Origin of the sequence: Campylobacter sp. 7477a, from assembly GCF_014892335.1 — a bacterium.
In the GTDB taxonomy this organism is placed as follows: Bacteria; Campylobacterota; Campylobacteria; order Campylobacterales; family Campylobacteraceae; genus Campylobacter_A; species Campylobacter_A californiensis.
Map to the genome: position 1 here is coordinate 1 of NZ_JADBJH010000011.1, position 57,671 is coordinate 57,671.

Here is a 57,671-nt window from a genome sequence, read left to right on the forward strand (position 1 = left end):
TCAAGTCTTGATATGACTATCAAGGTATATGCTCGCTTCATTAAAGACGAGCATTTGAAAATTGATAGGGGCTTGAAGATGTTTTAAACACTCCCAAAACCACTTTAGAGGCATTTAAAATGAGAGTAAAAAGCTTGATTTTATTTTAGCACTGTCATTTTAAATGCAAGTTACTGTCAGTTTTAACGCGTGGATACAAATTTTACAGACAATTTATAAAAATGACAGCCTTGCTAATCGGTGTCTAGGCGACGCTTACTTACACACTTGCCTTTGAAGCGACAAAAACAAAGGCTAAAAATGTGACGCCTTGTGAGGTAAAAAAGCATGGCATGGATGAAAACGGCGTGATAGATGCCAAGAGTATTATATGTGGTGCAAAGCCAGTGAATGAAACTACAAGATATCTTGAGCCTAAGGCTTTGGATGAAAAGTGCTTTACAGGCACAACCTATCTTTACTCTAGCTGTCACACAAACAGCAACACTGCGTCAAACCAAAGCCCGTTTATAAGTATCACGGCTAAATTTCCACGGTATAACGCGTAAGCTCTTATCGTTTTCTTTCTCTTAAAATTTTATAAATCCCATAAAGCGTTATGCCTATCCAAAAAACCTCTATCAAAAATGAGCCTAGGTTAAAATGAACACAAAGCGACACGATAAGCAAGACTGCTCCGATCAAATTTATAACCTGAAAACGCATGCTGTTGGCGTCCACTCGTCCGAGTTGAAGTAAAAAATATGCTCCAACAACGCAGAGCATGCCCAAAAATCCAATAAATTGAAAAATATCCACATTAACTCCCGAAAAAAGTTTGTATCTTATCAAAATTTAGCTTTAGTAATTCCGTAAAAGATAAATTTAGTATTTTTTGGATAAAATCAGTCTTTTTAAATTTACTTCAGTTTGGAAAATTATGGATTTTGATTTTATTGCTAAATTTTATCCTATGTATATAAAAGCCGGCATTTTAACGCTTGAACTAGCGTTTTTGGGTATATTTTTCTCTATCACTATAGGCATTTTATGTATGGCGATTAGATATTTTCACATTAAGCCTTTAAAACCGCTAGTAACGGGATACATCGAGCTAAGCAGAAACACCCCTCTTCTTATCCAGCTTTTCTTTTTATACTACGGCTTGCCAAAACTTGGTATAAATTTAAGCTCATTTTCATGTGCGGTTATCGGACTTGCCTTTTTGGGCGGAAGTTATATGGCAGAAAGTTTTAGGCTAGGATACGAGTCGGTAAGAATATCGCAAATCGAAGCAGGACTTAGCATCGGACTAAATAAAACGCAAATTTTATACCATATCGTCTCGCCGCAAGCCTTTAGAGTAGCGCTTCCAAACATCAGTGCAAATGTGATATTTTTACTAAAAGAAACCTCGATCGTAAGCATAGTTGCATTAGCTGACCTTGTCTATGTCGCAAAAGATATCATCGGACTTTATTATAAGACAGATGAGGCACTGTTTATGCTAGTGATGAGCTATCTAGCCATCATATTGCCTATCTCGTTTGCCTTAAGCATATGGGAAAAAAGGATGGCAAATGCAAGGAGTTAATATACTTTTTGAACAAGAAACTCTAATGCGCCTCATGCAAGGCTTGCTAGTAAGCCTTGAAATTTCGGTCATTTCTATTATTATTTCTGTTTTTGGCGGCTTGGTGCTTGGCGTTTTAATGAGCCTAAAAAACAAACCACTTTATTGGCTACTTAAAATTTGCCTTGAGATAGTGCGCATAATGCCAACCATCGTTTGGCTTTTTATATTCTATTTTGGTCTTACAAGGGCTACGGGGATGCATATTAGCGCGTTTATGGCCTCGCTTTTAGTTTTTAGCGTATGGGGAGTTTTTGAGATGATGGATATCGTGCGCGGCGCAGTCGTCTCCATACCAAAACACCAGTTTGAAAGTGCACAGAGTCTAGGACTAAGCAAATTTAAAATTTACACTTATGTTATCGTGCCTTTGGCGTTTCGTAGGCTGGTTCCTGGAGCCGTAAATTTACTTAGTCGTATGATAAAAACAACGTCTATTGTTGTGTTAATTGGTGTTGTAGAAGTTGTAAAAGTAGGTCAGCAAATCATCGAACGACACGTATTTACAAACAATATGGCGCCGTTTTGGGTTTATGGTTTTATATTCTTTTTATATTTTATAATCTGCTATCCAATCTCTAAATTTTCAAAAAAATTAGAAGAGCGTTGGGGCTAAGGAGTAAAATTTGGACTATATTTTAGAGCTTAAAAACGTTAATAAATTTTATGGATCATCACAGGCTTTACATGATATAAATTTACAAGTAAAACAAGGTGAAGTCGTAGTTCTTCTAGGACCTTCGGGATGTGGTAAAAGCACAACTTTAAGATGTATAAACGGACTTGAGAGTATAGCTAGCGGCGAGATAATCATAGCCGGCGATACAGTGACAAAAGACTATAAAAACTGGACAAAAATGCGCCAACGCGTGGGAATGGTCTTTCAAAGTTATGAACTTTTTGACCACATGAATGTGCTTGAGAATATCATGCTAGGTCCCATAAAAGCCCAGGGCAGAAACAAAGAAGAAGTAGAAAAAGAAGCAGATATGTGGCTTGAAAAAGTCGGCCTTAGCGATAAAAAATTTGCCCGTCCAAAAGAGCTTAGTGGCGGTCAAAAACAACGTATCGCTATCGTAAGGGCGCTTTGCATGAACCCGGAACTAATGCTATTTGACGAGGTTACGGCAGCACTTGATCCTGAAATCGTCCGAGAAGTGTTAGATGTCATACTAAATTTAGCCAAAGAGGGCATGACGATGCTAATCGTAACCCACGAAATGGACTTTGCCCGCGCAGTTGCGGACAGGATTGTATTTATGGATGGCGGACACATAATTGAACAAAACACGCCTGAAAAATTCTTTTCAAATCCAAAAACCGAACGCGCTAAAAAATTCTTAAATTTATTTACATTCTAGTCAGATAACGGCAAATTTTTTATTATTTTGCCGTTATTTTTTACATTATATTTATTTTTTAAATTTTTAAACTTCTTTTTAGTAAATTTCTAATACTATTTTGGTCTTATTTTAACACAAGGAGAAAGAGATGAAGAAAATTATTTTTTCATTTTTAGCACTTATCGCTACCGTCTTTCTAACGGGTTGTGGTAATGACAAAGTTGCCGATGCGCAAAATGACGCACTGGCTAAAATAAAAGAGCAAGGATTTGTTCGTATAGGCGTTTTTAGCGACAAACCACCGTTTGGCTATATCGGTAAAGACGGCAAAAACGAAGGCTATGACGTTTACTTTGCAAAACGTATCGCAAAAGACTTGCTAGGAGATGAAAACAAGGTAAAATTTGAACTTGTAGAAGCTGCAAGCAGAGCTGAATTCTTAGTTGCAAACAAAGTTGATATAATCATCGCAAACTTCACCAAAACACCCGAACGTGCACAAATAGTTGATTTTGCATTGCCATATATGAAAGTTAGCCTTGGTATAGTTAGTCCAGACGGCGCTCTTATAAAAGACATAAGTGAACTAAAAGGCAAAAAACTGATCGTAAACAAAGGCACAACTGCCGATGCTTATTTTACTAAAAATCACCCAGATATAGAGCTTTTAAAATTTGACCAAAATACAGAAACATTTGGCGCGTTGCTTGATGGTCGTGGTGCTGCTTTAGCTCATGATAACGCCCTACTTTTTGCATGGGCAAAAGAAAATCCAGGTTTTAAAGTTGGAGTTGAAGCTCTTGGAGATATCGACGTGATCGCTCCTGCAGTTAGAAAAGGGAACAAAACTTTACTTGAGTGGATAAACAACGAGATAGCAGAACTTGCGAAAGAAAATTTCTTCCATAAAGCTTACGATGCAACACTTAAACCAATTTACGGCGATAGTGTAAATCCTGAATCTTTAGTCGTTGAAGGCGGCAAACTTTAATAAAAGGAGCTCTTGCTCCTTTTATCTATCCTGAAGTCATAAACAATTAATACAAATCTTAATATTTTATAAAGCTTTCAACGCAATTACAATGGAGCCTTTGCAGAATAGCATCATAATATCTCTCATCTTTTTCTATGCCGATAAATTTTCTATCGTATCTTTTTGCTATAAACGGAGTCGTTCCGCTCCCTGCAAATGGGTCAAGCACTATATCGCCAACATTTGAAAAGCCTAAAATTATGCGTTTTAATAGCTCCTCCGGTTTTTGCGTCGGGTGCAAAGCCTTGCCGCTATTTTCGTCTTTTAGTCGCTCCTTGCCTTGACAAAGCGGGATTTGCCACACGTCTCTAAGCTGTTTTTTGGAGCCATCTTTTTGTCTATCAGGATTTAGTTCTTTTAAAATTTCATAGTTAAAAACCCAACCGCTTCCTTTGACCGCCCATACTACGAATTCCGTCGTGTGGGTCAAAACTCGCCTTGTTAAATTCGGCATTGCGTTTGTTTTTTGCCACGTGATTATGTTTTTTATCTCAAATTTGCTATGCTTTAAAGCCGTAATCGCTTCAGCGATATTGTGATAGCTACAAGCGATAAAAATAGATCCGTTATCTTTTAATGTTTTACTACAAAGCTCCACCCATTCGTGAGTAAATCGCTCGTATTTATCGCTATCCATTTTATCCCAAGCTTCATTTACCATAAAATAATCACCGCCAGTTTTATTATTTATAAGTTTTAGCCCGTTACCAGATAGATTATATGGCGGATCGGCAAATACAAGCTGAACGCTTTTTGGTTTGATTGTTTTTAAAATTTCAATACAATCTCCGTGATAAATTTTGTTCATATCAAGCTTTTATTATCTCGCTTTTAATTTAACCAATAAAATTTAATATGATAAATTATATTATCACTTTGTATATGTTTAACACACCCAATCCCTATAAAATTTTCTACATCATATTCATCTATATAATAAACTTTTATTATATCTTCGTAACTTAACTTTATAGGAGAGTTGTTTTTAAATAAAAAACACCCTTGTAACTCTTTTTTTAAATCCTCTAATGGAAGTTTTTCAAACATATTATAAGTTAAAAAATATTTTTGATTACAATTGTGTATATACCCAACTAAAAGCGTTATAATAACAATAGATATAAATATAACAAGAATAAGCCATTTTATACTTAATACTGAATTTATATCAATACAAAGAGTAACTATTGATGATAAAAATCCTGCAGTAGCGATAGATACTGAAAAGATGTGTTTTTTAAAATAATCAACAATACTTTTTATCATTTATCGACCTTTACAAAAAACACTCTCTCAAAATTATTATCTCGTCTTGTGTTGCCTACGTTAAATTCCCTATGTTTTTGCTCAAAAATTTTAACTTTTCCTCTAGCACCCAAAATTCGCACTATATCTTCATCGCTGATTTTCGCATTACTTCTGTGGTTTCCTTTATTTGCCATATTGTTGTATGAAAAAAGTATAAATTTACACTTTGCATTTTGCACTAAATCCGCAAAAAGCTTTGTCGCATTTACGCCGCTATATCCGCTTTTTATCTTGCTTCTATCAAATTTTTTAGCCACTCCAAATACTTGCGGTTTGCTCCAAAGTGCCAAATTTTCAAGTAGATGATAGCTATCGCTATATTGTCTTGAATTATATGGTGGATCAAGATACAAAACTTCGCAACTTATCCGTTTTATTAGCTCATTTGCGTTAAGTTTGTAAATTTCGTTTTCTTTGTTATTTTGCCTGTTGATTTGCGGCAACAAAAGCTCAAATTTACGCTCTTTTATCTCTTTTTTGATATACGCGTCGTAGTGCCCGACGGTGTTTGCTATCTTATCTATGGCATAAATTAGCGAAGTTATAAGTATAAATTTCTCTTGTTCGTTTATCTTTTTTGCTTTATATAAATTTTCAATTTCTTCTCTTATTAGACCTATTTTTACGGCATTTTATAAGCTAAAATAAAGGTTGCCGAAATTTGACGAGAAATAGTTGTCTTTTTTGCTTTTTAGCCCGTTTAATTTTTTTAATATTTCTAAAATTTTGCTCTCATCAAATTTTTCAATCCCTAAAAACGTGTTTAAATTTACAAAATTATGATAAAGCAAATCATTTGATATTATTTTATTATCAGGTTTATTAAAATACTCACCCACAACGCCGCTTCCTGCAAATATATCGCAAAATTCTGCGAAATTTCCTATTTCATTTTGCACTATTTCGCCGATGAAGGGCAAAATTTTAAATTTATTTCCAAGATAGCGTCGTTGGTGGATTTTCAAAATTTTAACCAGCTTTCTATCTCATCTATCTGCACTTGCACACTAACATTTGCCGTGCCGCCTTTTGAGCTTCTAGCCTCTTTTGACGCATTTAGATCTAGAAATTTCACGGCATCAGCACTTAAGCTCTCATCTATACTTGAAAGCTGTTCGCCTGTTAGTTCGCTTAGATCTACGCCCAAATTTTCAGCATACGCCACGGCTTTGCCCGTGATAAAGTGTGCGGTTCTAAACGGCACGTTTTTCTCACGCACAAGATAATCAGCCAAATCCGTCGCACTCAAATGTCCTTTTTTAGTAGCTTTTAGCATATTTTGCTCGTTAAATTTAGCCTCTTTTAGCATCTCATTTAGTATATGCACGGACGTGAGTGCGGTATGGACACTATCAAATACACCCTCTTTATCCTCTTGCATATCTTTATTGTAAGCAAGTGGAAGTCCTTTCATAGTGGTTAAAAGTGCTATCAAGTTGCCATTTACGCGTCCTGTTTTACCGCGTATCAGCTCTGCTACATCTGGATTTTTCTTTTGCGGCATTATCGAGCTTCCTGTTGAGTATGTATCGCTTATCGTTACGAAGCCAAATTCTTGCGAACTCCACAAAATAAGCTCCTCGCAAAGCCTTGAGGCGTGTGTCATCAAGACACTTACATTAAATAAAATCTCAAGTGCAAAATCGCGATCAGATACACTATCCATCGCATTTTGCGTAGCACCTTTAAAGCCAAGCTCACGTGCCGTCATATCCCTATCTATCTTGTGTGGAGTGCCTGCAAGTGCGGCAGAGCCTAGCGGAGATAGATTATTTCGCTCAACAGAGCTTAAAAAACGCTCAAAATCGCGTCTAAACATAAATGCATAAGCCATCAAATGATAAGCAAGGCTAACAGGCTGTGCGTGCTGAAGGTGCGTAAAACCTGGCATCAGCGTGTCTTTATGCAACTTTGCAATATTTGCTAGTGTGGCAATGAAAGCGCGTAGTTCAGCCATTATCTCCTTGCCGCTTCTTAACACGAAAAGGCGAAAGTCAAGAGCTACTTGATCATTTCTGCTACGCGCGGTGTGAAGCCTACCGCCAAGCTCCTTGCCAATGATCTCACTTAGGCGCTTTTCCACACTCATATGGATATCTTCATCCTCTATCTTAAACTCAAATTTACCACTCTCTATCTCGGCTAAAACCTCATCAAGCCCTTTGATGATAGCCTCAGCCTCGTTTTGCTTTAAAATCCCGCAACTTCCAAGCATTTTTGCGTGCGCCTTAGAGCCGGCGATATCCTCACGGTATAAATTTTTATCAAAGCCGATAGATGCGTTAAATTCCTCTAAAAGCCTGCTACTCTCACCCGAAAATCTCCCCGACCACATCTTTTTCATAACTTTTCCTTTGTCAAATTTAAAAGCGTTATTGTATAAAATTTAAGCTAAAAAAGCGCTCACGCCACACCGGTGCGCAAAATTTCACTATGCGTCTTTGGCGGAACGCCAAACATCCTGGCATACTCGCGACTAAATTGCGAAGGACTCTCGTATCCCACGTCAAATGCAACCTGTGCAACGCCGATCCTTTTGTTTGCCAGCAAGTTTTTAGCCTCCTCTAAGCGGATCTTTTTTTGAAAGGCAAGCGGAGATAGCGACGTGATAACTTTGAAATTTTGATAAAGTGAAGACTCGCTCATATCATAACAGCGCGCAAGCTCTTTAACGCTTAGCTTCTCTTTAAAATCGTTTTTTATCTTAGCGATAACTCGTGAAATTTTATTAGATACACTGCCTTGCATCGCAAATTTGCTTAGGAAATACCCGCTTTTGTCGTTTGTTACAAGGGTATAGAGTATCTCTTTTTTTGCAAGGTCCGCTAGATAGTTTATCTTTGATTTTGGCTTTTCAAGTAGCCAAACAAGCTTTAAAACCGGCTCTAAAATTTCATCAGTTAGCTCGCTAAAAAATACACCTTTCTCACTTTTTTCACTCTTTTGTAAACTTCCTTCGTTTATATCTACGCTTTTTAGCACCTCATAGACCTCTTCAAGGCTAAATTTTAACGCCAGCGAGATATACGGCTGCTCCTTTGAAGCTTGTGAAATTCGCACTTTTAATGGCACGTGAGTAGATGAGAGAAGATAGGTGTTTTCATCATATCCGTACATATCGTCACTAAAGCCCACTGCTTTAGCTCCTTGTAGAATTATACATAACGATGGTTCGTTTATCACGCTTAAAAAATCATGCGTAGTATCACTGATATAAAAATTAAGTGAGCCGATATCACTTTTAGCCAAGCCGTTTATGCCGTATTTTCCAAGCAGAAATTCTTTTGTTTGTTTTTTAAGTTGTTTTTATTAGTCATCTTTCCCCTCTCTTTAAATTTTACAAAATTATAGCTAATTTTAGTAAATTTGTAGAATTAGGCATAAAGTTATAAATTTTTAATAAACGCGGTGTCATTTTATAACATAGCAATCAAAAAGAAAGAAAATTTAAAATTTTAATCTAAAAACAAGTATTATATGCTTAGAATAATAAATAACACTATTGCGTTAAGTCAGAAAAATGATATAATCGAGGAACAATATGGGAAATAAATTAAGAGTGCGATTCGCGCTCGCTAAAAAGTTAATTACAATCTACCTATTTACCCATATTGCTTTATAATTTATGGAACTAAATCAACTCAACTCACTGAAAAATATCTCAACAAGCTTCAATGTTCCAATAGACTTTCTACAGTCAATCTTATATAATAAACACAATAAAGAATATATTGAAATTTTTAACATACCAAAGAAAAATCCAAAACAAATAGAGAAATATAGAGAAGTTATAAAGATAAATACCCCATATAATATATTTTACAAAGAGTTTCTTTTTAATATCGAATAAGAAATAAAGCAAAATCAAGACCATTTTATCAGCGATATAGCACATGGTTTTATAAAAAATAAAGGCATACTAACAAATACACAAACGCATTTAAATAAAATATGCATTGACCTAAGAAGTGGATTAACGGATACATAAAAAACAAGCTTTTTCATTACTGCGAAGACAATATGTCAATAAGAGAAAAGTATATTTCAATACTCAGAGAATTAAATATTGAAGCTCAAATAATGTTTAAATCAGAAGATAAATCAATTGATGAAATGAGCAAAGAAGTCTATCAAAGCAACTACTACACTTTATTTAATTGTTTGATAAAAATGTATTAAGAAGATATAGAAATAATACAAACATTATAACCTTTGAGGAAAATTCAAAAATTTCAGCAACAAGATTGCAACAGATTGTTTTAGAAAGAAAAGATTTTCCCAACCACCATAATAATAAAAGTGACAAAGACGACATTTTGCTATCCATCCCAGACTACATTTTAGGGATATTAAGAGACTGCATGAAAGAAGACTTTTCCCAAAGAATAAAAAAACCAAAACCAGGACAGCGATTATACGAAGATATAAATTTGTATAAAATTTCAGACAAAATTAGATTCATTGCAGATTTAACAAATGGTCGATTTTTCACTAGGCAAAATAAAGATAAGGCGGATTGTTTAAAAATCAATGAACATATACATAAAAATCGTAACACAACTTGACACATATGCTAATGGATATCAATCCAAAACACACATAAAAAACCACGATAAACCAAGTATATAATAAAACCCAGTAATCATCTACAATGAGCAGATATTTTAAAAATCAACAAAACAAGGCGGATTGTTTAAAAATCAATGAACATATACATAAAAATCGTAACACAACTTGACACATATGCTAATGGATATCAATCCAAAACACACATAAAAAACCACGATAAACCAAGTATATAATAAAACCCAGTAATCATCTACAATGAGCAGATATTTTAAAAATCAACAAAACAAAGTTAAAAGATAATAAAGAGAAAAAGTAGTGGTGGGTTCACCAGGACTCGAACCTGGGACCATCCGGTTATGAGCCGGATGCTCTAACCAACTGAGCTATGAACCCGCCAGTTGAATTGAAGTTGTAATTATACACGAAGAAAGCTTATTAAAAACTAAAATTTAAAAAAATTTAGTAAAAAATTTCAACGCTCATGCCTTGTGGCGTTTTTATCGACAAAATGAAATTTTGTATCTGTATTTTGTGAAAAACCACTGTAATTTTGGCTTTTACCGCCATGCATATCGATAATGCCCTTTTGACTAGAGATCAGTAGCGAAATAAAAATAGATAAAATAATTAAAGTTCTCATATATTTAGCCCCAAATTTGGGGCTTTTGTATTATTTATAGTTTTTTATCGCAGAGTCTAGTATAGCTTGTGCTTCGCTAGCACCTTTAAATTCTTTGACCTTAACCCATTTGTTAGGTTCTAAAATTTTATATGTTTCAAAGAAATTTTTAACCTTATCAAGTGTCGCTTTTGGCAAGTCTTCGTAAGATTTTATCGCGTCATATCTAGGGTCGATCTTACTAACAGGCACAGCAAGAAGCTTTTCGTCCATACCGGCTTCATCTTCCATGACCAAAACGCCGATCAGGCGACAAGGTATCACACTGCCCGCTTGAAGAGGATATTCATTTAGCACTAAAATGTCAGCCGGATCGCCGTCAGCTGCTAATGTGTTTGGCACAAAACCGTAGTTTGCAGGATAAAACATGGCCGAGTAAAGCACTCTGTCAACTACCACTGCACCACTTTCTTTATCTATCTCGTATTTTATATTTGAACCATAAGGTATCTCTATAACTGCGTTTATTTTATCCGGATTTGAACCGACTTTTATCTTTGAAATGTCCATTTTGTTCCTTTATAGTTAATATGATCCAAAATACTAATACAAACTTGCTTTTAATCTAATAAAGTCACCATTTGTTGCCTTTTTATTTACATCAAAACATCTTTATAATATAATACCATTTGGTTTTCTTATGTTTAAACTAGGAGTATATTTTGTCTTTGCTGATTTTAGGAAATAAATATAAATTTGATCAACTAGACATTGATAGATTGATGTTTAAATTTCAAAATATAGATTTCGTAAAATACCGCGACAGACCGTCAAGGGAGGTAAGAAAAGAGCTAGAAAGCTTACTGGAGGATAAGCCATATAAATACATAGTCATAAACACAAAAGCCTCCGTGGATCCAAAAATGATAAAATACCTAACTCTTTTGCAATTTAGACTTCAACATAAACGCATAAAAATCATCACTATAGAACGACTACTGGAAAAATATCTATACAAATGCTATATCCCGGATGATGATAGGGATTTAAATTTTTTAAGCGACATAGAACCATATAATACCATAGAATACGCAATGAAAAGAGCTATTGACTATTTTGGTTGCATGCTACTAGTTTCTGTCCATTTTTTCATCAAACCGTATATTAAGAAAAAAACAAGAGAGCAATCTCCCGGGAAAATATACTTCGCGCAAAAAAGAGTAGGCATAAACAACCGTGAATTTAGCTGCATAAAATATCGCTCAATGTCACTGGATGCCGAAAAAAATGGTGCTCAATTTGCAACAGATAACGACGAAAGAGTATTTAAATTTGGTGACTTTATGCGAAAAACAAGAATAGACGAGATACCTCAATACAAAAATGTATTATGCGGCGAGATGCACCTTATAGGTCCAAGACCGGAACGTAGACACTGGATAAATATATTCGAAAAAGAGATACCATACTATAACGAACGCCATTTGGTGCGACCAGGCATTACTGGCTGGACACAAGTAAACTACCCATACGGCGCTAATTCGTATGATGCCAAGCAGAAGCTAATGTATGATCTTTATTATATAAAACACTGGTCGCTATGGCTGGAGATAAGGACTATCATAAAAACAATATTGGTAATTTTAGGCAAAAAAGGTATATAGGCTTTTTATTTAGGCGACTAGCCATCTATGAAAATATACACTTAATCCAATTGTTTAACGAGTATTTATCATAAATATCTTGCCTAATATTAACATAAGGCATATTTAAAAAACAATCATTTATTATAGGTTTTTTTCTATCTATCACCAATATATTTAACTCATTATAAAAATCATATTTTTTAATGCTTGAGTTGGTGGTTATAAATTTCTTGCCAGCTCCAAGCATTTCAATAGTTCTCATCGTTAAACCTTTTTGGCTTGGATGCTCTATATCTATTACCGCCTTAGAGTCACCAATTATACTTAGTAGCTCATCCTTGCTTAAAGAATTAAAGTGGATGTCGTTTTGGTCTATACTCTTAAAGCTACCTTTAAACAATCTTTGTAGCCCAAACAATAACCTATTTGGTGAATAAAAATAATGAAATACCTTAAAATCTTTTTCCAGCTTCTTTACAATAGGATATCTATCGCTATGAATAGTACCAACGAAAGATATATCATACTGTGGGCTTTTAGTAGCATGCTTTAAATTTTTATAATCGTCAACATAAAATAGCGGCAGGAACTGTATTTTTTTATCAACGTTAATATCATCCGGATCAAATGTAAAAAATTTATCTGCTACGCCAAGCAATTCAAATCCATTTTTTTTATTTTTTATAGAGTCCCACATATAAACATAAGTTTTAATATCAGGATGTAATGATTTTATATTATTAACCAATTCACTATTGATGGTTTCTGGAGAGACCAAAAACAGATAGTCGATCTTTAATTTTTTAGTCTTAAGGGTAATATCACCATAGTATTTATATATGCTTTTCTTGATAAAAAATTTAAAATTAAGACGAATAAAAACCTTTGTTAAAAAATCATTCTTAGGTCTTTCATCAAAATATATTACACTTGCGCCAAAGTTTTCCAACTCTTTTTTTATTTTATTTTCATAACCAAAGAATTTTGGAGCCAATAGCAGAATCGTTTTACCATCTAGATTCATAACTATTTATAAAGTCCTTTCTTTTTCATCTCTTCTATACTTTTTTCATAATTATCTTCGACAGTCTCCTGTGCATTTACCCAAGATGTAAATCTTTGCATCCCCTCTTCAAAACTCACCCTTGGCTCAAACCCAAGCTTGTTTTTTATCTTAGTCAAATCAGCATAATTATCCTTTATATCCCCAAGCCTATAATTGCCAGAAATGGTTATCTTAGAACTGCTTTTATAGGCCTTAACCAATGTATTTGCAACAGTATTAACATCTACGGCTTTCCCTAAGCCCACATTAAAAACTTCATAATTGGCTTCATCTTTTTCTATGCCTAAAATAGTAGCCTCAACAACGTCATCCACATAAACAAAGTCCCTACTCTCTTTGCCATCTTCAAATATATTGATATCATTTCCATTTTTTATACGAGTTGAAAAGATAGATAGTATCCCCGTATATGGATTGCTTAACGATTGCCCTGCTCCATATACATTTTGATATCTAAAAGCGACGGCTGGTATATTTAAGGATTTACCCATTAACATAAACATCTGCTCTTGCACTTGTTTTGTGATGCCATAGATAGAACTTGGATGTATTTTACTCTCTTCGTCAGTGGCAAGAAGTTTAGCGTTTTCTCCACATACGGGACATTTTACAGCAAAGTCACCCCTTGACATATCCCTATCTTTTCTTTCATTCGGATATACTACACCACACTTTTTGCATTCGTATTTTCCCTCGCCATAGATAGACCTAGATGATGCCACTACCATTTTCTTTACACTGTGTTTTTCGTTTGCCAAAATATCTAGAAAAATAGAAGTACCTTTTATGTTCACATCGGTATATTTTTTTATCTCATACATAGACTGACCAGTTCCTGTTTCAGCTGCTAGATGGACTACGACATCAACACCATCAAGCGCCTTTTTCCAATCATCATAGTTTAAAACTGTGCCTTTTATAAAATTCACTTTATCCTTAATGCTCTCATAAAGTGGTGAGTAGTCTCCGTGTATTTGAGGCGAAAGGTTATCCAAAACCGTTACACTATACCCTTTTTCTAATAGCTTTAAACTAAGATTTGATCCTATAAAACCAGCTCCACCTGTTATTAAAACATTTTTATATCTCATCTATAAATTCTCCTTTTTTATCTGTTTTTCTCCATATTTTAGCTTCCTCATCATATCTCTTTACTATCCTAGCAGGAATACCGACTATAACACAGTAATCAGGGAAATGTCCCCGTACAACCGCATTTGCGCCAACTACGCACTGCTTTCCAAGTATGGTACCCGCTTGTATAACCGCACCATATCCTATAAAACAGTTTTCGCCTATACATGTTTCTTTGATTATATTTTTTTGATCCAAGATATGCTCGTTAATCTCTTGATAGTCATGGTCAATATTTGTAATCATAACATTTTCTAAAATAGTTGTATTTTTTTCAATCACCAAGTTTGATGCGGAAGTAACATGTAAATTTTGACCTACAGATATATTTTCCTCAAAAGTTATAGAAGCATCATTGCCAACAACTTCGATCCTAGCTCCTGGAAAAATCCTAACTTTTTTATTTATAAAAATCCTCTTAAAATTTCCTATAAAAACAGGCTTTCCTATATATGATGGAAGTTCAAATTTGCCAAAAAATGGTTTATATAACAATCCCCTTAAAATCCAAAATAGCTTAAATATCATTTAGATATCCTTACTATAAGCATTCTTCTAATATATTTTGCAGTTAGCCATAAATAAAAACCAAAATATTCAAATAAATTTATTTGTTTTCTTTTTTTTGCTCCTTTTAAAGCCAAAATCTCACCTTCATACATTTTTGGCATATTTGCAGAAAGACCTGATTCTCCAAAACTTCTTTTTCCGCCACCTGTATATACCAAAAATTCATTTAAAACATAAATTTTTGTTTTACTAGCGCACCTAAGCCAAAAATCGCTATCCTCTGCGCCAACTAATTTCTCATCATATCCTCCAACCTCAAAAAAAAGACTTTTATGAAACATTACAGTGGGAGTGCTTGGCCACCATTTAAATAATATCTCTTTTGAGCTTACACTATATAGCCTTTTTTTTGACTTTCCAAAAAATGGATATACTTCATTGTTTCTATTAGTCCCTATAAATTTTATATCAGTATTTTTAATAATCTCATCTATTTGTTTTTGTATTTTATCAGGAAGCCAAATATCATCAGAATCAAGCAATGCTATCCATTCGCCAAGTGACTCCTTGATGCCTACATTTCTAGCACTAGATGCACCACCATTTTTTTTGTTTATGAGTTTTAAAGTCTTGTTTGTTTTATTGTTTGCAATAATTTCTTCTACTATTTTTTCACAACCATCGGTTGAGCCGTCATTTACAACAACTATTTCCATTGGTTCCTTATAGGTTTGATTTAATACTGACTCGATAGTCTTCTCAATAGTGTCTTTTGAGTTGTACATCGGAATAATTACTGTTATATTTTGCATCATATTTTTACAACTCTCTTTATGATATAGCGCATAAATAGATATATTTCATTTTTACTCACACTCTTCTAAACCGCATGTTTATCAACTTTTCCCTTAAAAAACCAGGTAATACAAAATATCTCAATAATTTCACTACAATACCGACTACAATAAATTTAAAATTTTTTGTTGACTTTATTGATTCTATGAATATATCATAATCAAATACACTTAGTTTAAAATCAAATTCTCTTTTATTGGTCAATATTTGATTTACTGTTTTGCTTACTTCATCTTTAAAGCAAAAAAATTTATATTTTCTTTTGTGTGATTTTGACAGCTTATTTTTAAATTTATCATAATAATAATCCACAACATAGACTCCATCGCTTTTGTTTGTACTTAATTTTGTACGAAAAGTATAGCTGCTGGATGACTGTCTATAATTTATAAGAGGTTTTAAAATTGTACCAAATTTACCATACTCGCAAGTCCTAAACCAAAGATCAAGGTCAGCAGCTGTTCTAAAATTTTCTACATCATAACTTTTTATTTTATTTTTATAAATATCGGTTTTCATCATAACAGTTGGACAAACTATAAAATTACCTATTTCCAAAACTTTTTTTAACATTTCAATCTGATTATCTACAATAATATAGTTATTATTTTCAAGCAATAGTCCTTTTATAACATTTTGTTGCAACTTATTACAATTTTCATCTATTAAATTCATATCAGTAGATACAGCTACACATTCTTGGCGTTTTAATAAAAAACCAACTTGTTCTTCCACTATTGTTGGTTCATAAATATCATCAGAATGATACAGGGCGCCAAATTCACCCTCGAGATTTTGAATACACTTGTTAAAATTTCCCTCACCACCAATATTAATTTTATTTTGAAAAACTTGAATATTTTGGTATTTATTTTTATATTCTTTCAGTATTGGCATGCTATTGTCAGTGGATGCATTATCAAATATCTTTATAATAATATTTTTATATGTTTGTTTTACTAGGCTATCAAGAGTTTCTCTTATGGTTTTTTCGTTGTTGTAATTTGGTATACATATACACACTAGCGGTTGATTGCTCAATTGTTTTTCCTTGAGATTGCCTTTAATAAAAAATTTATGTCATTTGATTCTAACAATCTCCAACTAAATAATAAATAAAAAATAGAAACCATTATAAATATAATCATTTTATTAATAATATCCAGGTCTACACAAATAAAAGACAATAAAATTAAAGGAAAAACAATTAATAAAAAATGCTTCTTGCCATATTTCAAGTCGTATACTATTTCACCTTTTGTTGCCTTTTTTATAGCTTTTGGTAACAATAATAATACAAATAATGCCGACATAGCTGTACCCAAAGCCACACCCCCGATACCCAACAATTGTATAAGCACGATAGACAACAATAAATTAACTATGGCTTCTCCCCATGCTATATAAAGTATTTTATTGGCAAGATTCAAACTATATAATAAGGTAGCATACGTATTAACATAAGATAAAAAAAATCCATATAACCCCAAAGAAACAACCAGTAAATATCCTCCGAAGGCTTCATTTTTGCCTGTCCATAATATAACTATTTCTTTAGTAAAAAATATTAAAAATACACAAGTATATGCACCAAGTATGGGAAGAATTTTATGTATAGTAAATGTAAATTTTCTTATGGCATTCCAATCGTTATTTGCATAGGCATTACCATACATAGGTCCTATAACGCCATTTATAATAGCTGAAAATATGAATACGTATGTAAATATTTTAAATGCTATAGAATACGGTGTTACAAAATCTGGAGACAAAAAATGACTAATAATTAAATTATCAGCACTCCACACTAAACTTGCAGCAATCCCGACCTGAAAAAATGCAAATCCGCTCTTTAAAATATCACTGTAAGTTATTTCATGTGAGCCTTTTTCTTCCTTATTAAAATAGCCATATCCAAAAACTACATGAAAAACCGAAATAATATTCACAATAAGCTGCCCAGATAACCACAATAACACAAAAAATAAAATTCCTAAATCCAAATAAACCACAACCAAGGTGATAATAAAACCAGCGATTGCTGTAATTATACTATAAACCTCAGTGATATAAACCATATTTATACCAGTAAAGAATTGCATATATAGGCCCAAAGGTAATTTTATCAGGGTAAAAATAATAAATATAATAAACATACTTTTAGTTATCTGTATAAATTTTTCATCTATATTGCCAAGTATGACTATTATCCATACATCATCAAAATACAAAATAAAAATAAAAAGTATCAAAAAGAAAAAAGATATAGCACCCAATAGAAAAAAAGACTTCTTTAATATCTGATATTTTTCATTTTTATTTGAAGTTTTAGCGACCAAGGTTGTCATCGCAGCTGGTATTCCAAAAGAAATAGTATGAATATATCCCGTGAGGCCTAATATTAATACCCATATTCCATAATTTGTTGTTCCGAAATAGTTCAATAATAACGGAAGTGATATGATGCCTGTAACAATCGTGGTTATTTGTCTTATATAGCTATAGGATACTCCTTTAAAAAAAAGTTTTTTAGACATTATTTAAAACTTTTCGCATCAATTTTAAAAATTTCCAAATCATCCTAGGTATAATAATTAGTCTATTTGGCAGTAATAGCAAAGGTATAACAAATAACCAGAAAAAATAATCATATTTAAATATTTTAAACAAATCACTAAATAGCTTTTTGCCAATCTTTAGCCCGTAACTTTTTGATTGAACAACTGCACCTATTAATGCCAATCTTGATTGAGAATATTCTAGTCTATTTACTACTTCTTTATCATATCCCATTTTAAGCATAGATCTGATAACATTTATATGCAAAAGCAAAAGCAAAAGCAAATAGCTATTAGTTTTAGTCCACCAGCCATCTTTTTCTCTATATAATGTAAAGTATGGATAGGCAAGAAGTAGTGTTTTGCTGTTATTATTTAAAGCGATTATATTTAATATTCTTTCAATATGACACCAGCCATTCACAACAAGATCCTTATCGATAACTTGTAGCCACTTTTCCCTATTGATAATATTTGATGAAACTGCTGAGCCATATTTGTTATATTTAAAATTATTTTTTCCCTCCAATAAAACATCATTATCAAAATCAAATACTCTCTTATTAGTTATAGAGCATCTACTTTCATCATATATATCAAAATCCAACAAAATATTTTCGTATTCAATGTCATTGTCTAGCTTTTTCAAGAGCCTAGACAATGAATCCATTTTTACTCTCTCACCGCATCCTAAAAACCATACATATTTTCCATTTGATCTTTTCACTATAGCATCAATGTTTCCATCATAGCCTATATTTACTTTATTGCAATGATACTGTATTATGCAATCATTTGAAAAACTTTTTACTATTTCTAAAGTTTTATCTATTGATTTATTATCAGAAACCAAAATTTCAATTTTATTTTTCTCGAATACACCCTGCAAAGAATCAATAATGCTTTGTAATGTTATTCCAATATATAATTCACCATTATAAACAGGTATACCAATTGTAATTAGCGGTCTATCTGTCATAAAATATTCTCTGTTAAATTTTTTACAAAAAACTCGCTGCTAAATTTATATGCTTTTTCACTATTTAAAAACAACTCTATGCTTTCTAAATATTGCATATAAACCTCATCGCTCATATTTTTAATATATTCATATAAATCCTCATAGCTATCAAAATTTCTTTTATCCACAAAGCATTCTTTTGGAATATGTTCTGTGATATTATCTGCCCCCCAATAGATAGGCACACAACCAGCAAAAAAGCAATCAAATATTTTTTCTGTTACATAACCAGGAATATCTCTTGCATTTTCATAGCAAATAGCAAATTTATATTTTTCCAAGACTTCTTTCTTAGAATCAATTTTGCCTTTATAGCTTATGCAGTTTGGTTTAAACGCCCTGGATAATCCTAGCTTCCTAAACAAAAAATTAATATATCTGTTTTTTATAGTAAATTCATCCCAGCCAATACCATAAAAATCAAAATCATTCGGATGATTTTTTTCAAACCATCTTATAGCTTCAACTCTTTTGCTATACAGCTCGAGATGGTGATTTGATATTTTGTTTCCTGCTACAAGCGTACAAAGCTTATCTTTTTTAAACAAATCCTTATTTATACTTTTTTGTATTATCTGGGCAAAATTAAATTTGAAATATTTTTTATTGTCAATAATATCATCTTTCCAAGTAAATATTTTGTCAAAATATTTATGCTTATTTAAATTCCAATTGTCAGGCCTAATAAGTTCGCTCTCGAAAATCAAAAGATATGATTTTTTACTATCATCTTCTTTTGGCATTATTTCCGGCATTTCATTATATATAACAATTTCTGAATCCTCTATGTTATTAATATCTTGAGTGGATAGCTCGTATCCATTTTTAAAAAATTCTTGCTTTAAAAGCCAAAATGGATGCATACAGTTATCCCTATTTATAACCCCGTCACTCAAATCAAAAAGTTTATTATTGCCATATAATTCATTAACTACAATGCAGGTTTTTTTCATTTTATCTGTTCCAGTATACTTTTAAATCTATGAATATAGCCATGGTGTTTAATGGATTTTTCATGGCCATATTTTTTTATAGTTTCTCTTTCATTTTCGTTTTTAAGATAATGCTTTATTAATAGCTCAGCCTCATCAACATTATTATAACAAACAACTTCCTTGCCTATTTCGAAGTAGTTCTCGAGCGTTGGAACATAATCAGTTAATTGGAATCCATTAAAGTATGGTATTTCAAAATTTCTAGCCTTTACTTGGCTAATATTTTTACTGCCTTTTTTTAAAAAAGTTTTTATTGTATTGAAAAAGTTTTTTGGTTTATATGTCATATATCTAATGTCATAGCTTACACTATTGCTTATATTTAAATTTATTTTTGATGATATAAACAACTCATTCATATCATTAGCACTTAGAGGACCATTTTCCCAACCATTGCCAAATGCTTCTATTTTTATATCTCGTTTTTTAAGAGCATCTATAAACCACTTCCTATATGGGTGAAAACCGCCAACAAAAGATACATCATACTTATACTCTTTAAACTCCAGTATAATATGATTATTTACGGCAGCCCACTGGCTATAAATAATATTGTCTTGACCTACTTTTTTATATTTTGAAATAGAAAATTTATCTGTAGTAATGCAGTATGTAAAGTGATTTGCATATTTACATGTAAAATTATCAAACCTCCATTGATCATCACCAGACCAATTTATGGTTAAATATTTTGACTTAAGATAATCCAGTGTTTCTATTTCAAATTGATCCTGAAAAAGAGAAAATAAAATCAAATCAGGTTTAGTTTTATCGGCAAAAAATTTTAATCTTTGCTGCATTGGCTTTGTGTTTTGCAAGTATTCATCATAGTAGAACGCAATCACTTCATGACCAAGGTCTTCAAGTGATTTCTTAAAACCATCCTGACCTATGATATTAATTCCTCTTGATTTTATTCCATAATCATATTTCAAGTCTACATATAATATCTTCATTGTTTGCCACAAAACTCTCTTATTTTTTTTATCACATAGTCAATAGTATCATCCCCCATACCAGGATACACACCAACCCAAAGACTATCATTCATTATCTTATCTGTGTTTTTGAGCTCTCCAACAACTCTAAAGTCAATGCCATTTTGCAAATCTAAAAATAGTGGATGTCTTAGCATATTTCCAGCAAACAGGTTTCTTGTTTGTATATTTGCATTTTCCAAATACTCACTAAGCTCATTTCTACTAAATTTAGTGCCATCTTCAACTGTCATCATAAAGCCAAACCAGCTAGGCTCAGACAAAGGCTGTGGTTTTACCAAGATAAGTTCTTTTATATCTTTTAATCCATCATATAATCTTTGAAAATTCTCTTTTCTTTTGGCTACAAATGTTGGAAATTTCTCTATCTGAGCACAGCCAACGGCTGCTTGCATATCTGTTGCTTTAAGATTAAAACCAAAATGAGAATAGACATATTTATGGTCATACCCCAAAGGAAGCTCTCCAAATTTTTGAGAAAAGCGTTTTTTACAGGTATTATCCACGCCACTTTCGCACCAACAGTCACGCCCCCAGTCCCTAATGCTAAGCATAATCTTTTTAAGCAAAGGATTGTTCGTATAAGTAGCACCACCCTCACCCATAGTCATATGATGCGGTGGATAAAAGCTACTAGTGCCTATATCCCCCCAAGTGCCTGTTGGTTTACCATCATATAGTGAGCCTAACGCATCGCAGTTATCCTCTATGAGCCAAAAATTATGTTTATCACAAAACTCTTTTATGGCTTTTATATTAAAAGGATTGCCAAGAGTGTGAGCTATCATAACGGCTTTTGTTTTTGGACTAAGCGCTTTTTCTAGCTCATTTACATCTATATTAAAACACTCTAACTCCATATCGACAAAAACAGGCACAGCTCCATACTGCACTATAGGAGTGACAGTAGTTGGAAATCCAGCCGCTACAGTTATAACCTCATCACCGCGCTTTATCTGACGTTCTTTTAAAAGAGGTGAAGTAAGCGTAAAAAACGCAAGTAAATTTGCCGAACTTCCGCTATTTACCAAAAACGCCCATCTTACGCCAAGCATCTTTGCAAACTCTTTTTCAAACTTCTTAGAGTACTCTCCATATGTAAGCCAAAAGTCAAGTGAGCTATCTACTAAATTCACCATCTCTTTTTCATCAAACACACGCCCTGCGTAATTTACTCTACTTTTTCCAGCTACAAATTCTTGCCGTGAGGCTACTTTATGCACTAGCTCATAATACTCTTTTGTTTTTTCTAAAATTTCTTGTTTTAACTGCTCTTGTTTTGTCATTTATTTTCCTTTCCAAATATTATTAATCTCTTTTAAATATGGATCATTTATAATACAATCCCTGTCTAACTTTTCAAGATTTTCCTTAAAATACTCTCTCATTTTTCGTATTGCATTTTTATGATGAGTAAATTCAAAATCTTTTAATTCTTTCATAATTCGCTCATTGTTTGAAGTGTATTCGTTATTTAAGCCTTCGTTTAAAACTTTTATTTCAGATTTAAAATCACTCACTTCATTTATTAAATTTGCAAGAGTAATTAAATCTATTTTTTTACCAGTAGTTGTATTATAAATCTTTTCTTTTGAATCATTGTAAACAAACCAATCAATCATTTTTATTAAATCATCGATATAAATATAATCAAAATATACGTTTTTATTTATAACTATTGGCAAATTAAAAAGATTTTTCACAATCGCATTGGATATGAATTTAAATCTATAATTTTCATACTCTCCGTAAGCTCCAAAAATCCTTAACTGAACTATCTTGCTTGATTTTTCAATATATTTTGAAGTTATTGATTTATAAAACCCATACTCATCTAATGGCTGAGAAATCAAATAGTCATCTTCTTTAACATTAACTATAGGTTTATGTTTGCCATATTCGGCTCCACTTCCAAATGATATGATTTTTTTTACATTTTTTTCATGCTTAGCAATATTAAAAAAAATTCTAAGATTATACTCTGTGATATTTTTTATATCAACAGTAGCCCTATCTCCACCACGATTTGCCAAGTGAATAATAATGTCAATTTTATTTGACATTATATAATCATCAACTGATATTTCGTTTGACAAATCAAGCTCTTTGCTTAATGGAGTAAAGAGCTTATATTTTGTATAATTTTTATTCAAGTACTCTTTTAAATGACTTCCAATAAAACCGTTTGATCCTGTTATAAATATATTCACTTATCAATATTCCATTTTATTGTTTTTTTCAAGGCTTCTTTAAAATTAACTTTAGTATCTACATCAAGTTCTTTTTTTGCGAATTCTATATCTGGCAAAAACACATCATCATTATCATTCATATTTAAAATCTCTATATCTATCCTATTTCCTAAAATATCTCTTATTACCAAGGCTAAATTTTCCAACGAAACACCTTCATCGCTCCCCAGGTTATAGGTATTATTGTGATTTTGGCTCACCAAAATGCCAAATAACCACTCAATCATGTCAGTAGGGTACATATAGCTTCTAATAGGTTTTCCATTGCCAACTATCTTAATTTTTTTAAATTTTATTGCATCGTGTATAAAATTATTGATAGCCCAAGGTTTTTGCAAACTCATAAAAGGTCCAATAAAGGAAAAAGGTCTTACTTGAACAATCGGTAACCTATAGAAAGTTTCATATGCTTTACATAAGGCTTCACTGTATCTCTTTGATTCAGAATATATTGATTTAACAGAAAAACAGTCAAGAGCACCAAAAGAATTTTCTTTTATTTTTTTATATGCACTATTTCCATAGATTTGACCAGATGATAAATTTATTACTTTCTTAACATTTTCCAGTTTAATAATACCATCCAGTAACTGTTTTGTGCCTATTGAAATAATATTCATTGTTTCAATAGGATTATTAATGTGCCAAATATTATCTGGAGTGCATGCAGCATGAATAACATAATTTATATTTTCAGGTAGCTCTTTAATATTTCTTATATCATTTTTAATAAAAAATATATTCCTACTTTGTTTTGCTATTTCGTTTATTTCTATATTGTCATTTCTAGCCAATAAATATAGTTTTATATTAAAATTATATTTATTATTCAAATATAGTACAAATTCCAAAATCCATCTACCAAAAAAACCAGTTCCACCAGTAGCCAGTATTTCACTATTTTTTAATTCTGAAAGTCTATCTAATTCAAACTGATTTAAATTAAAATACATATTATTGTCCAGATCTTTTACTTAATCTAATCGCAACTTCGACAATCTTATCCTCTTGTCCGCCTACAACCTTCTCTCTTCCCAATTCAAAAAATACATCTCTTGGATCCACATTGTATTCGTTTGCTACATTTTTTATTTGTCTTGAAAAAGCAGAAAAGACAGAAGACAAGCCACCAACAATACTTAGTGGTGATATAGTAACTGGTTTTTCCATTAATTCTCTTTCAGCTAAGTCAGCTAAATCTAAAATTTTATATAAGTCAATCCCTGTTTCAAAATTATACTTAGTAAGAACTCCAACCAAAACTTCCATGGGAGTATTTCCAGCACCCGCCCCAAACCCTTTTATAGAAGCATCTATAATCTGTGCGCCTGACTCTAATGCCACTATAGAATTATAAACACTTAAACTAAGATTATTATGTCCATGAAATCCCACAGGAACTGATAAATTGTTTGATAAAAGAGTTATTCTCTTCACAACGTCATTTGGTAAAAAACTCCCAGAAGAATCTAGTATAACGATGGCTTGGGCTCCGTAAGTTTGCATTTTAAAAGCTTCATCTAGCAGTATTTCTGGTGTTGTCATATGGCTATTCATCAACAAGCCATAAACCTCTTTGCCATTTTCTCTTGCAAACGCAATATGCCTTTGAGTAACATCGGCTTCCGTACAATGGCTTGCTACCCTGAAAATATCAACACCACATTCTATAGCTTTTTTCAAATCTTTATTTATAGTGGCAAAACCAGGGATTACATGAACACCCAATTTAGTATTTTGAAGTTGCTCTTTGGCTGTTTTTAGCATTATTTCATCTGATAGCCTACTCTCTCCCACTAAAATAGAAGAAGCACCGAGGCCATTGCCATGACCAACCTCAATAGCATACAAGCCAGCCTCCTCGGCACCTTTTGCATAAATGGATATTTGTTCTTTTTTAAGCTGGTGAGAAATAGCATGAGAGCCATCTCTTAAAGATACATCGTAAATTATTATTTTATTTCTCATGATAGCCTTTTTTAACATCTTGTTTTCGCAATTTTTTCTGCCACTTCAATGGCAGCACAATTTATAATGTCAAGATTTCCAGCGTATTTTGGCAAATAGTCACCAGCGCCTTGAACCTTTACTGTAAGCATTATTGTTCCATTTGCATACTTTGGCATAACTACTAAACTATAACCAGGCACATAATTCTTAATTTTAACAACCATTTCATTAACGGCTTTTTTTATTTTTTCCATATCAGGTTTTTTTGATTTGATGTAAATTGTTGTTTGCATATCTATACTAGGAATAGCTGGATTTAAATTAATTATTGCTTTTACATTTTTACATCCAGTAAATAAAGATAATGCCCCTTCTGTGGTTTCAATATATTCATCTATATTTGCACGAGTTCCAGGCCCAGCACTTTTTGAAGATATTGTGGAAACTATTTCAATATACTCAATATCATCCACAATACGACTGATAGCATAAGCAATTGGAATAGAAGACTGTCCACCACATGTAATCATATTTATATTCTTCTTGCATTCAACACTTTCAATATTCACAGATGGAATAATTAATTCACCAATTTTGGCCGGTGTCATATCAATGGCTATAATGTTATATTTTTCAAAAATAGGAGCATGCTCCAAGTGACTTAAAGCAGTAGTGGAATCAAAAATCAAATCAAACTTGTCATGGTTTTCCACAACAGCATCTATGCCTTTATCACTCAAAGGAATATTTAAAGATAAAGCCCTTGACATACCCTTAGAGTTTAAATTCCTACCTATAAACATGGCACATTCAAGAAAGTCCGATTTTATAACTTTCATTAGCAAATCAGTACCAATATTTCCACTACCTATTATACCGATTCTTAATTTTTTTTGCACTTGGCTACCTTTTTTTTATTTTCACAATACTCATCTCTGGATAAGAACGGAAACATATCATCGTACGGCATGGATACAATTTTACCATCATCTTCTTTTTTGGATGCAACCCTAGGAATCAATAGCTGTTCTCTGCCAGTAAAAACTTCACAAATCATAGGTCCATTGTAACTTATAAGTTCACATATTTTTTCATCTAATTCTTGGTTATTTTTAATACTCAAGTATTTAATTCCATATAATTCTGCAACTTTCTCCATGCTAGGAAAACTGACACCATTCTTATCACTTTCTCCTATCAGTCTATTTTCACAAAAATTCTTTTGAGTAAGTCGTATAAGCAAATAACCATCATTATTTATTATAATTGTTTTTATTGGTAACTTATAGTATGAAATAGTTTGAAATTCTTGTAGATTCATCTGTATGGAACCATCACCAGAAATACAGTAAACATCCCTATTTTTCTCCGAAGATATAGCCACGCCTATAGAAGATGGGCTATATCCCATTGTGGATAATCCTCCAGTTATAATATGTCTTTGTCCGTATTTGACTTTAAAGGCCTGCGCATGAACATGAAAACAAGAGCCTGTATCAACAGCAAATAACGTATCACTTGGGACATTTTTTGAAAATTCATGCATAAAATGGTAAGAATTGACCTCTTTTTGATCTTTATACTCTGGCAAATCAACAGGATATTGTTCTTTCCATTGTCTTGCGAGTAACAACCATTTACTAGAATATATTTGATCTTTATACCCTTTTTTTAGTAATTCTGTTAGCTCAGGTATAATATCTATTAAGTTAGCCTCAATACATACATCACTTTTACCAATAGATGGTTTTTGAAACTCACTTGGGTCAATGTCAATGATAATTTTTTTAGATTCGTTTGCAAACATAACATAATCATGGCCAATAACACCTATACTTAATCTACAACCTAGCACCAATAAAACATCCGAGTTATGAACCGTGTAGTTGCCAGCCCTATCACCATAAGTTCCAGGTCTTCCAATAAAATACGGATTATTGTCATCTATAATATCCATTGCCATTCTGGTAGTGGTAACTGGTATTTTTAATATATCAATTAATTCATTAAATTCTTTAACCATATTGGATTGTCTAATTCCAGCACCAGCAAGTATTACTGGTCTTGATGCATTTTTTAACATATTAGCTATTAAAAATAAATCATTCTTTGAGTATTTTTTTTTCACAATACACGGAACAAACCCATCATAGTCATCAGGATCAAAAAATGCACCCTGAATATCAATTGGACACTCAATCCAAACCGGACCAAATGGCTGCTGTAAAGCTAAATAAATTGCTTTTTCAACCTTATATTTAACTTCTTTTATATCGTCTAGGATAACTGCATACTTTGTGACTTTTTCAAACAAAGGCTTTGTATTAAACCCTTGTAGTGCAAATTGTCTTGGCTCAACAATTTTTACTTGTTCTACTTTTGACTGTCCAGAAACCACGATCATTGGCGATCTATCAACAAAAGATCCCACTACGCTTGTCATTGTATTTAATGCGGCTGGTCCGGCTGTCACGTACGCAACCCCAATTTTTCCAGTTGTTCTTCCATATGCTTCTGCAGCCATACTGGCAGCTTGCTCATGATGAAAACAATAGTAGTTTAATTTATTTTTTTGATGAAGTTTTTCCACAGCATCAGTTAAAAACATAATCATTCCACCAGTGATCATAAAAATATTACCGCCACCAGCTTGAGCTAGCTTTTCCGTTAAATAATCGGCCACTCTTATTTTCATAAACTATTCCATTCCATTTTTTTTATTCTTGCATCTTTAATATAACTTTCCAAATCACTTTTGGTTAGCACCTCTGCACTGTTTTCATAATAAGACTTATACCAGCTAATGGTTTTTTTAAATGCGATCTTACTATCCCATGTAGGCCTCCAGCCTAGTTTAATATTTGCCTTTGAACAATCAAGTTTTAAAAGATTTGCCTCATGCGGATTTTTAGAGTTTGTTTCAAATTTAAACTCAACCTTATCCCAATGCTTTTTAAGCTCTATTAAAACTTCTCCTACGTTATAATTACCCTCTTCTCTAGGACCAAAATTCCATCCATCAGCAAATTCTTTTCTGCCTTCAAGCAGTTTTTGACCTAATAATAAATATCCACTCAACGGCTCAAGAACATGCTGCCAAGGTCTAGTAGCTTTTTGGTTTCTTATTAGTACTGCCTCATTTTTAGAAGCTGCTCTAGCCACATCACAAATAAGCCTATCATCAGCCCAGTCCCCACCACCTATGACATTTCCAGCCCTAGCACTTGCTAAAAGCGTTTGATGCGATATATTGTATTTATCTAGGTTAAAAAAAGAGTTCCTATAGGAACTTGTGATGATTTCAGCACATCCTTTTGATGAGCTATATGGATCATATCCACCCATAGGATCATTTTCACGGTATCCCCAGACCCACTCCTTATTTTCATAGCACTTATCACTTGTTATATTTACTATCGCTTTTACACCATTTGTTCTACACGCTTCAAATACCTTAAGTGTGCCAATAACGTTAGTCTCATATGTTTCTATAGGATTTTTATATGACAGCCTAACAAGAGGCTGTGCAGCTAGATGAAAGACAATGTCAGGCTTACTCTCTTTTATAGCAACATTTAGCTTATCAATATCTCTTATGTCAGCAAAAAAACTTTTCATATCTAAATTTAAAAGTTCAAAATGGCTAGGTTTTGTGGGAATTTCGTTTGAATACCCTACAACATTTGCTCCCATTTTCATAAGCCAGTATGATAACCAAGAGCCTTTAAACCCAGTGTGACCTGTTATAAAAACAGTTTTTCCATAGTAAATATTATTAAACATTTCTTATTACCAAATCTTCCATGGGGCTTTACCGCTGTCCCACATTTTTTGCAGCACCTGCTTATCTCTTAAAGCATCCATAGGCTTCCAAAAACCATTATGCTTAAAAGCACACAATTCACCATCTTTAGCTAAATTTGAAAGTGGCTCTTGCTCAAAAACAGTATCATCACCGCCAGTAATATAGTCAAGCACTTTTGGCTCACACACAAAAAATCCCGCATTTATCCAGTTTCCATCACCTTTTGGCTTTTCCATAAAAGAGGTTATAACATTTGCATCATTTATATCAAGCGCACCAAATCTACCATCCGGCTGGTAAGCTGTCATAGTGGCCAACTTTCCGTGAGATTTATGAAATTTAACTAAATCATCTATATTAATATCACTCACACCATCCCCATAAGTAAGCATAAAAGTTTCATTACCTATATATTCTTTTGCTCTCTTTACTCTTCCACCAGTCATTGTGTCTAGTCCAGTATCAAGGAGCGTTATTTTCCAGTCTTCGCTGAAGTTATTATGGATAGTCATATCGTTTGTTTTTAGATCTATCGTTACATCACTTCTGTGCAAAAAATAATTTGCAAAATACTCTTTTATATAGTAACCTTTATATCCCAAAAGAACAACAAATTCATTAAAACCATATTTGCTATAAATTTTCATTATATGCCAAAGTATAGGTCTGCCACCTATCTCAACCATAGGTTTTGGTCTTGTGTCGGTCTCCTCAGCAAGTCTTGTGCCAAAGCCACCAGCTAATAGTAAAACCTTCATTTTAAAACCTCCGCTAGATATTTAATCTCATTTTTTAAACAAATTTGATGATTTCCAACAAATAGTCCATTTTCATGTAAATAGTCCGCATTTTTAAGCTCACCATGTATCTCATAATCAAAATACTTCATTACATCATTTCTTGTAAAATTACCAGTAACTATTGGGCGACAGTCGATCTTGGCATCCATAAGTCTTTTTACTATATCAACCCTTTTAAGTTTTGAAATAGGTTTTATAATAAGTGAAAAACCAAACCACGAACTATTACAAACATCTTTTTGAATAATAAAATCAGGATGATTTGAGAACAATCCTTGAAAGATTTGTGCATTTTTTCTTCTTTCTTTTAAAAAACTTGGAAGTTTTTTAAGTTGTTCTATTCCAATTGCTCCACTCATTTCTACAGGTCTTACATTATATCCTGGAAGCACAAATCTAAAAGACTCTTCAAACCAATTATCGCTTTTTATACAAACTTTGTTTTCTTTAGGCAAATTTCTTGTCCACCCATGAGCCCTAAGAGATAATAAAATATGATAAAGTTCTTCATTGTCCGTCACAACAAATCCACCCTCCATAGTGGCCATATGGTGAGAAAAAAACGTAGAAAATGTTCCCATGATTCCAAATGTTCCTGCTTGCTTGCCTTTGTATTCTGCTCCCATTGACTCACAGTTGTCTTCTAATACAATAATATCTTTATTTTTTATCATCTCAAAAATTGCATCAAAATCATTTGGATTACCCAAAAGATTTACAACCATAATCATTTTTGTTTTATCTGTTATTGCTTCTTTTAAAGCACGCAAATCATAGTTTAATGTTTCTAAATCTATATCTACGAATTTTAATTTTAGTCCGTATTGATAAAGCGGATAATATGTAGTTGACCAAGAAACGGCAGGAACTATTACTTCATCTCCCCTTTTAAGCTTTGGATTTTTTGTATAAAAAAGTGCCGCAGTAGCTATTAAATTTGCAGTTGAACCTGAACTTACCATCACAGCATATTTACTGCCTACAAATTTGCAAAAATCATGTTCAAATTGTACTACGCTATCACCCATAGTATACATATCTCTATTTATTACAGCCTGAATTGCTTCCAGCTCCTTCTCATCCCATGTTGATGTTGCTAATGGATAACTTGTTATCATTATTTTCCTCTTTTATAGTAAGGTTTATTTTTTGTGTTAATGCTATTTTTACAAACCAATATTATTATTGCATATAATAACTTATAGTTTATTATAAAATCAACACCTAAATCCATGGTTTATGTGTCCACCTATATGATTAAAATTTTATATAGCTTAACTTTGTTTAGCCTTTATTGCTAATGTTTTTAATCCTTATTTTCTCAACTTTTTCCTGAATAGTTTTATTTAAAATTATAGACAACAAAATGCTTCCAAGTATAGCAAACAAGCTTAAAATTGTACCATTTGCTATTTTATGTACAACCATTATTACAAGTGCATGAATTATGTAGATTGGGTATGATAGTTCGCCGATATATCTATCTTTTTTGATGTCCTTTGTTTGAACAAAAAATAATGGTAGGAATATAATAAACAAAAAATATATAATATATTTAAGTAAATCTATACCATTAAACATCAAAATATCTTTTAGGTTAAAATAAAAAAATCCACTTGTAAAAAATAACAATAATCCAATAAAAAATAAAATTTTATTGTTTATAAACTTTGAGTACAAACCAAATTTATAAACTTTATACATTATCATTCCAATAAAAAAGAATGAAAGTTCGCTTAATATAAACCTGTAACTCCAAGGATCATTGCTTAAACCAGCACTCCATAATTTAATTTTTATAATCATACTAATAGAAAATAAACATATTAAAAATTTTATACTTCTTCTGGCAACAAATGGAGCCATTAAATAAAACATTATTTCTAGGCTTAGAGTCCAAGATTGCGGAATTATAATAAATTTATGAAATGGCATATTAGTATCTAAAAAAGACTTTGTGAAAACTATACTATCTCCATCAAATCCTAAAAACATCAATAGATCTTCGCCAATCAAAAATACATTTGATAAAAGAATATATAAGCTAAAAAAACCTGATTTGTCAATATTGTCTATAATATGCCTTAATGCTCCACCTTTATTTAAATACAAATACAAAAATATCAATAGCGTAATAATTAAAATAGTCCAATAAATCGGAAATAATTTTAAAAGCCTATTTTTATAAAACACTATTATTTTATCATTGGTATTATATTTTTCATTTAAGATTAGCGCCATATAGAATCCAGAAATAATAAAAAAATCTCAACAGCTATTACCCCCCCCCCATAATCTTTGTTCAAAGATCGGAGCAGAATGTGCTATAACAACACTGATTGCAAGTAAAAATCTTATCGTTCCCATTAATTTACAAACCTTTTAGATAATATTCATAAGTTTTTTGAATTCCATCTTTTAAAGATGTTTTATATCTCCAACCAAAATTTTTAAGTTCAGCATCGTCTATAAGCTTTTGCTTCATTCCTACTGGTTTTGATAGGTCATGAGTAAAATTACCTTTGTATCCAATAACTTCTGCTATAGCTTTATAATACTCGTTTATAGTATAATCGTGACCCAAACCAACATTTATATTTTGTGGCATTTTTTCATAGTTTTCTAGTGCAAAATATGTAAAGTCTGCCAAATCTTCAACATACATAAACTCTCTTCTTGCTTTTCCATCGCCCCAAATCTCAACAGTATTCTGATTATTTACTTTCGCTTCATAGATTTTTTTAATAACAGCTGGAAGCATATGCGAATCTTTTGGATTAAACTTATCATATCTTCCGTATAAATTACATGGGATAATTGTTTTGTATTGAAACTCTTTATTTTCTCTATTAATATATTCACAAAGTCTTGTTGATGTTATTTTTGCTATTGCGTACCCTTCATTTGTCGGTTCAAGTTCGCCTTTGAGTATCAACTCTTCTTTTAAAGGATTAATAGCATTTTTTGGATACATGCAAGAGCTACTCATATTTATAAATTTTTTAACCCCATTTTCATACGAACCCATAATGATATTTAATCCAATCTGAGTATTTTCAGCCAAAAAGGCAACAGGATTAGCCAAATTGGCTTGAATGCCGCCAACTCTTCCTGCACAATGGATTACAATATCAGGCTTAGTTTCTTTAATATAATTATCAACTAATTTTCTATCCAAAAGATTTAAATCTTTACTCGATGGGGTTAGAAGAACATGTTTTTTTGACTTCTCAAACTCAACTATATTTCTTCCAACCATTCCGTTAGAACCAGTTATTAGTATTTTTTGCATACAAAACTCTACTCGTAATAGCTCATAATTTTATATCCACCATTTTTAAGATAGACATCTTTTGTCATAAGCTTTAAATCCGATTTCATCATATCATCTACTAAATTTTGTAAATTAAACTCTCGTTTCCAGCCTAGTTTTTGCTCGGCCTTAGTAGGATCGCCTAGCAATAAATCAACCTCTGTTGGTCTAAAATATCTAGGATCTACGCAAACGACTATTTGCCCCATCTTTAGATGAGATATATCTATGCCTAGCTCTTTAGCTTTTTCTAAATTTAAAGATTCAATCAAACCCACTTCATCTACGCCGTTTCCTTCAAATTTTAAATTTATCCCAGCATATGCAAAAGCAAATCTTACAAAGTCTCTTACCGTCGTCGTTTGTCCTGTGGCTATTACCCAGTCTTCCGGCTCGTCTGCTTGCAAAATCATCCACATCATCTTTACATAATCTTTTGCGTGTCCCCAGTCACGTTTTGCATCTAAATTTCCAAGATATAGCTTATCTTGAAGCCCAAGTGCTATTTTTGAAGCTGCTCTTGTTATTTTTCTTGTTACGAATGTCTCACCGCGAACAGGGCTTTCATGGTTAAATAAAATTCCATTACAAGCAAACATTCCGTAGGCCTCTCTATAGTTTACAGTTATCCAGTAAGCATACATCTTGGCTACTGCATATGGGCTTCTTGGGTAAAATGGAGTCTTTTCACTCTGTGGCACCTCTTGTACTTTTCCATAAAGCTCTGAGGTTGAAGCTTGATAAATTTTTGTCTTTTTAGTAAGTCCCAAAAGTTTTACTGCTTCAAGAATTCTTAAAGTTCCAGTACCATCTGCATTTGCTACGTACTCTGGTGTCTCGAATGACACGTGAACATGACTCATGGCAGCTAAGTTATATATCTCATCAGGCTGTGTTTCTTGTATGATTCTAGTTAGGTTCATACTATCGGTCATGTCGCCATAGTGTAAATGTAAATTTACATTTTTTTCATGTGGATCTTGATAAAGGTGATCTATTCTATCAGTATTAAAAAGCGATGAGCGTCTTTTTATACCATGTACTACATACCCTTTTTTTAACAAAAACTCAGCCAGATAGCTTCCGTCTTGTCCAGTTATGCCTGTAATCAGTGCTACTTTTTGTTTTATCATTTAATATTCCTAATAATTTTTAATCTCTTTTAAAATCATCTTCAATGCGTATTATATCATCTTCACCTGTATATTCACCAACTTGAGCTTCTATGAGAACTACAGGAATTTTTCCTTCATTTGACAATCTATGAATCTCACCCATTTTTATATAAGTTGATTCATTTGGTCGTACAAGTTTTGTTTCATTTCCTACTGTTACTGTAGCTGTTCCAGAAACAACTATCCAGTGCTCATTTCTATGAAAGTGCTTTTGCAAAGACAGTCTTTTGCCTGGCTTTACTTCAATGCGTTTTATCTTGTATCCATTTGTTTCTTCTAGTATAGTGTAAGAACCCCAAGGCCTATGGCCCACAAGATGAGTATCTATAAGGTATGAATTTATGCTTTTTAGATTTTCTACTACTTTTTTTACTTTTTGGCTAGAACTTTTTTTTGATACAAGCAATGCATCTTTTGTGTCCACAATCGCCAAATCTTCAACATCAATTGTAGCTATTTGTCTGCTTTCACATAAAATTAGATTATTTTTAGAATCAATTGAAACATGCTTTTCACACCTAGTATTTCCATCACTATCTTTATCAAGTTCATCATAAAGTGAATCAAAACTGCCAACATCACTCCATTCAATACCACTAACTATCATTTTTACTTTATTAGATTTTTCCATTACAGCATAGTCTATTGAGTTTTCTGGGATTTTCATCATATCATCATGCTTGATACGTATAACGTCTGTTTTAGAGGCATTTTTAAAAGCGATTAGCGATGATTCATAAATTTTAGGAGAGTATTTTCTTAGCTCATCTAAAAACACTCCAGCCTTAAACATAAACATACCGCTATTCCAATAGTAATTGCCGGCTTCAACATATTTACTAGCAGTTTTAAAGTCCGGCTTTTCATGAAACGCTTTTACGTCACCCAATGTGTTCTTAAGCTCTATATATCCAAAACCAGTTTGTGCAAACTCAGGCTTTATACCAAACGTTACAAGAGTATTATTCTCTGCAAATTCTTTTGCCTTTAAAACAGCTCTTTCATACTCTTTTTGATTCTTTATCAGATGATCAGAAGGAGTAACAAGTACTGTCTCTTCTTTGTCAATAGCAAAACAAGCAAATGCTATTGCTGGCGCAGTGTTTTTACCGAATGGTTCTAGCAAATAATCATTTTTTATTATACCCATCTCTTCGCTTTGATCGAGTGCCAAAAAATATTGTTCACAACTTGAAACAATAAGACTCTTATCGCACAAAGATGAATTTCTCTCTAGCGTTGATTGAAACAAAGATTTACCATTAAACAATTTAATAAACTGCTTAGGCATAAGTGTACGGCTTATAGGCCATAGACGAGTGCCACTACCACCACAAAGTATTATATTTATCATTTGATTTTTCTTATTAATATTTCAATTTTCTCTTGAATTTCATTCAAAAATATCTCATTTTTAGCTTCAAATCTTGTTACAATAACAGGAGTAGTATTTGAAGCGCGTACTAGCGCCCAGCCCTCTTCAAATTGGATTCTAACGCCGTCTATCTCGATAAGATTTAAAATTTTAGGTAAGTCACATTCATTATGTTTTATACGTCTTTTAAGCTCTTCGACTATTTTAAATTTATCCTCTTCGCTTACTTTTATCTTTATCTCATCGGTACTAAAAACAGGTGGCATCTTGTCAAGTTCACCATCAAGGTCAAAGCCTTTATTAACAAGCTCCAAAACTCTCATCATCGCATAAAGTGCGTCATCAAAACCAAAATATCGCTCTTTAAAAAAGATATGTCCGCTAACTTCGGCAGCAAGATCCACACTTAGCTCTTTCATCATCTTTTTTATATTACTATGTCCGGTTTTGCCCATGAAAACTTCGCCGATCTTAGCGATCTCGTCATACATATTTTGCGAGCATTTTACCTCACCTAGAACGCGTGGATTTTGCATATTTAATGCATAAAGATAAGCTAGCTCATCACCCTTTATATCACGCTTTGGAGTGATCACCGCTATACGATCGCCATCGCCGTCAAAGCCAAAGCCAAGCTTTACATCACCACCGTCAATAAATCTAAAAATATCCTCTAAATTTTCCTTTTCACTTGGATCCGGGTGATGGTTTGGGAAATTTCCGTCAGGCTCAGGGTATAAAATTTTAGCATTTAAGCCAAGTTCATTTATGATAGGTACGACACTCACGCCTATCGCACCATTCGCACAGTCGATCGCAAAAGGCTCTTTAAAGCTCTTTAACCCCGCAAATTCTTTAACAAAAAACTCTTTATATGGTGTTAGAATGTCAAATTTCTCGCAAGCTACATCGTCATCTATGCGCGTGTTTTGATCTATTATTTTATTTACTTCAAGTTTTAATTTTTGCAGATCATCACCAAAAAAGCTATCTTTTTTTATAGTTATTTTAAACCCATTATACTCTTTTGGATTATGTGAGCCAGTTATCATAACATTTGCGTCAAAATAGTCAGCATACACACTAAAGTATCCCACTGGCGTAGGAAGCAAGCCTATGTCATAAATTTTAATACCGCCAGCCTTATTTAAACCACTAAGTAAAAATTTAAATAACTTGCTCGCACTTAGCCTTGCATCATAGCCAACACTTAGTGTTTTTACACCAAACTCTTTCATTTTTAAACCCAAGGCATATCCGATAGCTTTTACACTAGTTTCATTGAGGTCTTGATCAAAAATACCGCGAATGTCGTATTCTCTAAAAATATTATCAAACATTATTTTTAAGCTCTTTATTTTAAATTTATTGCAGAAAATTAAATATTTTGCGTAAATTATAGGCTAGTTTTGGTTAAATGTTTATTAAATTAAAGTCGTATTTTTGTGTATTTTGAAGTATTTTTGTATGTTGTAAAAATAAATTTAGCCCGCTAAAAACGGGCTAAATTTGATGGGCTTACATCATTCCGCCCATACCACCCATTCCGCCCATATCAGGCATCGCAGGAAGTGGTTTATCTTCTTTTATCTCACTAATCGTAGCTTCTGTGGTTAGAAGTAAGCTAGCTACTGAAACAGCGTTTTGAAGAGCTACACGCTCAACTTTCACAGGATCTATAATACCTGCTTCAAACATATTTACATACTCGCCGCTTGCAGCGTTAAAGCCAAAATTATCATCCGTACTAGTTTCAACTGCATTTGCAACTACACCCGCGTCAAAACCAGCGTTTTCAGCGATTTGGCGAAGTGGAGCGCGAAGTGCGCGACGAACTATCTCAGCACCTATTTTTTCATCGCCTGCAAGGTCAAGTTTTACGCGTTTTGAAGCAAGGATAAGTGCAGAGCCACCGCCTACAACTATGCCCTCTTCTACGGCTGCGCGAGTTGCGCTTAAAGCGTCATCAACGCGGTCTTTTTTCTCTTTCATCTCGGTTTCAGTAGCAGCTCCTACTTTTATAACAGCTACGCCTCCGCTTAACTTAGCTAGACGTTCTTGAAGTTTTTCACGATCATAGTCGCTTGTAGTTTCTGCGATTTGAGCTTTGATTTGGTTGATTCTAGCGTCTATTGCGGCTTTTTCTCCAGCACCATTTACGATAGTTGTATTATCTTTGTCGATAACTACGCTTGAAGCTTGTCCAAGATCATTTAAAGTAGCACCTTCAAGAGTTCTGCCTAGCTCTTCACTGATAACTTCACCACCTGTTAAGATAGCAATATCTTCAAGCATAGCTTTTCTTCTATCGCCAAAACCAGGAGCTTTTACGGCAGAGATATTTAGTACGCCGCGAAGTTTGTTTACTACAAGTGTCGCAAGTGCTTCACCTTCGATATCTTCAGCGATTATCAAAAGAGGTTTTCCTGTTTTTTGTATGGCCTCAAGCACAGGTAAAAGATCTTTTAAATTTGCGATTTTTTTGTCAAATAACAAGATGTATGGATTACTTAGTTCAACTTGCATTTTTTCAGTATTTGTGATGAAATACGGGCTTAAATATCCACGGTCAAACTGCATACCTTCAACTACATTTAGCTCGTCTTCGATAGACTTTGCCTCTTCAACAGTGATAACACCGTCTTTTCCAACTTTTTCCATAGCGTCAGCTATCAACTTGCCGATGCTGTCATCTGAATTTGCAGAGATTGTTGCGATTTGTGCGATCTCTTTTGAGCCTGAAACTTTTTTAGAGATATTTTTTAGCTCCTCAACAAGAGCAGCTACCTCTTTGTCCATACCGCGTTTTACTTCGATTGGATTTGCACCTGCAGTTACGTTTCTAAGACCCTCTTTAAATATCGCATGAGCTAAAACTGTCGCAGTCGTAGTGCCGTCACCAGCTTGGTCGTTTGTCTTACTAGCAACTTCGCGAACTAAGCTTGCACCCATGTTTTCTATAGTATCTTTTAGATCAACTTCCTTAGCAACACTCACGCCATCTTTTGTGATAGCAGGTGCACCAAAACTCTTTTGGATAAGCACGTTACGTCCGCGTGGTCCCATTGTTACCTTAACAGCATCGTTTAGTTTTCTAACGCCTTCATACAAGCGGTTTCTTGCGTCATCTGAGTAAAAAATTTCTTTTGCCATTTTATTTCCTTTTTAATTTATTTCTTATTTTATTACGCCTAAAACATCATCAAGATTTAAGACTAGATACTGCTTGGCGTCAAGCGTGATTTCAGTGCCTGCATATTTGCCAAATACAACTGTATCTCCTGTCTTTACACACTCTACTTCGCTACTTACCGCTAATGTTTTACCGCTTAAAGGTTTCTCTTTTGCGTTATCGGGTATAATAATACCTGAAGCGGTGGTTTTTGTTTCTTCCACACGCTCAACTAGAATACGTTTGCCTAATGGTTGAAAATTCATCGTTCATCCTTTTGGTTAAATTTCAAATTTTAGCACTCTTTATTTTTGAGTGATGAAATATTAGCATTTTTTTCGTTAAAAGTCAATTATTGATACGAGCTTTTTCAATAAACTTTAGTCTAGTAAGCTCAATATATATGATATAATAAAATAAATCTTAAAGGATAAATATGAAAATTTTAGCCTACATCGCAGGAATTTTAATTCTCACTGTATTTTGTGTATTTGGTTTTATCTTTAGCAGTTTTGGCAACTCTATGATCGCTTCTTATGCGCAAAATTTGGCAAAACAAAAAGCAGGCATAGAACTTAGTTTTGATAAATTTGAGCTTGGCATTAGCAAAGTGGATATAAACGCTAAAGTTAATAATGAAATATCAGCAAGTATAAATGGTGATTTTTCGGTATTTTCCCAAAATATGGATCTTACTTACGAAATAAATGCAAGCGACCTAAAAAGCGCAAATTTAAAACTCACGCAACCGATCGCGTTAAGTGGCAAAATAAAGGGCAAATTTAACAACTTTGATGCAAACGGAGCAGGAGAAGCCCTTGGATCAAGTATAAATTTCTTAGCAAACATTAAAGAGTATAATCCTTTAAGCTTACAACTAAACGCAAAACAGCTAAAAATAGATGAGATTTTAGCCCTTGTCAAGCAGCCGATATATACAAGCGGACGTATCGATATCACATCAAATATAACCGAACAAAACGACATGCCAAACGGGATGGCTGAAATTTTAATATATGACGCGGTAGCAAACAATGCTTTGATATCACGTGACTTTAACGTAAGCTTGCCTAAAAATTTCACATTTAAAGGCGCTGCAAATGCGCAAATAGCAAACTGGATCGCAAATGTAAAAAGCACTCTTATCACGCCTATCGCTACTGCAAATACGACAAAAACAGTGTATAACATAGACAATAAGTCGTTAAATACAGACTTTATGATCGAGATCAGTGATCTAGCCAAACTTGAGCCTATCATCAACCAAAAATTAAACGGTGCTCTAAAAGCTAACGGCGATCTTACTTTTAGCGACTATAAACTTCAAAATTTAAATGCTGTTATCGACGGGCTTGGTGGCAAGATAGATGCAAATTTAAAAGACGGCAAGTTGCTAGCTAAAATTCACTCCGTTAAGCTTGAAGAAGCGTTAAAACTAGCCGCACAACCCCCATACGCAACTGCAAACATAAACGCAACTGCCACTATTGAAAATTTAAACGACGCTAAAAATATCAAAGGCAATATCGCTCTTACAAGTGATGGCAAAATAAATAAAAACGAACTTAAAAAAGTAGCAAATTTAAACCTAGCAAAAGATGTTGGCTTTAGCCTAAACACCGATGTAATCATAGCCAAATCAATAGCTAAATTTAAAGCAAATTTACTTAGTGAGCTGATAAAACTAAAAGACGTTAGTGGTGAATTTGATATACAAAAACAGAGCTTAAGTAGCAAATTTTCACTTCTTGCGGATGATCTGGCAAAATTTGAAAGTATCACCCAACAAAAACTAAGCGGAGCCGTAAATTTAAACGGCGATATCAAAGTAGTAGATAAAGTTTTAAGCGAGCTTGGAATTTATGGAAGTGTGATCGGCGGAGAGATAAATGCCAAATTCAAAGACCAAAACCTAAATGCCACACTTAAAAACGGCTCACTAAAAGATGCATTTTTATTACTTGCTCAAGCACCGCTTGCAAATGCCAAACTAAATTTAAGTGCAAATTTAAGTTCTATAGATCCAAAAAACCTAAATGGCGACATACTCTTGTCATTTACTAACGGTGAAGCTTACGAAAAAGAGCTTAGCAAACTACTAGAAAAAAGCTTCCCAAGCGGAGTAAAATTTGAAGCCACATCAAACATTAAACTCGCAAAAAACGTAGCAGACTTTACTACGGATGTCAGCTCGACGCTTTTAAATTTAAAAGATACAAGCGGGAAATTTGACATAAATAGCGGCAACCTAAATGCTAAATTTAACGCCTTTATCCCGGAACTATCAAGGTTAAAATTTGCTACAGGACGAGAGTTAAAAGGCGCACTTAACGCAACCGGGGATATTGTAAAAAGTGGTGAAAATTTAATAGCCAACCTTAACTCAAATGTCTTTGGTGGCACAATAACTGCAAAACTTAACAACAACGATCTTAATGCCATCTTGCAAAATTTCACCTTTAAGGACTTAACCGACACATTAAACATGCAACATATTTATGACGGTATAGGAGATGGCAGGCTAAACTACAACCTAGCTTCACAAAAAGGCGACTTTAATATCGACATAAACGAAGGCAGACTCGTATCAAACGGCTTTACAAATACCATAAAGACATTTAGTGGACGCGACATAACAAGTGAAATTTACAAAAACGGCTATCTAAAAGGCACGATAAATAAAAATCTTATAAACTTTAAAGCCCAGATGAGTGCACAAAGAAGCGATATAAACGTTACAAACGGCACTTTTGATACCACGTCGCAAGCTATGAATATCCCGGTTGATTTCAAATACGAAAAAACAGACGCTAAAATCGCCATAACAGGCACCACTCAAGATCCAAAATACAGCGTGAGTTCAGAATACCTTAAAGGCAAAATCACAAAAGAGATAGATAGGTTTTTAGATAAAAAACTTGGCAAGGATAGTAACGAAACGAACTCTAGCACGACAAAAGATGCTATAAAAGGGCTTTTAAAAGGGTTGTTTTAAGTAAAATGGCGAGAATTGGCTCGCCACTAATTTTTGCAAGTAGTTAAAATTTAACAACATCGCCGTCATTTGGGATGATAATCTTACTATCTATACCTTTTTCTTTTACAAATTTACGCAAATCTTCGCGGCTTACACTTGCGTGATTAACCGCGTCCATATGAACGGCTATGATTTTAGTGTTTACAAGCACCTTTGCGGCGTGTTCTACATCGGCTTTTCCCATTATGATACCGCTATTTTCAAAGCCTAAAATTCTAGCGTCGCCAGTATTCATCACAACTACGCTTGGGTTAAATTTATTAAGCGCCTTATTTACATCAGCCGTCCACAAAGTATCGCCCATAACATAAAGCGTCTCATGTCCTTTAGTCTCAAAGACTACGCCCATCGCATCACCTAGGAGTGCTGAAAGATTTGGGTTAGCATACATATCCACAGTGCCGTGCGCACCGCCTGTTTTGCTTAGTTTTACACCATCAAATTCCACACTGTCATATATAACTTTTATATTCTTAAAACCTTGTGAAACAAGAAGCTTTGCGTCGGCATTGTGCTGGACAAACACAGGTAGCTCTTTTGGTAAAATTTGTGCTGCTACTTCGTCAAAGTGGTCAGGATGAGTATGGGTGATAATGATAGCATCCACACCTTTATACACCTCTTTTACATCCATCGGAAGCTCTATTAGAGGATTTCTTAGATGTGAGTTTAAAGTGCCTTCAAAGCCTGGATATTTGCCTTTTGGCGCAAGGTATGGATCTAGCAAAAAGACTTTGCCCGCATAGCTAATCTTAGCCGTAGCGTTTCTGATGTGTTGGAAGCTATCTTATGCAAAAGCCATGAAATTTAGCCCAAAAAATAGGGCAACTATAAATAAAATTTTATTTATTTTCATATTTTCTCCTTTATTTTTAATGCGTTATATTACATAAATTATGTAAACAGACAAAATTTATCTTAAACTAGATCTTTACTACTAAATATAAAATAGCCTGCCGTAAGCAAGATAACACCCAAAACTATAGGATAAAAAATCGAATACAAAACAAAACCCATTGTGCTAAAATTTGTGAGTATAAAATTTGAAGCCACGCCGATAACGGCTAAATTTGGATCAAACAAACTAATAGCAGCAACCCTAAAAACCTCGATGGGATTAATGAGTGCTATAAAAAATATAATATCCTCTCTAACACTACTTTTCATCAAGAACCCTATCAATGCCAAATCCATAAAAGCAAGCAGAACCAACCAAAGCAAAAATGCTACACCCTGCCCCATCTCTTGATTTTTAATCAAAGCCGAGATAAAAAATCCAAACGACAAAAAGACTATACTAAGTGAAAAAAGCAAAGCCGTATAAAAGCCTAAAATTTGCCACGGTATCTCTATATCTTTAGCAACTCCAGTAACAAGAGTTAGCAAAAGTGCAAAAACCAAAGGCGTAAATATAACAAATATCCTACCAAGCGCCTTACCAAAGTAATACTCCGCCAGACTAATAGGAAAACTTAGGATGTATTCTAGTAAATTTGTGTCCCTATCGGCATTTATACTTCGCACGGTAGAGACTAGTATAAAAATAGGCACGATAATAACGCAAATTTGAATAAACAGTAGCAAAAGCCTAGTAAGTCCCGAAAATCCAAGCACACGAGAGTCAGTAACTCCGCTAAATATAAACGTTATCACAAGTCCCGTAAACACAAGCATATAAAGCAAGAACCACCTTGAGCGAAACGACTCTGTAATGTCAAGTTTGGCTATTAAGAAAATATTACTCATTCGTGATCTCCTGTGGTTTCGTCTTTGATAATTTCGCCAAGATCCATCTCTATGTATCTATCGCAAATTTGCTTTACCTCATCGACTCTGTGCGAGATACAAACAAGTGTTTTACTTTTAGCAAACTCATCCAAAAGCCCTATAAAATTTCCTCTTGCCTTTGGATCAAGGTTTGCCGTTGGCTCATCAAATATAAGCACATCACTATCTTTTGAAAAAGCTATGGCAACAAGCATTTTTTGCTTCATGCCGCCTGAAAGCTTATAAAAAGGCTTGTTTAAATTTCCATTTAAATCAAGCTCTAATTTATCGCAAAAAAACTTAATGCGATCAAATTTAACATCAGAAGTTTTGCAAACAAACTCACAAAGCTCTTTTAGACTAAATTTCAAAGGCGGCGGAGTTTGTGGCACAAATGATATGTTTTTTAAAGCATCTTTTCTTGATAAAAATGGATCTGCGCTACATACTTTTACCTCGCCGTTATTTGGTCTAAATTCGCCCAAGATTATACGCATAAGCGAGCTTTTGCCCGCCCCATTTTGTCCGTATATTACGACTTTTTGTGATTTTTTAATATGCAAATTAATATTTTTTAAAATATTTTGCGAGCTAAAAGTCTTTGTAATGCCTTTTAAAATTATCACTTTTATCCTTTTAGATTAATCTTTTAAAACCGTTGTCAAATTTAAGCGCATCGTGATGACATACGTCGATACAGCGTCCACAAAGCGTGCAGTCGCCACCAACTAGCCTAAATTCTTTTTTATCTTCATCGCCGCTAAGCTTGGCGTTTTTCTTAGTTATCTCAAGCACGTGTGGCACTAAACAAGTGTCTATACAAACAAGACAGTGATCACAAAGCTCTTTGTTCCAGCTTACCTTGATGGCATTTGTGCGAGTTAGAAGTGAGTAGGTTGCGCCGATAGGGCAAAAATACCTGCACCAAGCCCTTTTTGAAAAGAAAATTTCCACAAAAAGAACAAACACTACAAACCATATCGCATGAAAATACCCATATATGATAAACCTTGAAAATATCCCAACGACGCTAAAAATTTCAAACACAAGTTGAGAGCTTGCAAAACTCATAGTCAAAAACAAAACAGCAAAGACGTATCTCCATCTAGGGTCAAAATTTCGCCTTGATATGATCTTTTTAGCGGCTAAATTTTCATGTATCTTCTCGCCTATCTCGCTTAAAAGCGAATACGGACATATCCAGCTACAAAACGCCCTGCCCCCGACAAGAGCGTAAAAAAACAAAATCGTACATGTACCGATAATTAAATTTATAGCAAATTCATGTGTCGCGGCAAAGACCTCAAAGCTCATAAACGCATCCGTAAGATGAAAGCCAAGCATTCTTGAACCGCTGATACTTCCTTCTAAAATTTGAATATCCGCATAGTATGAAAGGATAAACAAAAGATGGACTAAAACTATGCTAAATATCCGCCATGAACGGATACTTAAGCGTTTTTTACCCTGCTCGTTTTCTATTACTAAAGTATCAAAAAACCCCGTTTTTGCTACCGTGCAACGGGTGGTGTATTTGTTCATTTTTCATTACCGCTTTTAAAATTTGAAATTTCATCAGCTAAGAGCCCCAGATCCGTATCGCTGACATTTGTCAAAAGTCCCTTCATGAGAGAGTTTTGAATTTTGTCTTCTTTATACTCTTTTAGCCTTGATAAAATTTCATCCTTACTTTTACCACTTATATCAGGAGCCATGACGCCTTTACCGTTAGCACCGTGACATGGAGCACATGTTGTAAGGTATCTTTTGCTCGTGCCTGTGGTTGGTTGATTAGCAACCATGTTTTTAAGCTCTTTTATCTTTTTAAGCTCTTCGTCATCTTGTAAATTTATATCCGTTTTTACCTCAACTTTTGGCGCGATCGTCTCTTTTGGTTCAAGCTTAACTTCACTCTGTTTTGAAGCAGGAGTATTAGAACTCATCATAAAAACCATAAGAGCTATTATCAAAACACCGATGATTATTGCTATTTTCTTACCCATGTTATTTTCCTTTTCTAAACTGTTCGTTAAAGTTACTTATCTCATCCGCAAGCGATCTTATCTCTGTATCGCTCATGTTTTTTATAAGGTCTTTCATCAAAACATTTGCTTTTTCTTTGTTTTTGTAAGCGCTTATCATATTAAATATCTCATCGCTACTTTTAGTTAAAAGCGAAGGGCCTATGATGCCGTTTGCATAGTCATCGTGACAAGCGGAGCATTTTAAGATAAATTCCTTGCTAAGCTGACCCTTTATAAGCTTTAAATTTATAACCTCAAGTGGAGAGCGAACCATAGCCAAAGCGCCGACAGATCGACTTACGTTACTGTCATCAAGCCCGAAAGAAACGCGCTTTTGACCATGTATATCGTAGGTAAAAAAGTCTGAATTATCCTTTTGTTTTGTGTTATGGTTACTTGCTTTTTGTATCTCTATCGCAGGAGCTTGGTTTGTGGCTAACTCTGCTTGTGCGGACTGCTTGGTTTGAGTCATTTTACCTTCACTCCCTTTGCCGCTATCACAACCGCAAAGTAGCGTAAACGCCGCCAAACAGCATAAAAATTTATATCTCATTAGCCCTCCTTGTAAATTTCATTATATTTTTTATTTGGTATTATGCCAATAATCTGCGCCGGACAAACCTCCGCACAAACACCGCAACCTACGCATTTTTCTTTTATATCGGGTAAATTTGCACCATCTTTTGTCCGTCTCATCGCTATAGCCTCATCTCCAACAGGACAAAGTCTAACACATAGATCACATTCGTTATCAACTCTTTGTTTTATCGTCTCTTTTAATGCCTCTTCACGTTCGTTATACGTTTTTCTTTCAAGCATTTTTAAGACGCCGTTTTGGTTGATGTTTTCATTTTTATAAGCAAGGCAGGAATTTACGTCACCCAAAACCGCAATCCCCATTAAAACATCGCTAATACGAGTCGTATGATGATCTAACGCGCCGCTTGGACAGGCTAATACACACGGAAAAAGATCACATAGATAACAGCCTCTATCATTTGGCGATATATATGAAGTGCCGTTTGAGTATCCTTGTGTTATATCAAGCAAATTTATGCTGTGATAAGGGCATACTTGAACGCACTGCCCGCATTTTATACACAAAGCTTCGAAATTTTTAACGGCACCGGGCGGTCTTAGATACAGTTCATGAGAATTTGTCTTTGGAAGCAACTTTCCCGCTCCATACCCAACTCCTGCAGCAACTACGGTAAATGCTATAAAATTTCTTCTATTCATACGCTTGTCTTTTCTTTGTTTGGTTTCATTTTTGGACTTTTATCTTCAAGTAATTTTATAGGCTCTGAAAACGGAGCTAATTTAGCCAGGAAATTTAATCCACTTATAATACTTGAGCCGTAAAAAAATCTCAAAGTCGGATAGTATTGCCACAGCCTATCGGCATAAACAAAATTTACATAGGATACATCTCCTATGCCGTTACGATCCAAGTCATACCCCTCATACTCGTCAAAGTAGTTACCCTCCCAGTATATCTGGTCGATCTTAGAGCCCGGGGTGTCGTTTATCGCCGTGTCCATATTGCCGATAAAGTCATTGTTTAAAAAGATACTTCTTTCTTGTGTAGCATGGAGTTGAACGCCGACTATGTTATGTAAAATTTGGTTGTTCTCAAAGCTGTTCAACGCCCCTGGATTTAACGGAGACCTATCAAGATAAAATCCTCTTGCATTATAAAGCAAGATGTTATCTTTTATATCAAAGTCAGAAACATCCTTTAAGGCTATGCCAACCCCAAAAGCACCGCTTGAGCCGATAATGGTGTTATTTTTAACAAGCGATTTGGTGGAAAACATAAAATACATCCCAACGGCACCGTAGCTAAATTTATTCTCTTCTATTAGGTTATTAGACGAATACATCGTATGTATCGCATATCTGTTACCATAACCATGGTTACCTCTTATCGTGTTACTACTAGAAAACCACGCCACGATATCACGGCTATTATAAACATAGTTTTTTTCGATCAAATTCTCATGCGAATACCACGCTCTAATAGCATCGCCTCTTTGCGGTATATCAAACCCATCTTTTGAAGTTATGTTGTTATCTCTTATAATAGAGCCATTGCACTGAGATAATTCAACACCAAAAAGCACATCTTTTATGCGATTTTTTTCTACAAGTAAGTTATTGCCGTTTAGGCAACTTATCCCAGCATCAAGCGTCATCTGACTGATGCCGCTGCCTTCGATATTTAAATTTATAAGCTTAACGTTTTTGCTAGTAACTTTTATAACGCTTGAAGTTTTATCTCCCTTTATAACGGCATTTTGTCCTTTGCCGATGATGGTTATCGCCTTATCAACGACAACATTACCGCTATAAATTCCGTCATTTAGCCAAAGAGTATCACCGTCTTTGGCTAAATTTATAGCCTCTTGTAGCGGATTTGAAAGACCAAAGGTGGCGATCATAAAAGCTAAAAGCAAAAATTTCATTTTTTAAGTTCTTTTTTCTTTGAAAATACAGCCAAGATACAAAGAACACTCATTGCTATCATAATCCAAAAACCGATACTAGGGTATGAATGTGTTGTAAATTGCGCTACTTTACCATCACCAAGAACTGTCGGCATAAATGGTTTTATCTTAAACGCTCCCCACTCTTGCATGTTGTGTCCATACCAGTAAAGCCAGCCCGCAAACGCTCCCATAAAAAGCACGGGCGCTATAGTTGGAAGCACCATAAGCAGTGAGTTGAATTTACCGTCATAATACAAAAACGCAAGCATACATATCGTAGAGATAAGTAGATAGTATGGAGATATGGCACGTTCTACATTACCGCCGTGCTCCATAGGATACATGCCGATGTAGTGATTTATAGTGTTCATCTCATGAACCTCTCCGCTATATCCATCAACATGAAAATAAACAGGAATTCCGTTAGGAAAGACCTCTTTTGGATAGTTAGGAGCTTCAAGAGAAACATACCATACAGGAAAAGACGGCGTTCCTATCTCAGCCCTACTTTCCAACATCTTTTCAAGACTTGAAGCCACGTCTTCTTTTAGTAGGTGATTTTTATGCTGAAACGAAGTATAAATGTCGTAAATTTTATAAGAGTATCCAGGTAGGCTTTCACCTGCAGCTATCTTTGCATTTGCCCCAAAAAATCCAAGAACCGGCACGGTAAAACAAACAGTCATTAAAACTAGCGCGATGATCGTATAAATTTGATACTTTTTCATCTTTTCTCCTTGTGTTTAAATTTCTAACAATTCATTTTAAATTTTTAGAAATTTAAACAGTTCGGGAGAGCTTTTCTCTCCCGAATTTGCACTACATGCCGGCGTTTTCATCGATCCATTTTAGATACTCTATGATATCTTTTGTCTCTTGATCGCTCATGTTTTGGTTTGGCATTCTAAGGTTAAAGTAATCAATCATTGACTTGATATACTCATCATTATAGAATTTAGCAGGGTCTTTAATAAAGTCAAACACCCATTTCTCGCCGTTTTCATGTCTTAGTAAAACACCGGTTAAGTCTGGACCGGAGCTTACTTGACCTATGACGTGACAACCGTTACAACCACCTTTTAAGTAAGCCTCTTCTCCTTTTGCGGCAGCCGCACTCATAGGAGTTGCTATCTCTTTTGCCAGATTGTTTTTAGCTCTTAAACCAACATCGGCGGTTTTTACCATGTATTGCCATACTTGATACTCCCAAAGGATCGCGCCGTTTACATCGCCTTTTTTGTAAGCTTCATCAGCCTTAGCCTTAGTTTCAGGGATCCTACCGTATTGATCTAGGGCATCAACAACAAGCTCTTTTACTTTAGGATACTTCTCGTATCCTTTTTCTTTTAAATACGCCACAACGCCTTGTATAACATCATCAGTTGCTTTGTTTGTAGCTATGACCTTTTCGTATTCAGCTTTTAAAGCCTCGGGGCTTAAGGTTTTTAGCTTGCTAACCTTGGCTGATTCGTATTTTTTATTTGGATCCTTAACATACAAATAACCCATCATCTCAAGGTGAAGCGCAGAGCAAAATTCAGTACAGTAGTAAGGAAAAACACCCTCTTCATCAGCAACAAAATTTACAGTTGCGGTTTTGCCAGGTTCAAGCGATGCGTGAACGTTGTAAAGATCTACAGTAAAACCATGTGTTTCATCCTGCGCACGCTCTAGGTTTGTAAGGTGGATAGTTACGTTATCACCTTTATTTACCTCGATATGCTCAGGGTTGATATGGCTTCTTACCATTGTCGCATAAACAGTCACGTTGTTGCCGTTACGTTCGATTCTCTCTTGACCGGCTAAAGTAGCAGCTGGGTGAGCCTTGCCTGTTCGAGAGTTTGTTCCCATATTGTAAGTCGCGGCAGGATTTAGCTTGTTAGCTGCGATCGATACCACGTCATGTGGCTCGCCAAGCGGTATAGGAAGATCGTATAAAAGCTCCATTTTAGCACCTGTTATATCTATAAGCTGGTGGTTTTGCGGATGTAAAGGACCGACCGGGTTAAATCTATCAAGAGAAAGTTTGTCTAAAGCGATAGCATATTTGCCTTTTGGCTTAGCAGACTTACCTTCCATAGTATCAAGGTGTCCGATGTTATAGTGGACATTTATCCTGTCAAGAACCTTTAAATTTTTATAATCCCATTTTACGATCTGACTATCAACATACAATGATGTATATAAAATTCCATCCTTCTCATCAAATGAGGTGTGTAAAGGTCCAAGACCAAGCTCGACTTGTCCGTGAAGCGTTTTTTTCATGTCAAGCACAGGTATACCATATGGATCGGTGCCTATAAATTCTTTCTTATCGATTAACGCCTTGATCTTTCTAAAGTCAAAAACACTAGCATGAGTGTCTAGCTTACCACCGATGATGATGTATCTGCCATCAGGGCTCACGTCGATACCGTGCGGACTTTTTGGCTCAGGGATCAAAAACAACGCTCCGGCTTTTACTGCAGCTTCTATAGTAACGACTCTATGACCGTTGATCTCCATGTAGTTTTTCTTATCCTGTGCAAGTTTTTCTAAAATTTGCCAGTTATAAACGTGCATGTAATCAGTGTCGTTCCTACTTGCTCCCGCCTCAAATGGAGGAAGTCCCTTTTCTATACCACCTGTATACATCTCTGAATTTATAGAGTTTGTAAAAGCCCATCCAAAGCTCTCGCCTTTGCCTGCATCGCTTAAGTCTTGCCAGTAAGGAGGAAGTTCAAGAGTAAATGAAGCTTTCTCGTCTATCTTACCCTTTTGATAGTCAAATTTCCAAAGAGTTACAGCACCGCGATACACCGCCTCATACTCCTCTATCGGGTGATAGTTGTTATCAAACGGGGCTGCATACTGAGCGGCTTCGATGACATACTCGGTATTTGGAGTAACAAAGCTTCCGCCGTGTTCGCTTTTTATAACCGGGTTTACAACGATCTGACTTGTTTCAAAGTCATGTAAATTTATAACACCGATTCTAGGATTGGCCTTATCGTTGATAAAGAGATAGTCTCCAACATACTCACCATTTTTCTCCGTAAGCGCCGGGTGGTGAGTATCACCCCATGTTATCTCTTTGCCTCTGATGGCACCGCTTTTTAAGATCGCTTTTGACTCCTCGTCATAGCCGTATCCTTGCCAAGGTTCGGGCGTAAAAACTCCGATATACTTATAAATTCTCATGGAAGGGACGCCGTAAACCAAAACTTGACCACTTTGTCCGCCTGATGAAAAAACGATGTAATCATCTCTCTTGCCGCTTGGTTGATATGTCTTAGCAGCAGCTAATACGTCTTTCTCGCTTAAGCCACGCTCTTTCATGATCGTTGCAAGATCACTTGAAAAAGCACCGCTTGTAGCAAGAACGACGCCAGCCACGCCGACAATAGCAGAGCGTAAAAAACCGTTCATCTAAAATCTCCTTTCTTGTTAAGATTTATTGTTAAATTTAACCTTACCGTTTAGCATCACCACGACGATACTCTTGTTATGACCAAAAATTTTAACCACCGTGTCGGGATTTGCACCATAAATTTTAATATCCTTAAATTTCAAATCACTCTTATAAATTTCTCCATTTTTTAGCCCCATATAAATTTCATCATCTATCAAAGCTAAACTTTTTACACCAAAGTCTGAAATTTTTATGTAGCTCCCATCTTTTAATGTCAAAATTTCTCCGTTTGCAAGACCAAAAACCACATCACCCAAAAGCTCTTGCGAGCTTAAAACAACACTTTTTGTCCTAAATAGCTCTTTAGCTTGTAAATTTGTCAAATTTATCTCATAAACCGACCTATCCCAGCCGGTCACTATCGCCCTATCATCCAAGATAATACAGCTTGAAACTCTATAAATTTTATCAAGCTTAATCGTGTGTAATTTATCTGTTGCTACATCATAAGAGATGAATGTGTTCTTGCCGACAAAAGCATAAAGTTTGTTATTTTTAAATTTTAGATAAAAGATAGAAGTATCTAGTCCAAAAGATGATGCATCAAACACACTCTTGTCATGTGTGCCGTTTTGATTAAATTTTAAAATTTCACCATCGTTAGTTCCGACATATAAGCTATCTTTATCAAACGAAGCTGAAGTTAGCCTTTTGCCCTTTATGATACCGACTTCATCTTGCGTGTTTAAATTTATGATCTTAAGTAAATTTTGATTATCAAAAACAGCTAAGAGATCGCCGTTTTGGCTGTAAGCGCAACCACCTATATCACCGCTTGTAATTTCCAAGTGCTGACTTGAATTTGCAAATAACAAACTCGAGAATATGATCATGTAAAATATTTTTTTCATGTTTTTCATCCTCTCTTGGTGTTATCATAGCACTAGATACGGCAAAGAGCGTTGATTTGTGTCAAGATTTTGAATAATTAGTTAATAAAAAATATATTTGTGTAGCATGGTAACATTTTAAATTTCTAAGTGATAATTACATAACTATTTTACGAATTTTTGCTCAATTTTAAAGCTTTTATCAATAAGCAAAAAATTTCAAAATTGTTTCTAAAATACCCATAACCAAGCAAAAACAAAGGCAGCAAGGTATGTTTTGAAGTTAAGTTTCTAAATTTATTTTACTTTGAATTTATAAGTTTAATAGTCAGAGTAGTCTCTACACAACTCTGACTATTAAAAATTAAATTTATTTTATTTTTGTTTACTTTATTGCCTTAGATCAAAGTCGATAAAAAGACCGATCTTTTTGCCGTTGCTATAAATCTCAAACCTATATCTCATCACGGTAAGCAAACAAGAGCTTAAGACAACATTTGAAACGTAACCATTTTCGCGCGGCTCAAGTTTGGCTTTTATAACACCCATATCCATATTTACGCCGCTTATCTCAAGGCTTGGATTTTTAATATCACTAAGGCCTTCTATCTTAACGGTAACAGGCTGCATGGTGTAGATAGGTTTTGGAGAGAGCGCAAAGCTTACTTTTTTGCCTTTATACTCAACCTCACACGAGTGTTCTTTGTTTAGATCGCAAGGCAGAGGAGTTAGTTCGGTATCCAAAACAACCTCATTATTTTGCAAATTTTTTGGCTTAAAAAACAAATACGCCGAAGCACCAAAAACAGCTATCAGTAATGTAAGTATAATCATAAACTTTTTCATCTCACTCCTTTTTATTTTTGATCATTATAGCACAAAGAATTATTATGCTCTTTTTTGAGAAATTTAAACCTAAAATAGCTTTTTGTAATATTTAAGTAAGAACAATTTGACGTCAATGTCAAAATTTATGATATAAAATCAACAAAACAAAAGAAGGTCTAAAGAAAGCATTTATCATGACTACAAGCCTTTTAGACTCTGCGTATAAGTGTATTAAAAAACTTGGCGAAGAAAATATTATTTTAACAAACAAAAGCACTTTTGCTAAATGTATTTATAATTACATATGTAAAGTTATCAAAAACAAAATGATAGATTAAAAGTTTTAGGACGGTATGTAAAATGATAAAAATAGCCTTATATCAAATTACAAATTTTTCATAAAACAAGTTATTGCAAAAATTTAATATCTTAAATTTATATCTACATTTTAGCCATAAATTTCAAAGCTCTCTAAGCTTTGCTATCTCGTCACGCAAGGCTGCAGCTTTTTCAAACTCAAGCGCATTTGCCGCTTCAAACATCTGCTTTTTAAGCTCTTTTACGATTTTAGCTCGTTCGGCAGCCGGCATTTTTTCCATATTTTTAGCCTTTTGATAAAGCACACCCTCATCTTCGACATGCAAGCTCTCTTCGATATTTCTCGTTGCAGAACGCGGAGTGATGTTGTTAGCCTTGTTATACTCATCTTGCATTTTACGCCTTGAGGTCGTGATGTCTATCGCCTCTTGCATGGAATTTGTTACCTTTTTGCAAAACATCACAACTTTGCCGTTTACATTTCTAGCGGCTCGCCCCATGGTTTGTATCAAACTGGTTCGTGAGCGTAAAAACCCCTCTTTATCCGCGTCCATTATGGCTATAAGTGAAACCTCTGGAAGATCAAGTCCCTCACGAAGCAAATTTATACCGACTAGCACATCATAACTGCCACTTCTTAAACCGCGTATCAGCTCATTTCGCTCTATGGCGTCGATGTCTGAGTGCATATACTTTACTCTAACGCCAAGTTCGGTATAGTAGCGAGTTAGCTCCTCAGCCATCTTTTTAGTTAAAACAGTTATCAACACACGCTCGCCGCGCCCAACCACTTCTTTTATCGTATCATATAGGCTCTCTACTTGATTATCACTATCTCGTAGCTCTATAAGCGGGTCTAAAAGCCCGGTAGGACGCAAAACCTGCTCATATACATGACCTTGCGAGAGTTCAAGCTCAAGTTCGTTTGGTGTGGCTGATACAAATAAAAAATTCGCATTTTTATTTATAAACTCATCAAATTTAAGCGGTCTGTTATCAAGCGCGCTAGGCAAACGAAACCCATACTCCACAAGAGTTTCCTTGCGACTTCTATCTCCTGCATACATACCGCGAAACTGCGGTAAACTAACATGACTTTCATCGACTATCACTAAGAAATTTCCATCATTTAGTAATTTAAAATAATCAAACATTGTATATGGAGTTTCACCCTCGCCTTGTCCCGTAAGATGACGTGCGTAGTTTTCTATACCCTTACACATCCCCGTGCTGCCAAGCATTTCAAGGTCAAATTCCACCCTTTGCTTTAAGCGCTGATGCTCGACAAGCTTACCCTCTTTCTTAAAAAATTTAAGTCGCTCATCAAGCTCTGTTTCAATATCTTTGATAGCTGACTTTAAACGCTCTTCACGCACGATAAACTGACTTGTTGCATAAAGCGTAAATTTATTTATATCTTTAGTTCGTTTGTTTTCAAGTATGTCAAAATGATACATGCTTTCTATCTCATCGCCAAAAAATTCCACTCTAAGTGCCTCATCACCCCAGTACGCCGGGTAAATATCGACCACATCGCCGTTTACTCTAAAGTCACCACGATCAAAATAAGCATCATTTCGTTTATATCCCATATCAACAAGACGGCGCAAAAGCGAGCGCTGGCTTAAATTTTCACCGACATTTAGATATTGCACCATGCCTTGATACTCGCCCGGATCGCCCAAACCGTAATTAGCCGAGACAGACGCTATAACTATAACGTCATCAAAACTTAACAAGCTAGCGGTCGCGCAAAGACGCATACGCTCAAGCTCCTCATTTACAGAGCTATCCTTTTCTATAAAAAGGTCTTGACGCGGGATGTAGGCTTCTGGCTGATAGTAGTCGTAGTAACTTATAAAATACTCCACGTGGTTATTTGGGAAAAAGCCTTTAAATTCGCTATAAAGCTGTGCTGCAAGAGATTTATTGTGTGTCATTATTAAAGTCGGCATTTTTAAATTTTTTATCACATTTGCCATAACAAAGGTCTTACCGGAGCCTGTTATACCCAAAAGCGTGTTGTAACGGTTACCACCACGTATGCTACTAACGATACCGTCGATAGTGTCTTGCTGATGCTGTGTTGGGCTAAATTTACTTGAAATTTCAAACTCATTTTTCATCTTAAATTCCACTTACATTAAATTCAAATTCATAAATTTTACATTTTAGCCAAAACAATCTTATTTCAAGGCAAGTTTTTATATAAATTTTATATTTTACAAGAGAAACTCTCACGCTCCTAAAATTTGAGCTAAGCAAATACGAAGCCAAAATTTAGCGAGATACTCGTGTTGAGCAAGTAAAGACATCAAACATCACGCTGTCACTCTGCGCAAACTACTTAAAATACTCTCATTGTTAGCTATATTTTAGCCTTTGCGTGCTAAAATACAAACTTAAATTTTAAAAAAGAGGTGAATCATGTTTGAAGAAAACAAAGTACTAACCACATTAACAAGCAAAGTAAATGACCTACTTGAAAAATATGACGAGGTAACAAAAACAAACGAAGATTTACATAATCAAATCGTAACTTTAAAAGCGCAAAACGAAGCTAAAACAAACCAGATCGCACGCCTTGAAGAGGAGCTAAACAAGAAGAATAGTGAAACTGATGACGTGCTTAAAAAGATAGAAGCGGTTTTAGGAAAATAACTCGGATAACTAATGAAGCAAATCACGCTTACAATACTTTCGCGCGACTACACTATCACTCTTGATGATGATTTTGCCAAAATTTTTGAGCGTGATTGGCAAAAATTTCTAGGCGGTCAAAAATTTCTTGACCCCAAAGACGTTTTAAACGCATTTATAGAAAAATGCTACGCTGACTACGCCAAGGAAAACGACCTAAAGCGTATCATCGAAAAAATAGACAACGCCATCTTAAAGGAAGATAAATGAAAAGAGCTGCTTTTACGATGATAGAGTTGATATTTATCATAGTTGTCGTCGGTATTTTAGCTGGAGTGGCTTTGCCAAAGATATTTTTCACGCGAGATGATGCGATGATAACAAAGGCAAGAACCCAGATCGTAGCCATACAAAGTGCCATATCAGCAAAATTTAACGAATCTTTAATGAGCGGAGGAGGTGCGGTTTATCCAAATTCCCTAGAAGGCTCTAACGCTTCATTGCTTTTTGACGGCGTTCTTGTCCAAGGCATTAAACCGGCAGCTAACGAGTCATCAAGCGGCTGGAGAAACGTGGGCGATACATACACGATACGAATTTCCACAAGAAGCACAAGTTTTACCTATAATGCAACTGACGGCTCATTTACTTGTGATGACGAAGGTCTTTGTGAAGAACTAACTCAGTAATGCACTTTTACAAAGTTTCTTTTAGTGGCTTAAATTTATCCGCTCTAACATATCATTCAGATAAAAAGATAGAAAATTTTACAGCCGTAAAAGTAAATCTAAACAGAAAAGAAAATACCGGATATGTGGTTTCACAGTGTGATGAACCGGACTTTAAAACACTTGAAATTTTAGAAATTTTACCCTACTCTTTAACTAAGATGCAAGCCGAACTTGTTAAATTTATAAGCTACTACTATACTTGTAACTTTGGTGTAGCCATCGGTCTTTGTGAGGAAAACACTACCAAAGATACGCAAAATTTTACGCAAAATTTTAATAAAACTCCAACGCTAAACGAGAAGCAAAACAGCGCGTTAAATTTTATCAAGTCACACAAAACAAGCCTGCTTTTTGGTGATACAGGAAGCGGTAAAAGCGAGGTTTATATCGCGGCTATTAAAGAAATTTTAGATAACGGTGAACAAGCATTATTTTTAATGCCTGAAA

57 protein-coding genes, 1 tRNA gene and 1 pseudogene (1 of these 59 running past the window's edge) are annotated in these 57,671 nt (G+C 34.3%); 12 read left to right on the plus strand and 47 right to left on the minus strand.

What is annotated here, in order from left to right:
- Positions 1-302 precede the first annotated feature (302 nt).
- Complete coding sequence (locus CCAL5182_RS06435) at positions 303-548, plus strand: hypothetical protein (RefSeq protein ID WP_336610546.1); 246 nt, start codon at positions 303-305, stop codon at positions 546-548.
- 4 nt (positions 549-552) lie between these two features.
- Here CCAL5182_RS06435 and CCAL5182_RS06440 read toward each other — a convergent pair whose 3' ends face one another.
- Positions 553-798, minus strand: a complete 246-nt coding sequence (locus tag CCAL5182_RS06440; RefSeq protein ID WP_169935543.1) for a CBU_0592 family membrane protein — start codon at positions 796-798, stop codon at positions 553-555.
- A 121-nt stretch (positions 799-919) separates the two neighbouring features.
- Here CCAL5182_RS06440 and CCAL5182_RS06445 point away from each other — a divergent pair, with 121 nt between their 5' ends.
- The 4 genes from CCAL5182_RS06445 (at position 920) to CCAL5182_RS06460 (ending at position 3,946) form a co-directional block, all read left to right on the plus strand.
- Positions 920-1,573, plus strand: coding sequence for an amino acid ABC transporter permease (locus CCAL5182_RS06445; RefSeq protein WP_336610547.1), 654 nt, complete (start codon positions 920-922; stop codon positions 1,571-1,573).
- Positions 1,560-2,228 (plus strand): amino acid ABC transporter permease, encoded by a 669-nt coding sequence (locus CCAL5182_RS06450; protein ID WP_169935539.1) that lies wholly within the window; start codon positions 1,560-1,562, stop codon positions 2,226-2,228. The genes CCAL5182_RS06445 and CCAL5182_RS06450 overlap by 14 nt, the downstream gene beginning before the upstream one ends.
- Positions 2,229-2,238: 10 nt before the next feature.
- Positions 2,239-2,973, plus strand: a complete 735-nt coding sequence (locus tag CCAL5182_RS06455; protein ID WP_194238990.1) for an amino acid ABC transporter ATP-binding protein — start codon at positions 2,239-2,241, stop codon at positions 2,971-2,973.
- A 130-nt stretch (positions 2,974-3,103) separates the two neighbouring features.
- Positions 3,104-3,946, plus strand: a complete 843-nt coding sequence (locus tag CCAL5182_RS06460; protein WP_336610548.1) for a cysteine ABC transporter substrate-binding protein — start codon at positions 3,104-3,106, stop codon at positions 3,944-3,946.
- 58 nt (positions 3,947-4,004) lie between these two features.
- On the opposite strand, the gene CCAL5182_RS06465 is transcribed toward CCAL5182_RS06460, so the two are convergent.
- The 5 genes and pseudogenes from CCAL5182_RS06465 to CCAL5182_RS06485 form a co-directional block, all read right to left on the minus strand.
- On the minus strand, positions 4,005-4,796 hold the full coding sequence (locus CCAL5182_RS06465; protein ID WP_169935535.1) for a DNA-methyltransferase: 792 nt from the start codon (positions 4,794-4,796) through the stop codon (positions 4,005-4,007).
- A 23-nt stretch (positions 4,797-4,819) separates the two neighbouring features.
- Positions 4,820-5,254 carry a hypothetical protein gene (locus tag CCAL5182_RS06470; RefSeq protein WP_336610549.1) on the minus strand — a complete coding sequence of 145 codons (435 nt, stop codon included), beginning with the start codon at positions 5,252-5,254 and terminating at the stop codon, positions 4,820-4,822.
- Positions 5,251-6,261 (minus strand): annotated as a pseudogene (locus CCAL5182_RS06475) (DNA adenine methylase). The gene CCAL5182_RS06470 and the pseudogene CCAL5182_RS06475 overlap by 4 nt, the downstream one beginning before the upstream one ends.
- Positions 6,258-7,640 (minus strand): argininosuccinate lyase, encoded by a 1,383-nt coding sequence (gene argH, locus CCAL5182_RS06480; RefSeq protein WP_336610550.1) that lies wholly within the window; start codon positions 7,638-7,640, stop codon positions 6,258-6,260. The pseudogene CCAL5182_RS06475 and the gene argH overlap by 4 nt, the downstream one beginning before the upstream one ends.
- A 59-nt stretch (positions 7,641-7,699) precedes the next feature.
- The gene (locus CCAL5182_RS06485; protein WP_336610551.1) at positions 7,700-8,545 is read right to left on the minus strand and encodes an AraC family transcriptional regulator; all 846 of its coding nucleotides are present in this window, start codon (positions 8,543-8,545) and stop codon (positions 7,700-7,702) included.
- A 995-nt stretch (positions 8,546-9,540) separates the two neighbouring features.
- Here CCAL5182_RS06485 and CCAL5182_RS06490 point away from each other — a divergent pair.
- On the plus strand, positions 9,541-9,861 hold the full coding sequence (locus tag CCAL5182_RS06490) for a hypothetical protein (RefSeq protein ID WP_336610552.1): 321 nt from the start codon (positions 9,541-9,543) through the stop codon (positions 9,859-9,861).
- A 320-nt stretch (positions 9,862-10,181) separates the two neighbouring features.
- On the opposite strand, the gene CCAL5182_RS06495 is transcribed toward CCAL5182_RS06490, so the two are convergent.
- From CCAL5182_RS06495 to ppa, 3 genes are all read right to left on the minus strand, one after another.
- A tRNA-Ile gene (locus CCAL5182_RS06495) sits at positions 10,182-10,258 on the minus strand.
- Positions 10,259-10,337: 79 nt separating this feature from the next.
- Positions 10,338-10,505, minus strand: coding sequence for a hypothetical protein (locus CCAL5182_RS06500; RefSeq protein WP_169971547.1), 168 nt, complete (start codon positions 10,503-10,505; stop codon positions 10,338-10,340).
- A 30-nt stretch (positions 10,506-10,535) separates the two neighbouring features.
- Complete coding sequence (gene ppa, locus CCAL5182_RS06505) at positions 10,536-11,054, minus strand: inorganic diphosphatase (RefSeq protein ID WP_169935518.1); 519 nt, start codon at positions 11,052-11,054, stop codon at positions 10,536-10,538.
- A gap of 158 nt (positions 11,055-11,212) precedes the next feature.
- On the opposite strand from ppa, the gene CCAL5182_RS06510 reads away from it, so the two are divergent.
- On the plus strand, positions 11,213-12,148 hold the full coding sequence (locus CCAL5182_RS06510; protein WP_336610553.1) for a sugar transferase: 936 nt from the start codon (positions 11,213-11,215) through the stop codon (positions 12,146-12,148).
- A 25-nt stretch (positions 12,149-12,173) separates the two neighbouring features.
- Here the strand turns inward: CCAL5182_RS06510 and CCAL5182_RS06515 are convergent, their stop codons facing one another.
- From CCAL5182_RS06515 to groES, 25 genes are all read right to left on the minus strand, one after another.
- A complete protein-coding gene (locus CCAL5182_RS06515) occupies positions 12,174-13,154 on the minus strand; it encodes a lipopolysaccharide biosynthesis protein (protein ID WP_169971545.1) in 981 nt (326 codons plus the stop codon).
- 2 nt (positions 13,155-13,156) lie between these two features.
- Complete coding sequence (locus CCAL5182_RS06520; RefSeq protein WP_336610554.1) at positions 13,157-14,287, minus strand: NAD-dependent epimerase/dehydratase family protein; 1,131 nt, start codon at positions 14,285-14,287, stop codon at positions 13,157-13,159.
- Positions 14,277-14,858 carry an acyltransferase gene (locus CCAL5182_RS06525; protein ID WP_170000233.1) on the minus strand — a complete coding sequence of 194 codons (582 nt, stop codon included), beginning with the start codon at positions 14,856-14,858 and terminating at the stop codon, positions 14,277-14,279. The genes CCAL5182_RS06520 and CCAL5182_RS06525 overlap by 11 nt, the downstream gene beginning before the upstream one ends.
- Positions 14,855-15,655, minus strand: coding sequence for a glycosyltransferase family A protein (locus CCAL5182_RS06530; protein ID WP_336610555.1), 801 nt, complete (start codon positions 15,653-15,655; stop codon positions 14,855-14,857). The genes CCAL5182_RS06525 and CCAL5182_RS06530 overlap by 4 nt, the downstream gene beginning before the upstream one ends.
- 55 nt (positions 15,656-15,710) lie before the next feature.
- Positions 15,711-16,736, minus strand: coding sequence for a glycosyltransferase (locus CCAL5182_RS06535; RefSeq protein WP_336610556.1), 1,026 nt, complete (start codon positions 16,734-16,736; stop codon positions 15,711-15,713).
- The gene (locus tag CCAL5182_RS06540; protein WP_336610557.1) at positions 16,733-18,232 is read right to left on the minus strand and encodes an oligosaccharide flippase family protein; all 1,500 of its coding nucleotides are present in this window, start codon (positions 18,230-18,232) and stop codon (positions 16,733-16,735) included. The genes CCAL5182_RS06535 and CCAL5182_RS06540 overlap by 4 nt, the downstream gene beginning before the upstream one ends.
- A complete protein-coding gene (locus CCAL5182_RS06545; protein ID WP_336610558.1) occupies positions 18,225-19,232 on the minus strand; it encodes a glycosyltransferase family 2 protein in 1,008 nt (335 codons plus the stop codon). Before CCAL5182_RS06545 ends, CCAL5182_RS06540 begins: the two co-directional genes overlap by 8 nt.
- Complete coding sequence (locus tag CCAL5182_RS06550; protein WP_336610559.1) at positions 19,229-20,227, minus strand: glycosyltransferase family 10 domain-containing protein; 999 nt, start codon at positions 20,225-20,227, stop codon at positions 19,229-19,231. The genes CCAL5182_RS06545 and CCAL5182_RS06550 overlap by 4 nt, the downstream gene beginning before the upstream one ends.
- The gene (locus tag CCAL5182_RS06555; RefSeq protein ID WP_336610560.1) at positions 20,224-21,225 is read right to left on the minus strand and encodes a CgeB family protein; all 1,002 of its coding nucleotides are present in this window, start codon (positions 21,223-21,225) and stop codon (positions 20,224-20,226) included. Before CCAL5182_RS06555 ends, CCAL5182_RS06550 begins: the two co-directional genes overlap by 4 nt.
- Positions 21,222-22,553 (minus strand): lipopolysaccharide biosynthesis protein RfbH, encoded by a 1,332-nt coding sequence (gene rfbH / locus CCAL5182_RS06560; protein ID WP_336610561.1) that lies wholly within the window; start codon positions 22,551-22,553, stop codon positions 21,222-21,224. Before rfbH ends, CCAL5182_RS06555 begins: the two co-directional genes overlap by 4 nt.
- Positions 22,554-23,477, minus strand: coding sequence for an NAD-dependent epimerase/dehydratase family protein (locus CCAL5182_RS06565; protein WP_336610562.1), 924 nt, complete (start codon positions 23,475-23,477; stop codon positions 22,554-22,556).
- Positions 23,474-24,472 (minus strand): NAD-dependent epimerase/dehydratase family protein, encoded by a 999-nt coding sequence (locus CCAL5182_RS06570; RefSeq protein ID WP_336610563.1) that lies wholly within the window; start codon positions 24,470-24,472, stop codon positions 23,474-23,476. The genes CCAL5182_RS06565 and CCAL5182_RS06570 overlap by 4 nt, the downstream gene beginning before the upstream one ends.
- 1 nt (position 24,473) lies before the next feature.
- The gene (gene dmpG, locus CCAL5182_RS06575) at positions 24,474-25,487 is read right to left on the minus strand and encodes a 4-hydroxy-2-oxovalerate aldolase (protein ID WP_336610564.1); all 1,014 of its coding nucleotides are present in this window, start codon (positions 25,485-25,487) and stop codon (positions 24,474-24,476) included.
- A gap of 11 nt (positions 25,488-25,498) precedes the next feature.
- The gene (locus CCAL5182_RS06580; protein WP_336610565.1) at positions 25,499-26,368 is read right to left on the minus strand and encodes an acetaldehyde dehydrogenase (acetylating); all 870 of its coding nucleotides are present in this window, start codon (positions 26,366-26,368) and stop codon (positions 25,499-25,501) included.
- The gene (locus CCAL5182_RS06585; protein WP_336610566.1) at positions 26,353-28,164 is read right to left on the minus strand and encodes a thiamine pyrophosphate-binding protein; all 1,812 of its coding nucleotides are present in this window, start codon (positions 28,162-28,164) and stop codon (positions 26,353-26,355) included. The genes CCAL5182_RS06580 and CCAL5182_RS06585 overlap by 16 nt, the downstream gene beginning before the upstream one ends.
- Entirely contained in the window at positions 28,161-29,252 is a 1,092-nt protein-coding gene (gene rfbG / locus CCAL5182_RS06590) for a CDP-glucose 4,6-dehydratase (RefSeq protein ID WP_336610567.1), read from the minus strand. The genes CCAL5182_RS06585 and rfbG overlap by 4 nt, the downstream gene beginning before the upstream one ends.
- Before the next feature lie 6 nt (positions 29,253-29,258).
- Positions 29,259-30,032: a glucose-1-phosphate cytidylyltransferase gene (gene rfbF, locus CCAL5182_RS06595; RefSeq protein ID WP_336610568.1), complete on the minus strand. Its 774-nt coding sequence runs from the start codon at positions 30,030-30,032 to the stop codon at positions 29,259-29,261.
- A complete protein-coding gene (locus CCAL5182_RS06600; protein ID WP_336610569.1) occupies positions 30,029-31,192 on the minus strand; it encodes a DegT/DnrJ/EryC1/StrS family aminotransferase in 1,164 nt (387 codons plus the stop codon). Before CCAL5182_RS06600 ends, rfbF begins: the two co-directional genes overlap by 4 nt.
- A gap of 166 nt (positions 31,193-31,358) precedes the next feature.
- On the minus strand, positions 31,359-32,333 hold the full coding sequence (locus CCAL5182_RS06605; protein WP_336610588.1) for an acyltransferase family protein: 975 nt from the start codon (positions 32,331-32,333) through the stop codon (positions 31,359-31,361).
- 112 nt (positions 32,334-32,445) lie between these two features.
- Positions 32,446-33,366 (minus strand): GDP-L-fucose synthase family protein, encoded by a 921-nt coding sequence (locus CCAL5182_RS06610; protein WP_336610570.1) that lies wholly within the window; start codon positions 33,364-33,366, stop codon positions 32,446-32,448.
- A gap of 8 nt (positions 33,367-33,374) precedes the next feature.
- The gene (gene gmd, locus CCAL5182_RS06615; protein ID WP_336610571.1) at positions 33,375-34,520 is read right to left on the minus strand and encodes a GDP-mannose 4,6-dehydratase; all 1,146 of its coding nucleotides are present in this window, start codon (positions 34,518-34,520) and stop codon (positions 33,375-33,377) included.
- Between the two features lie 19 nt (positions 34,521-34,539).
- Positions 34,540-35,916 carry a mannose-1-phosphate guanylyltransferase/mannose-6-phosphate isomerase gene (locus CCAL5182_RS06620; protein ID WP_336610572.1) on the minus strand — a complete coding sequence of 459 codons (1,377 nt, stop codon included), beginning with the start codon at positions 35,914-35,916 and terminating at the stop codon, positions 34,540-34,542.
- Positions 35,913-37,277, minus strand: a complete 1,365-nt coding sequence (locus CCAL5182_RS06625; RefSeq protein ID WP_336610573.1) for a phosphomannomutase/phosphoglucomutase — start codon at positions 37,275-37,277, stop codon at positions 35,913-35,915. The genes CCAL5182_RS06620 and CCAL5182_RS06625 overlap by 4 nt, the downstream gene beginning before the upstream one ends.
- A gap of 178 nt (positions 37,278-37,455) precedes the next feature.
- Entirely contained in the window at positions 37,456-39,090 is a 1,635-nt protein-coding gene (groL, locus tag CCAL5182_RS06630; RefSeq protein ID WP_336610574.1) for a chaperonin GroEL, read from the minus strand.
- A 24-nt stretch (positions 39,091-39,114) separates the two neighbouring features.
- Complete coding sequence (groES, locus tag CCAL5182_RS06635; RefSeq protein ID WP_169935488.1) at positions 39,115-39,375, minus strand: co-chaperone GroES; 261 nt, start codon at positions 39,373-39,375, stop codon at positions 39,115-39,117.
- Positions 39,376-39,545: 170 nt separating this feature from the next.
- On the opposite strand from groES, the gene CCAL5182_RS06640 reads away from it, so the two are divergent.
- Entirely contained in the window at positions 39,546-42,104 is a 2,559-nt protein-coding gene (locus tag CCAL5182_RS06640) for a hypothetical protein (protein WP_336610575.1), read from the plus strand.
- 43 nt (positions 42,105-42,147) lie between these two features.
- On the opposite strand, the gene CCAL5182_RS06645 is transcribed toward CCAL5182_RS06640, so the two are convergent.
- The 13 genes from CCAL5182_RS06645 to uvrB form a co-directional block, all read right to left on the minus strand.
- Complete coding sequence (locus tag CCAL5182_RS06645; RefSeq protein WP_442862142.1) at positions 42,148-42,873, minus strand: MBL fold metallo-hydrolase; 726 nt, start codon at positions 42,871-42,873, stop codon at positions 42,148-42,150.
- 191 nt (positions 42,874-43,064) lie between these two features.
- Positions 43,065-43,892: an ABC transporter permease gene (locus CCAL5182_RS06650; RefSeq protein WP_169935483.1), complete on the minus strand. Its 828-nt coding sequence runs from the start codon at positions 43,890-43,892 to the stop codon at positions 43,065-43,067.
- On the minus strand, positions 43,889-44,539 hold the full coding sequence (locus CCAL5182_RS06655; RefSeq protein ID WP_169935481.1) for an ATP-binding cassette domain-containing protein: 651 nt from the start codon (positions 44,537-44,539) through the stop codon (positions 43,889-43,891). The genes CCAL5182_RS06650 and CCAL5182_RS06655 overlap by 4 nt, the downstream gene beginning before the upstream one ends.
- A gap of 10 nt (positions 44,540-44,549) precedes the next feature.
- On the minus strand, positions 44,550-45,455 hold the full coding sequence (locus CCAL5182_RS06660) for a NapH/MauN family ferredoxin-type protein (RefSeq protein WP_336610576.1): 906 nt from the start codon (positions 45,453-45,455) through the stop codon (positions 44,550-44,552).
- Positions 45,452-45,916, minus strand: a complete 465-nt coding sequence (locus CCAL5182_RS06665) for a c-type cytochrome (RefSeq protein WP_170000214.1) — start codon at positions 45,914-45,916, stop codon at positions 45,452-45,454. The genes CCAL5182_RS06660 and CCAL5182_RS06665 overlap by 4 nt, the downstream gene beginning before the upstream one ends.
- 1 nt (position 45,917) lies before the next feature.
- A complete protein-coding gene (locus tag CCAL5182_RS06670; protein WP_336610577.1) occupies positions 45,918-46,490 on the minus strand; it encodes a c-type cytochrome in 573 nt (190 codons plus the stop codon).
- Complete coding sequence (locus tag CCAL5182_RS06675; RefSeq protein WP_336610578.1) at positions 46,490-47,176, minus strand: 4Fe-4S dicluster domain-containing protein; 687 nt, start codon at positions 47,174-47,176, stop codon at positions 46,490-46,492. Before CCAL5182_RS06675 ends, CCAL5182_RS06670 begins: the two co-directional genes overlap by 1 nt.
- The gene (gene nosD, locus CCAL5182_RS06680; protein ID WP_169935472.1) at positions 47,173-48,402 is read right to left on the minus strand and encodes a nitrous oxide reductase family maturation protein NosD; all 1,230 of its coding nucleotides are present in this window, start codon (positions 48,400-48,402) and stop codon (positions 47,173-47,175) included. The genes CCAL5182_RS06675 and nosD overlap by 4 nt, the downstream gene beginning before the upstream one ends.
- On the minus strand, positions 48,399-49,154 hold the full coding sequence (locus CCAL5182_RS06685; protein WP_169971495.1) for a cytochrome C: 756 nt from the start codon (positions 49,152-49,154) through the stop codon (positions 48,399-48,401). The genes nosD and CCAL5182_RS06685 overlap by 4 nt, the downstream gene beginning before the upstream one ends.
- 91 nt (positions 49,155-49,245) lie before the next feature.
- The gene (gene nosZ, locus CCAL5182_RS06690; protein ID WP_336610579.1) at positions 49,246-51,834 is read right to left on the minus strand and encodes a Sec-dependent nitrous-oxide reductase; all 2,589 of its coding nucleotides are present in this window, start codon (positions 51,832-51,834) and stop codon (positions 49,246-49,248) included.
- Between the two features lie 18 nt (positions 51,835-51,852).
- The gene (locus CCAL5182_RS06695) at positions 51,853-52,728 is read right to left on the minus strand and encodes a hypothetical protein (RefSeq protein ID WP_169935466.1); all 876 of its coding nucleotides are present in this window, start codon (positions 52,726-52,728) and stop codon (positions 51,853-51,855) included.
- Between the two features lie 369 nt (positions 52,729-53,097).
- Positions 53,098-53,553 (minus strand): hypothetical protein, encoded by a 456-nt coding sequence (locus CCAL5182_RS06700; RefSeq protein ID WP_169935464.1) that lies wholly within the window; start codon positions 53,551-53,553, stop codon positions 53,098-53,100.
- Between the two features lie 443 nt (positions 53,554-53,996).
- A complete protein-coding gene (uvrB, locus tag CCAL5182_RS06705; RefSeq protein ID WP_336610580.1) occupies positions 53,997-55,979 on the minus strand; it encodes an excinuclease ABC subunit UvrB in 1,983 nt (660 codons plus the stop codon).
- A 301-nt stretch (positions 55,980-56,280) separates the two neighbouring features.
- Between uvrB and CCAL5182_RS06710 the strand changes: the two genes are divergently transcribed.
- The 4 genes in view from CCAL5182_RS06710 to CCAL5182_RS06725 are tightly spaced (at most 12 nt apart) and all read left to right on the plus strand, a layout consistent with a single transcriptional unit that may run on beyond the window.
- Positions 56,281-56,514, plus strand: coding sequence for a hypothetical protein (locus tag CCAL5182_RS06710; protein WP_169937426.1), 234 nt, complete (start codon positions 56,281-56,283; stop codon positions 56,512-56,514).
- A gap of 12 nt (positions 56,515-56,526) precedes the next feature.
- Entirely contained in the window at positions 56,527-56,763 is a 237-nt protein-coding gene (locus tag CCAL5182_RS06715) for a hypothetical protein (RefSeq protein WP_169937424.1), read from the plus strand.
- A complete protein-coding gene (locus CCAL5182_RS06720) occupies positions 56,760-57,182 on the plus strand; it encodes a type II secretion system protein (RefSeq protein ID WP_169971491.1) in 423 nt (140 codons plus the stop codon). The genes CCAL5182_RS06715 and CCAL5182_RS06720 overlap by 4 nt, the downstream gene beginning before the upstream one ends.
- Positions 57,182-57,671, plus strand: the start of a protein-coding gene (locus CCAL5182_RS06725) for a primosomal protein N' (protein ID WP_169937420.1). It continues 1,361 nt past the right edge of the window; the window shows 490 of its 1,851 coding nt (coding positions 1-490); its start codon is at positions 57,182-57,184; its stop codon lies off the right edge, out of view. Before CCAL5182_RS06720 ends, CCAL5182_RS06725 begins: the two co-directional genes overlap by 1 nt.

What these genes read in the sequence shown, in the direction of transcription:
- CCAL5182_RS06445 (WP_336610547.1), top strand. Translation starts at nt 920, where the DNA reads ATGGATTTTGATTTTATTGCTAAATTTTATCCTATGTATATAAAAGCC.
- CCAL5182_RS06450 (WP_169935539.1), top strand. Translation starts at nt 1,560, where the DNA reads ATGCAAGGAGTTAATATACTTTTTGAACAAGAAACTCTAATGCGCCTC.
- CCAL5182_RS06460 (WP_336610548.1), top strand. Translation starts at nt 3,104, where the DNA reads ATGAAGAAAATTATTTTTTCATTTTTAGCACTTATCGCTACCGTCTTT.
- CCAL5182_RS06465 (WP_169935535.1), bottom strand. Translation starts at nt 4,796, where the DNA reads ATGAACAAAATTTATCACGGAGATTGTATTGAAATTTTAAAAACAATC.
- CCAL5182_RS06470 (WP_336610549.1), bottom strand. Translation starts at nt 5,254, where the DNA reads ATGATAAAAAGTATTGTTGATTATTTTAAAAAACACATCTTTTCAGTA.
- argH (WP_336610550.1), bottom strand. Translation starts at nt 7,640, where the DNA reads ATGAAAAAGATGTGGTCGGGGAGATTTTCGGGTGAGAGTAGCAGGCTT.
- CCAL5182_RS06500 (WP_169971547.1), bottom strand. Translation starts at nt 10,505, where the DNA reads ATGAGAACTTTAATTATTTTATCTATTTTTATTTCGCTACTGATCTCT.
- ppa (WP_169935518.1), bottom strand. Translation starts at nt 11,054, where the DNA reads ATGGACATTTCAAAGATAAAAGTCGGTTCAAATCCGGATAAAATAAAC.
- CCAL5182_RS06515 (WP_169971545.1), bottom strand. Translation starts at nt 13,154, where the DNA reads ATGAATCTAGATGGTAAAACGATTCTGCTATTGGCTCCAAAATTCTTT.
- CCAL5182_RS06520 (WP_336610554.1), bottom strand. Translation starts at nt 14,287, where the DNA reads ATGAGATATAAAAATGTTTTAATAACAGGTGGAGCTGGTTTTATAGGA.
- CCAL5182_RS06525 (WP_170000233.1), bottom strand. Translation starts at nt 14,858, where the DNA reads ATGATATTTAAGCTATTTTGGATTTTAAGGGGATTGTTATATAAACCA.
- CCAL5182_RS06530 (WP_336610555.1), bottom strand. Translation starts at nt 15,655, where the DNA reads ATGATGCAAAATATAACAGTAATTATTCCGATGTACAACTCAAAAGAC.
- CCAL5182_RS06540 (WP_336610557.1), bottom strand. Translation starts at nt 18,232, where the DNA reads ATGTCTAAAAAACTTTTTTTTAAAGGAGTATCCTATAGCTATATAAGA.
- CCAL5182_RS06545 (WP_336610558.1), bottom strand. Translation starts at nt 19,232, where the DNA reads ATGACAGATAGACCGCTAATTACAATTGGTATACCTGTTTATAATGGT.
- CCAL5182_RS06550 (WP_336610559.1), bottom strand. Translation starts at nt 20,227, where the DNA reads ATGAAAAAAACCTGCATTGTAGTTAATGAATTATATGGCAATAATAAA.
- CCAL5182_RS06555 (WP_336610560.1), bottom strand. Translation starts at nt 21,225, where the DNA reads ATGAAGATATTATATGTAGACTTGAAATATGATTATGGAATAAAATCA.
- rfbH (WP_336610561.1), bottom strand. Translation starts at nt 22,553, where the DNA reads ATGACAAAACAAGAGCAGTTAAAACAAGAAATTTTAGAAAAAACAAAA.
- CCAL5182_RS06570 (WP_336610563.1), bottom strand. Translation starts at nt 24,472, where the DNA reads ATGTATTTTAATTTAAATCAGTTTGAATTAGATAGACTTTCAGAATTA.
- dmpG (WP_336610564.1), bottom strand. Translation starts at nt 25,487, where the DNA reads ATGAGAAATAAAATAATAATTTACGATGTATCTTTAAGAGATGGCTCT.
- CCAL5182_RS06585 (WP_336610566.1), bottom strand. Translation starts at nt 28,164, where the DNA reads ATGAAAATAAGAGTGGCCGATTATTTAACGGAAAAGCTAGCTCAAGCT.
- rfbG (WP_336610567.1), bottom strand. Translation starts at nt 29,252, where the DNA reads ATGTTTAATAATATTTACTATGGAAAAACTGTTTTTATAACAGGTCAC.
- rfbF (WP_336610568.1), bottom strand. Translation starts at nt 30,032, where the DNA reads ATGAAGGTTTTACTATTAGCTGGTGGCTTTGGCACAAGACTTGCTGAG.
- CCAL5182_RS06600 (WP_336610569.1), bottom strand. Translation starts at nt 31,192, where the DNA reads ATGATAACAAGTTATCCATTAGCAACATCAACATGGGATGAGAAGGAG.
- CCAL5182_RS06610 (WP_336610570.1), bottom strand. Translation starts at nt 33,366, where the DNA reads ATGCAAAAAATACTAATAACTGGTTCTAACGGAATGGTTGGAAGAAAT.
- gmd (WP_336610571.1), bottom strand. Translation starts at nt 34,520, where the DNA reads ATGATAAAACAAAAAGTAGCACTGATTACAGGCATAACTGGACAAGAC.
- CCAL5182_RS06620 (WP_336610572.1), bottom strand. Translation starts at nt 35,916, where the DNA reads ATGATAAATATAATACTTTGTGGTGGTAGTGGCACTCGTCTATGGCCT.
- CCAL5182_RS06625 (WP_336610573.1), bottom strand. Translation starts at nt 37,277, where the DNA reads ATGTTTGATAATATTTTTAGAGAATACGACATTCGCGGTATTTTTGAT.
- groL (WP_336610574.1), bottom strand. Translation starts at nt 39,090, where the DNA reads ATGGCAAAAGAAATTTTTTACTCAGATGACGCAAGAAACCGCTTGTAT.
- groES (WP_169935488.1), bottom strand. Translation starts at nt 39,375, where the DNA reads ATGAATTTTCAACCATTAGGCAAACGTATTCTAGTTGAGCGTGTGGAA.
- CCAL5182_RS06640 (WP_336610575.1), top strand. Translation starts at nt 39,546, where the DNA reads ATGAAAATTTTAGCCTACATCGCAGGAATTTTAATTCTCACTGTATTT.
- CCAL5182_RS06650 (WP_169935483.1), bottom strand. Translation starts at nt 43,892, where the DNA reads ATGAGTAATATTTTCTTAATAGCCAAACTTGACATTACAGAGTCGTTT.
- CCAL5182_RS06660 (WP_336610576.1), bottom strand. Translation starts at nt 45,455, where the DNA reads ATGAACAAATACACCACCCGTTGCACGGTAGCAAAAACGGGGTTTTTT.
- CCAL5182_RS06665 (WP_170000214.1), bottom strand. Translation starts at nt 45,916, where the DNA reads ATGGGTAAGAAAATAGCAATAATCATCGGTGTTTTGATAATAGCTCTT.
- CCAL5182_RS06670 (WP_336610577.1), bottom strand. Translation starts at nt 46,490, where the DNA reads ATGAGATATAAATTTTTATGCTGTTTGGCGGCGTTTACGCTACTTTGC.
- CCAL5182_RS06675 (WP_336610578.1), bottom strand. Translation starts at nt 47,176, where the DNA reads ATGAATAGAAGAAATTTTATAGCATTTACCGTAGTTGCTGCAGGAGTT.
- nosD (WP_169935472.1), bottom strand. Translation starts at nt 48,402, where the DNA reads ATGAAATTTTTGCTTTTAGCTTTTATGATCGCCACCTTTGGTCTTTCA.
- CCAL5182_RS06685 (WP_169971495.1), bottom strand. Translation starts at nt 49,154, where the DNA reads ATGAAAAAGTATCAAATTTATACGATCATCGCGCTAGTTTTAATGACT.
- nosZ (WP_336610579.1), bottom strand. Translation starts at nt 51,834, where the DNA reads ATGAACGGTTTTTTACGCTCTGCTATTGTCGGCGTGGCTGGCGTCGTT.
- CCAL5182_RS06695 (WP_169935466.1), bottom strand. Translation starts at nt 52,728, where the DNA reads ATGAAAAAAATATTTTACATGATCATATTCTCGAGTTTGTTATTTGCA.
- CCAL5182_RS06700 (WP_169935464.1), bottom strand. Translation starts at nt 53,553, where the DNA reads ATGAAAAAGTTTATGATTATACTTACATTACTGATAGCTGTTTTTGGT.
- uvrB (WP_336610580.1), bottom strand. Translation starts at nt 55,979, where the DNA reads ATGAAAAATGAGTTTGAAATTTCAAGTAAATTTAGCCCAACACAGCAT.
- CCAL5182_RS06710 (WP_169937426.1), top strand. Translation starts at nt 56,281, where the DNA reads ATGTTTGAAGAAAACAAAGTACTAACCACATTAACAAGCAAAGTAAAT.
- CCAL5182_RS06715 (WP_169937424.1), top strand. Translation starts at nt 56,527, where the DNA reads ATGAAGCAAATCACGCTTACAATACTTTCGCGCGACTACACTATCACT.
- CCAL5182_RS06720 (WP_169971491.1), top strand. Translation starts at nt 56,760, where the DNA reads ATGAAAAGAGCTGCTTTTACGATGATAGAGTTGATATTTATCATAGTT.